47 protein-coding genes, 1 tRNA gene and 1 pseudogene (1 of these 49 running past the window's edge) are annotated in these 57671 nt (G+C 60.5%); 16 read left to right on the top strand and 33 right to left on the bottom strand.

Annotation, left to right across the window (positions count from 1 at the left end):
- Positions 1-1067, top strand: partial view of a delta-9 fatty acid desaturase DesA gene (gene desA / locus IEQ42_RS05150; protein ID WP_042557073.1) — the 3' portion only. 118 nt of this gene lie to the left of the window's left edge; only the last 1067 of its 1185 coding nucleotides appear in the window; the start codon falls outside the window, past its left edge; its stop codon occupies positions 1065-1067.
- Between the two features lie 226 nt (positions 1068-1293).
- Complete coding sequence (locus IEQ42_RS05145) at positions 1294-2283, top strand: GGDEF domain-containing protein (RefSeq protein WP_210702782.1); 990 nt, start codon at positions 1294-1296, stop codon at positions 2281-2283.
- 134 nt (positions 2284-2417) lie between these two features.
- Here the strand turns inward: IEQ42_RS05145 and IEQ42_RS05140 are convergent, their stop codons facing one another.
- From IEQ42_RS05140 to gabD, 3 genes are all read right to left on the bottom strand, one after another.
- On the bottom strand, positions 2418-3629 hold the full coding sequence (locus IEQ42_RS05140; RefSeq protein WP_210702781.1) for a response regulator: 1212 nt from the start codon (positions 3627-3629) through the stop codon (positions 2418-2420).
- 136 nt (positions 3630-3765) lie between these two features.
- Positions 3766-5043, bottom strand: a complete 1278-nt coding sequence (gabT, locus tag IEQ42_RS05135; protein WP_042557070.1) for a 4-aminobutyrate--2-oxoglutarate transaminase — start codon at positions 5041-5043, stop codon at positions 3766-3768.
- A gap of 184 nt (positions 5044-5227) precedes the next feature.
- Positions 5228-6670, bottom strand: coding sequence for an NADP-dependent succinate-semialdehyde dehydrogenase (gabD, locus tag IEQ42_RS05130; RefSeq protein WP_042557069.1), 1443 nt, complete (start codon positions 6668-6670; stop codon positions 5228-5230).
- Between the two features lie 441 nt (positions 6671-7111).
- Between gabD and IEQ42_RS05125 the strand changes: the two genes are divergently transcribed.
- Positions 7112-7188, top strand: a tRNA-Arg gene (locus IEQ42_RS05125).
- A gap of 76 nt (positions 7189-7264) precedes the next feature.
- Here the strand turns inward: IEQ42_RS05125 and IEQ42_RS05120 are convergent.
- From IEQ42_RS05120 to IEQ42_RS05090, 7 genes are all read right to left on the bottom strand, one after another.
- Entirely contained in the window at positions 7265-7501 is a 237-nt protein-coding gene (locus tag IEQ42_RS05120) for a hypothetical protein (RefSeq protein WP_210703092.1), read from the bottom strand.
- A 55-nt stretch (positions 7502-7556) separates the two neighbouring features.
- A complete protein-coding gene (locus IEQ42_RS05115) occupies positions 7557-8132 on the bottom strand; it encodes a hypothetical protein (RefSeq protein WP_210702780.1) in 576 nt (191 codons plus the stop codon).
- Entirely contained in the window at positions 8129-8710 is a 582-nt protein-coding gene (locus IEQ42_RS05110; protein WP_210624235.1) for an RNA polymerase sigma factor, read from the bottom strand. The genes IEQ42_RS05115 and IEQ42_RS05110 overlap by 4 nt, the downstream gene beginning before the upstream one ends.
- Before the next feature lie 29 nt (positions 8711-8739).
- The gene (locus tag IEQ42_RS05105) at positions 8740-10413 is read right to left on the bottom strand and encodes a vWA domain-containing protein (protein ID WP_210702779.1); all 1674 of its coding nucleotides are present in this window, start codon (positions 10411-10413) and stop codon (positions 8740-8742) included.
- A 129-nt stretch (positions 10414-10542) separates the two neighbouring features.
- Complete coding sequence (locus IEQ42_RS05100; protein ID WP_210702778.1) at positions 10543-11901, bottom strand: OprD family outer membrane porin; 1359 nt, start codon at positions 11899-11901, stop codon at positions 10543-10545.
- A gap of 74 nt (positions 11902-11975) precedes the next feature.
- On the bottom strand, positions 11976-13370 hold the full coding sequence (locus IEQ42_RS05095; protein WP_210702777.1) for an amidase: 1395 nt from the start codon (positions 13368-13370) through the stop codon (positions 11976-11978).
- A gap of 51 nt (positions 13371-13421) precedes the next feature.
- A complete protein-coding gene (locus IEQ42_RS05090; RefSeq protein ID WP_210702776.1) occupies positions 13422-14735 on the bottom strand; it encodes an MFS transporter in 1314 nt (437 codons plus the stop codon).
- Positions 14736-14972: 237 nt separating this feature from the next.
- Here IEQ42_RS05090 and IEQ42_RS05085 point away from each other — a divergent pair, with 237 nt between their 5' ends.
- The 9 genes from IEQ42_RS05085 (at position 14973) to panB (ending at position 24859) form a co-directional block, all read left to right on the top strand.
- Positions 14973-15902: an asparagine synthetase A gene (locus IEQ42_RS05085; protein ID WP_210702775.1), complete on the top strand. Its 930-nt coding sequence runs from the start codon at positions 14973-14975 to the stop codon at positions 15900-15902.
- Positions 15903-15967: 65 nt separating this feature from the next.
- The gene (locus IEQ42_RS05080) at positions 15968-17038 is read left to right on the top strand and encodes an LLM class flavin-dependent oxidoreductase (RefSeq protein ID WP_047299258.1); all 1071 of its coding nucleotides are present in this window, start codon (positions 15968-15970) and stop codon (positions 17036-17038) included.
- A complete protein-coding gene (locus IEQ42_RS05075; RefSeq protein ID WP_210702774.1) occupies positions 17031-18272 on the top strand; it encodes an MFS transporter in 1242 nt (413 codons plus the stop codon). Before IEQ42_RS05080 ends, IEQ42_RS05075 begins: the two co-directional genes overlap by 8 nt.
- Positions 18269-18724, top strand: coding sequence for a cobalamin B12-binding domain-containing protein (locus IEQ42_RS05070; protein ID WP_210702773.1), 456 nt, complete (start codon positions 18269-18271; stop codon positions 18722-18724). The genes IEQ42_RS05075 and IEQ42_RS05070 overlap by 4 nt, the downstream gene beginning before the upstream one ends.
- A gap of 44 nt (positions 18725-18768) precedes the next feature.
- Positions 18769-20007 carry an ATP-grasp domain-containing protein gene (locus tag IEQ42_RS05065; RefSeq protein ID WP_210702772.1) on the top strand — a complete coding sequence of 413 codons (1239 nt, stop codon included), beginning with the start codon at positions 18769-18771 and terminating at the stop codon, positions 20005-20007.
- A complete protein-coding gene (locus IEQ42_RS05060; protein WP_210702771.1) occupies positions 20004-21500 on the top strand; it encodes a hypothetical protein in 1497 nt (498 codons plus the stop codon). The genes IEQ42_RS05065 and IEQ42_RS05060 overlap by 4 nt, the downstream gene beginning before the upstream one ends.
- Before the next feature lie 3 nt (positions 21501-21503).
- Positions 21504-22763: a methylaspartate mutase gene (locus IEQ42_RS05055; protein WP_210702770.1), complete on the top strand. Its 1260-nt coding sequence runs from the start codon at positions 21504-21506 to the stop codon at positions 22761-22763.
- Positions 22744-23997, top strand: coding sequence for an ATP-grasp domain-containing protein (locus IEQ42_RS05050; protein ID WP_210702769.1), 1254 nt, complete (start codon positions 22744-22746; stop codon positions 23995-23997). Before IEQ42_RS05055 ends, IEQ42_RS05050 begins: the two co-directional genes overlap by 20 nt.
- 43 nt (positions 23998-24040) lie before the next feature.
- Positions 24041-24859 (top strand): 3-methyl-2-oxobutanoate hydroxymethyltransferase, encoded by an 819-nt coding sequence (gene panB, locus IEQ42_RS05045; protein WP_210702768.1) that lies wholly within the window; start codon positions 24041-24043, stop codon positions 24857-24859.
- Here panB and IEQ42_RS05040 read toward each other — a convergent pair.
- Positions 24844-26265 carry an aminotransferase-like domain-containing protein gene (locus IEQ42_RS05040; RefSeq protein WP_210702767.1) on the bottom strand — a complete coding sequence of 474 codons (1422 nt, stop codon included), beginning with the start codon at positions 26263-26265 and terminating at the stop codon, positions 24844-24846. The two genes, panB and IEQ42_RS05040, sit on opposite strands and share 16 nt — an antisense overlap.
- Positions 26266-26616: 351 nt before the next feature.
- Entirely contained in the window at positions 26617-27177 is a 561-nt protein-coding gene (locus IEQ42_RS05035; protein WP_210702766.1) for a YbhB/YbcL family Raf kinase inhibitor-like protein, read from the bottom strand.
- A gap of 139 nt (positions 27178-27316) precedes the next feature.
- On the opposite strand from IEQ42_RS05035, the gene IEQ42_RS05030 reads away from it, so the two are divergent.
- The gene (locus tag IEQ42_RS05030) at positions 27317-28840 is read left to right on the top strand and encodes an FAD-dependent oxidoreductase (RefSeq protein WP_210702765.1); all 1524 of its coding nucleotides are present in this window, start codon (positions 27317-27319) and stop codon (positions 28838-28840) included.
- Positions 28841-28871: 31 nt separating this feature from the next.
- Here IEQ42_RS05030 and pgaD read toward each other — a convergent pair whose 3' ends face one another.
- From pgaD to IEQ42_RS04960, 14 genes are all read right to left on the bottom strand, one after another.
- Positions 28872-29399 (bottom strand): poly-beta-1,6-N-acetyl-D-glucosamine biosynthesis protein PgaD, encoded by a 528-nt coding sequence (gene pgaD, locus IEQ42_RS05025; RefSeq protein WP_210702764.1) that lies wholly within the window; start codon positions 29397-29399, stop codon positions 28872-28874.
- On the bottom strand, positions 29396-30751 hold the full coding sequence (gene pgaC, locus IEQ42_RS05020; RefSeq protein WP_150596746.1) for a poly-beta-1,6-N-acetyl-D-glucosamine synthase: 1356 nt from the start codon (positions 30749-30751) through the stop codon (positions 29396-29398). Before pgaC ends, pgaD begins: the two co-directional genes overlap by 4 nt.
- 1 nt (position 30752) lies before the next feature.
- A complete protein-coding gene (gene pgaB / locus IEQ42_RS05015; protein WP_210702763.1) occupies positions 30753-32750 on the bottom strand; it encodes a poly-beta-1,6-N-acetyl-D-glucosamine N-deacetylase PgaB in 1998 nt (665 codons plus the stop codon).
- A 12-nt stretch (positions 32751-32762) separates the two neighbouring features.
- Positions 32763-35243 (bottom strand): poly-beta-1,6 N-acetyl-D-glucosamine export porin PgaA, encoded by a 2481-nt coding sequence (pgaA, locus tag IEQ42_RS05010; protein ID WP_210702762.1) that lies wholly within the window; start codon positions 35241-35243, stop codon positions 32763-32765.
- Between the two features lie 257 nt (positions 35244-35500).
- A complete protein-coding gene (locus IEQ42_RS05005; RefSeq protein WP_115146086.1) occupies positions 35501-37006 on the bottom strand; it encodes a YdgA family protein in 1506 nt (501 codons plus the stop codon).
- Positions 37007-37321: 315 nt separating this feature from the next.
- Positions 37322-37957 (bottom strand): NADH:ubiquinone oxidoreductase subunit N, encoded by a 636-nt coding sequence (locus IEQ42_RS05000; protein WP_210702761.1) that lies wholly within the window; start codon positions 37955-37957, stop codon positions 37322-37324.
- Between the two features lie 93 nt (positions 37958-38050).
- Positions 38051-39493, bottom strand: a complete 1443-nt coding sequence (locus IEQ42_RS04995) for an efflux transporter outer membrane subunit (protein ID WP_210702760.1) — start codon at positions 39491-39493, stop codon at positions 38051-38053.
- Positions 39490-40377: an efflux RND transporter periplasmic adaptor subunit gene (locus IEQ42_RS04990; protein WP_047299245.1), complete on the bottom strand. Its 888-nt coding sequence runs from the start codon at positions 40375-40377 to the stop codon at positions 39490-39492. Before IEQ42_RS04990 ends, IEQ42_RS04995 begins: the two co-directional genes overlap by 4 nt.
- Positions 40374-40583: a DUF1656 domain-containing protein gene (locus IEQ42_RS04985; RefSeq protein WP_007917703.1), complete on the bottom strand. Its 210-nt coding sequence runs from the start codon at positions 40581-40583 to the stop codon at positions 40374-40376. Before IEQ42_RS04985 ends, IEQ42_RS04990 begins: the two co-directional genes overlap by 4 nt.
- Complete coding sequence (locus IEQ42_RS04980) at positions 40580-42643, bottom strand: FUSC family protein (protein WP_210702759.1); 2064 nt, start codon at positions 42641-42643, stop codon at positions 40580-40582. The genes IEQ42_RS04985 and IEQ42_RS04980 overlap by 4 nt, the downstream gene beginning before the upstream one ends.
- On the bottom strand, positions 42640-43068 hold the full coding sequence (locus tag IEQ42_RS04975) for a MarR family winged helix-turn-helix transcriptional regulator (RefSeq protein ID WP_042557041.1): 429 nt from the start codon (positions 43066-43068) through the stop codon (positions 42640-42642). The genes IEQ42_RS04980 and IEQ42_RS04975 overlap by 4 nt, the downstream gene beginning before the upstream one ends.
- A gap of 144 nt (positions 43069-43212) precedes the next feature.
- The gene (locus IEQ42_RS04970; protein ID WP_210702758.1) at positions 43213-43494 is read right to left on the bottom strand and encodes a type II toxin-antitoxin system RelE family toxin; all 282 of its coding nucleotides are present in this window, start codon (positions 43492-43494) and stop codon (positions 43213-43215) included.
- Positions 43484-43729: a type II toxin-antitoxin system Phd/YefM family antitoxin gene (locus tag IEQ42_RS04965; protein WP_150603970.1), complete on the bottom strand. Its 246-nt coding sequence runs from the start codon at positions 43727-43729 to the stop codon at positions 43484-43486. Before IEQ42_RS04965 ends, IEQ42_RS04970 begins: the two co-directional genes overlap by 11 nt.
- A 92-nt stretch (positions 43730-43821) precedes the next feature.
- Positions 43822-44067, bottom strand: a complete 246-nt coding sequence (locus IEQ42_RS04960) for a DUF2789 domain-containing protein (RefSeq protein ID WP_047299243.1) — start codon at positions 44065-44067, stop codon at positions 43822-43824.
- Positions 44068-44500: 433 nt separating this feature from the next.
- Here IEQ42_RS04960 and IEQ42_RS04955 point away from each other — a divergent pair, with 433 nt between their 5' ends.
- Both IEQ42_RS04955 and IEQ42_RS04950 read left to right on the top strand, forming a co-directional pair.
- A complete protein-coding gene (locus IEQ42_RS04955) occupies positions 44501-45031 on the top strand; it encodes an NfeD family protein (protein WP_210702757.1) in 531 nt (176 codons plus the stop codon).
- Positions 45032-45033: 2 nt separating this feature from the next.
- Positions 45034-45792, top strand: a complete 759-nt coding sequence (locus IEQ42_RS04950) for a slipin family protein (RefSeq protein ID WP_215729561.1) — start codon at positions 45034-45036, stop codon at positions 45790-45792.
- A 53-nt stretch (positions 45793-45845) separates the two neighbouring features.
- Here IEQ42_RS04950 and IEQ42_RS04945 read toward each other — a convergent pair.
- The 7 genes and pseudogenes from IEQ42_RS04945 to IEQ42_RS04915 all read right to left on the bottom strand — a co-directional run bounded on the left by IEQ42_RS04945 (position 45846) and on the right by IEQ42_RS04915 (position 56322).
- Positions 45846-47396 (bottom strand): annotated as a pseudogene (locus IEQ42_RS04945) (efflux transporter outer membrane subunit).
- Positions 47393-48460, bottom strand: a complete 1068-nt coding sequence (locus IEQ42_RS04940; RefSeq protein ID WP_210702756.1) for an HlyD family secretion protein — start codon at positions 48458-48460, stop codon at positions 47393-47395. The pseudogene IEQ42_RS04945 and the gene IEQ42_RS04940 overlap by 4 nt, the downstream one beginning before the upstream one ends.
- Before the next feature lie 26 nt (positions 48461-48486).
- Entirely contained in the window at positions 48487-50025 is a 1539-nt protein-coding gene (locus IEQ42_RS04935) for an MFS transporter (RefSeq protein WP_210702755.1), read from the bottom strand.
- 222 nt (positions 50026-50247) lie between these two features.
- Complete coding sequence (locus IEQ42_RS04930) at positions 50248-51165, bottom strand: LysR family transcriptional regulator (RefSeq protein ID WP_042557033.1); 918 nt, start codon at positions 51163-51165, stop codon at positions 50248-50250.
- A gap of 257 nt (positions 51166-51422) precedes the next feature.
- Positions 51423-52790 carry an HlyD family type I secretion periplasmic adaptor subunit gene (locus IEQ42_RS04925; RefSeq protein ID WP_210702754.1) on the bottom strand — a complete coding sequence of 456 codons (1368 nt, stop codon included), beginning with the start codon at positions 52788-52790 and terminating at the stop codon, positions 51423-51425.
- Entirely contained in the window at positions 52780-54936 is a 2157-nt protein-coding gene (locus tag IEQ42_RS04920; RefSeq protein ID WP_210702753.1) for a type I secretion system permease/ATPase, read from the bottom strand. The genes IEQ42_RS04925 and IEQ42_RS04920 overlap by 11 nt, the downstream gene beginning before the upstream one ends.
- Positions 54937-54969: 33 nt before the next feature.
- Positions 54970-56322: a TolC family outer membrane protein gene (locus tag IEQ42_RS04915; RefSeq protein WP_210702752.1), complete on the bottom strand. Its 1353-nt coding sequence runs from the start codon at positions 56320-56322 to the stop codon at positions 54970-54972.
- A 358-nt stretch (positions 56323-56680) separates the two neighbouring features.
- On the opposite strand from IEQ42_RS04915, the gene IEQ42_RS04910 reads away from it, so the two are divergent.
- A partial coding sequence (locus IEQ42_RS04910) for a retention module-containing protein (protein ID WP_210702751.1) occupies positions 56681-57671 on the top strand: 991 nt, incomplete at its 3' end.

The raw sequence follows: 57671 nt of genomic DNA, 5'->3' as shown, positions 1-57671 counted from the left end.
GCTCCCTGGAGCTGAATGCCGGTCTGAAGCACTTTTTCCGTTTCTGGCTGTGGCTGACCACGGCGCAGAACACCCGCGAGTGGACCGCCATCCACCGTAAGCACCACGCCAAATGCGAAACCGAAGATGACCCGCACAGCCCGGTCATCAAGGGTTTGTCCACGGTATTGCGTACCGGCGCGGAGCTATACCGCGCTGAAGCGCAGAACCCGGAAACCCTGCGCATCTACGGCAAGAACTGCCCCGAGGACTGGATCGAGCGCAACGTCTACAGCCGTTACCCGCTGCTGGGCGTGGCAATCATGGGCGTCATCGACCTGCTGCTGTTCGGCACCATCGGCATCACCATCTGGGCGATCCAGATGATGTGGATCCCGGTGTGGGCCGCCGGCGTCATCAACGGTCTGGGCCATGCGGTCGGTTATCGCAACTTCGAATGCCGCGACGCGGCAACCAATCTGGTGCCTTGGGGCATCCTGATCGGCGGCGAAGAACTGCACAACAACCATCACACCTACCCGAACTCGGCCAAGCTGTCGGTGAAGAAATGGGAATTCGACCTCGGCTGGGCATGGATCAAAGTCTTCAGTTTTCTGCGTCTGGCCAAGGTTCAGCGTGTAGCCCCAATTGCCCATCGCGTTGAAGGCAAGGGCAATCTGGACATGGACACCGCCATGGCGATCCTCAACAACCGCTTCCAGATCATGGCCCAGTATCGCAAATTGGTCATTGGCCCACTGGTCAAGCAGGAGCTGGACAAAGTCGATCACTCGGTGCGTCACCAGTTCCATCGAGCCAAACGCCTGCTCTCGCGGGAAACCAGCCTGCTGGAAGATCGCCACCATGCGCGCATCCAGAGCATGCTCGAGCACAGCCACGCGCTGAAGGTCATTTACGAAAAACGCCTGGCACTGCAGCAGATCTGGGTGAAGACCAGCTCCAATGGCCACGACATGCTCGCCGCCATCAAAGAGTGGATCCACGAAGCCGAGGCCAGCGGTATTCAGTCCCTCCGCGAGTTTGCCGACCAGCTGAAAACCTACTCGTTGCGCCCAGCCACAGCCTGATCGGCTGCCCATGCGGATCGGGGATCTATCCCCGATCGATGGCGACGCCACCGCAAATCTGACGGCGCGTTTGCATTGATCAAGCGCGTCGTCATTACTGCCTGGCAGAACCCCACTACCGTTGGGAACTTCGCCGAAAATCCCCTATCTCAAAGACTTCGCCATTCCGGCGGGCTTAGGTGTGGCCGTTGTTGTCAACGCGGCACGCCCTCTGAGAATTGTGCCGATGGTCAATAACAACCAAAAAGACTCATCCCTCCCGCAGTGGCCCGAGGCCGCGCAAACACTCATGGCTTTAATGCACGCCCAGGGCGAAGTCGCTCGTCTGAGCGAACGCGAACAGCTGTTCAGCTCGCTGCTGGTCAGCGTCAACGCTGTGCTCTGGGCATTCAACTGGGAAACCCGTCAGGTGCTGTACGTCAGTCCGGCCTATGAGCGGATTTTCGGTCGTTCGGCAGGGCTTCTGCTGGCTGACTACAACCAGTGGCGTGACAGCATCTATCCCGACGATCTGGATTACGCTGAACGCAGCCTCGCCGAAGTCCTGCACAGAGGCGCAGTGGAAGATCGCGAGTACCGGATCATCGCCGCTGACGGGCAGGTGCGCTGGCTCAGCGACAAATGCTTCATCAATCGTCAGGACGAGCCCGGGCAACCGGTGATCATCGTCGGCATCGCCGAAGACATCACCGATAAGAAGCAGATGGAAACCGAACTGCAACGTCTGGCCACCACCGATGTGCTGACCCAGAGCAGCAACCGCCGGCACTTTTTCGAATGCGCCAATCGCGAGTTCGAAGAGGCGCGGCTGCAAGGCTCGCCGCTGGCGTTTCTGCTGTTGGATATCGATGACTTCAAAATCATCAACGACACCTACGGCCACCCTCAAGGCGACAGCGTGCTGCAAGCCATTGCCGAATGTGGCCGCGCCTCGTTGCGGCGGGGAGACTTGTTCGGGCGAATAGGCGGTGAAGAATTTGCCGCGGTGTTCCCGGGCTGCGCCCCTGACATGGCCTTGCAAGTCGCCGAGCGGCTGCAACAGGAGATTCAGCGTTTGAGCTTCAGCCAGGACGGCCAGACGTTTGGCATCACCGTCAGCCAGGGCCTGACGAGCCTGACCGAAAGCGACGAAAGCCTCGACAGCCTCTTTGCCCGGGCGGATGCGGCGATGTATGAGGCCAAGCGTCAGGGCAAGAACCGGATTATTTCTGCATAACTTTTATTTGAATACGCCACAAAACCTGTGGGAGCTGGCTTGCCAGCGATGAGGCCAGCACATTCAACAAAAATGTTGCCTGCCCCTGACGCCATCGCGGGCAAGCCCGCTCCCCACAGGGATCTGTAACCAGGCTATTTACGCATCCGCATCAACTCTGGCAAACCGATCTTGAGCAACCGCGCGGTCCGGCTCTTCGCCAACGCCTCGACACCTTCATGCTCGGTCAGATGAGCCATCTGCGCCGCCATGTTCATCACCAGCGCCTCGCGGGAATATACCCCACCGCCGAGCTGGTAGACCGAGGCAATCAACTCACGCAATTCCAGCGGCAGTCGCCAGCGAGTGCGTAGCGCCGAACCGTAGGCCGCGCCAAATTGCGCCAACGCTTCACCCACTTCCTCAAAATCGTCCAGCTCACCGCCCGCCTGTTTCCATTCTTGCAAACAGCGCAGCAAAGCCAGATCACCGAGACGATGCAGTATGCCCGCGCAATAGCAGCGCTCCTGATCCAGATCGAGCAACCGCGCCAGCGTGCGCGCGTATTCAGCGGTGTGTAGCGACAGGTTCCAATAACGTTCGGCGTAGTCCGCCAGACAGGGATCGCTAAGCCGGGCGCTGCGTTTGAGCGCCAGCCCCAGAATCAGATTCATGCTCTGTCCCGTGCCAAGCCGCTGCAGTGCCTGCGCCAGAGTTTGCACCGGTGCGCCATGGTGTTGCCCGGCGCTGTTGGCCGCCGCAATCAATACCGCGGTAATCTGCGGATCGGTTCGGAACTCCTGTTGCAGCTGCGTCAGATCGAGACCGCCGGGATTGAGGCTGCGCTTGACCGCTACCTGCACATCCATCATCAACGGCGCGCCGTCGGCCTGCTCACGGCGTCGCTCAAGGAACAACGACAAGGTCATGCCAGGCGCCAGTACTGGCACTTCACAGAACACTTCTTCCCCGGCATTCAACAGCAAACCCTGCAAACGCTCGGTCAGGCTTTCCATGTTCAGGGGTTTGGTCAGGTACGCCGTCGGCGCCAGCAGTATGGCCTCACGTACGCTGGCACTGTCGTTGCGGCTGCTCATCAAAATGAACGGCAGCGGCGGATTACGTTTGCGCTGACGCACACTGCGCAGCACATTCAAACCATCGACGCCGGGCAGTTCCCAATCGACGATAGCCAGGTCATACGGCACTTCACTGAGCATCGATATCGCTTGTTTGCCATCGGCACACAGATCCAGCCGCGCATCACAACGCACGCTCAGCAACACTTGTTCGAGCAGATCCCGGGACCACGGATCAGCCTCGGCGATCAGCACTCGGGGTACGGCGGGTAAATCAACGGCAGTCATGCACGCTCTCCCTTGCAATGCTTGAACCTTAGCCAATGATGGCCATTCGATACAGCGCTAAAACAGCCGATGTGCCTCAGGGGCATAAAAAAACCCGCCGAAGCGGGTTTTTTGTCGATCAAGTCACCCCGGGTGATCAGAGCTCGGAGAAGCACTCTTCGATGATCGCCAGGCCTTGGTCCAGTTGCTCGTCCGGCGAGGTCAGCGGTACGAGTACGCGCAGCACGTTGCCGTAGGTGCCGCAGGACAGCAGGATCAGGCCCTTGTCGCGAGCCTTGGCCACAACGGACGCTACAGCAGCAGCGTTCGGCTTGTGACTGTCGCCGTTTTCGAACAGCTCAACGGCGATCATCGCGCCCAATGCACGGACTTCGCCGATCACCGGGTATTTGGCCTGGATGGCTTTCAGGCCGGTGACCAGACGCTCGCCGACCGCTTTGCAGCGGTCCAGCAGTTGTTCTTCCTCGAACACTTCCATCACTGCCAGAGCAGCGGCGCAAGCGATCGGGCTACCGGCGTAAGTGCCGCCCAGGCCGCCTGGTGCGATGGCGTCCATGTATTCAGCCTTGCCACACACACCGGCCAGCGGGAAACCGCCAGCAATGGATTTGGCGAAGGTAGTCAGGTCGGCAGCAACGCCCATCTGCTCCATGGCGAAGAACGTACCGGTACGGCCAGCGCCGGTTTGTACTTCGTCAGCAATCAGCAGGATGCCGTGCTGGTCGCACAGGGCACGCAGACGCTTCATGAATTCTTTCGGCGCGACGTAGAAACCACCTTCGCCCTGTACAGGCTCGATGATGATCGCGGCGATGTCTTTCGGCTCGGCATCGTTCTTGAAAATGCGTTCGATGGAAGCGATCGAGTCGTCGATGCTCACGCCGTGCAGTTCATTCGGGTACAGAGCGCGGAAGATGCCACCTGGCATCAGGCCCATGCCGGCCGAGTAAGGCACGACTTTACCGGTCAGCCCCAGGGTCATCATGGTGCGACCGTGGTAAGCGCCGGTGAAGGCGATCACGCCAGCGCGGCCAGTGGCAGCACGGGCGATTTTCACGGCGTTTTCTACCGCTTCGGAACCGGTGGTGACCAGCAGGGTTTTCTTGGCGAAATCACCTGGTACCTTGGCGTTGATTTTTTCGCACAGTTCAACGTAAGGCTCGTAAGCCAGCACCTGGAAGCAGGTGTGCGTCAGCTTGTTCAGCTGTTCGGTCACGGCCGCGATGATTTTCGGATGCACGTGGCCGGTGTTCAGCACGGCGATACCGCCGGCGAAGTCGATGAATTCACGACCTTCAACGTCAGTCACGGTAGCGTTCTTCGCGGATTCGGCGAAGATCGGGTGAATCTGGCCAACACCACGAGGTACAGCAGCGGTACGGCGGGCCATCAGTTCAGCGTTAGTCTTGCTCATTACAGTCCTCATTCGCCGCTCATCGGGCGGCGTGGTTCAAGGATTAAGCGGGAGGAAGCGACGGTGGCAGCATGCGATGATCGACTGCCACGGCGTTCCCGGCCGCAGAGAAAATTCCGGTTTGAAACACGCAAAGGGACAGCGCTCTCGTGCCCTTTGCGTTTGCAGCAATCCCTTTCCCGGCTTAGATGCCCAGGCAGAGGTATTTGATTTCCAGGTAATCTTCGATGCCGTACTTGGAGCCTTCACGGCCCAGGCCCGAGGCCTTGATGCCGCCGAACGGTGCGACTTCGTTGGAGATCAGCCCGGTGTTGACGCCAACCATGCCGTATTCCAGGGCTTCAGCCACACGGAACACACGGCCCAGATCGCGAGCGTAGAAGTAAGAGGCCAGACCGAACTCGGTGTCGTTGGACATCGCGATCACTTCGGCTTCGTCTTTGAAGCGGAACAACGGCGCCAGAGGACCGAAGGTCTCTTCCTTGGCCACTGCCGCGTTTTTCGGCACATTGGTCAGGATGGTCGGCTCGAAGAAGTTGCCTTCCATTTGCTTGCCGCCAGCCAATACGGTTGCGCCTTTGGCTACAGCGTCAGCGATGTGCTCTTGCACCTTCGCCACGGCTTTTTCGTCGATCAGCGGGCCAGTGGTGGTGCCGTCTTCCAAACCGTTACCGATCTTCAGCTTGGCTACTGCCACTTTCAGTTTTTCGGCGAAAGCATCGTAGACCGAATCCTGAATGTACAGACGGTTGGCGCAGACGCAGGTCTGACCGTTATTGCGATATTTGGAAATGATCGCGCCTTCGACGGCCTTATCCAGATCCGCATCGTCGAACACGATGAACGGCGCGTTGCCGCCCAGCTCCAGCGACACTTTCTTGATGTCCTTGGCGCATTCAGCCATCAACTGACGGCCGATTTCGGTCGAGCCGGTGAAGGACAGTTTGCGTACGATCGGGTTGCTGGTCAGCTCGCTGCCGATGTCACCGGCGCTGCCGGACACCACGCTGAACACGCCAGCAGGAATACCGGCACGCTGAGCCAGTTCAGCCAGCGCGAATGCGGAGAATGGGGTTTGCGAAGCTGGTTTGAGCACCATGGTGCAACCCGCGGCCAGCGCAGGGCCGGCCTTACGGGTGATCATCGCTGCCGGGAAGTTCCACGGGGTGATGGCCGCAGTAACGCCGATCGGCTGCTTGATAACGATCAGGCGCTTGTCGGGCTGGTGACCCGGAATCACGTCACCGTAGATGCGCTTGGCTTCTTCGGCGAACCATTCGATGAACGAAGCGGCGTAAACGATTTCGCCCTTGGCTTCGGCCAGCGGCTTGCCCTGCTCGAGGGTCATCAGGCGAGCGAGGTCGTCCTGATTCTCGATGATCAGTTCGAACCAGCGACGCAGCTTGTTCGCACGATCCTTGGCGGTCAGTGCACGCCAGGCCGGCAGCGCTTTGTCAGCGGCTTCAATGGCACGGCGGGTTTCGGCAGCGCCCATCTTCGGCACGGTGCCGAGGATTTCGCCGGTTGCCGGGTTATTGACCTTGATCGTCTGACCGTTATCCGCATCGACCCAAGCGCCATCAATGAAGGCTTGCTGGCGGAACAACTGGGTGTCTTTAAGCTGCATGTCGGCTTTCCTTAACAGCACCGCGGCCTGCGCGGAGCAAATTATGATTGTAGAAAGGCGCCTCGCAAGGCTGCCGTCAGGGAAATCAGTGACTGGGTGAGGCGCAAAAATAGTGCACGCTTCGGAACACCTGCGCTTCAACACCCAATCAACGGGCGTTTGAAATCTCAAACGGATCGTAGGAGCAAAGGGTTTAAAGGACAATAGGGCGTTCGAAAAAAAGAACAAAAACGCCGCATTTGCTGAATTTTTCAGATCAACGCGCAAAAACCCCTGCCGCAGGAAAACCATAGATCAGCCTCGCCAAAGCGCCAAGCGAGGGTTTTGCAGGACGTTACCGCTTTATGGAATGCAGCGTTTTATTCGGACACGCGCACTGACAATAGGTGCCGAAACGCAGCATGGACGCCCCGAGCCGACCTAGGTATGATGTCGCCCGCTGCACCAGTAGCTCAGCTGGATAGAGTACTGCCCTCCGAAGGCAGTGGTCGTGGGTTCGAATCCCGCCTGGTGCACCATGAATCAAAACGAGAAAGCCCCGGACTGTGATGGTCCGGGGCTTTTTTGTGGGCGCTGAATTGTTCGGACGCAACGTTACTCCGTCGTCCAATCAAACTCATCGTAATCCTCATCCTCGTCGTCTCCCTCCTCACCCTCCTCCTCAAATCCGTCCTCTTCCTCAAGCACATCCTCTTCCTGCTGACTCAGCAGAAACTCCTTACGCGCTTCAGTAATCGCGCGCCGCATCTCTTCGCCCTTTTTGGGGCAATTGAGGAGTTGGGCGATGCGGTCGATTTTTGGTGCCACGGTGTTCTCCAGCGCTTCAGCTATGGCCCGATAGTGCGCGTTTTGCGGGGCAATGCCAAATGGCTGGGCGCACAGGCAGTCAGTTCTTCTGGATTTGTTTGAGCCGGGCGTCGAGGTCGGCGTTTGGGTAGCGTTTGTGCAGGTTGTTGAACAGAGTGTCGGCGGCTTGCGATTGGCCGGATTCGCGCAGGCGCAGGACTTCGCGCAGTTGTTCGTCGAGACCGTTGACCGGGGCGGCGGTGCGTTTGCTGGTTTTGGCTTCGTCGGCGCTGAACGCTTCGCTGTGCATCGGCGCGGCCATTTCTGCCATCGGCGCGGGGGCTGGGGCGGACAATGCTTCGGGCGCTTGTTTACGGGCAAGGGGCGCGGCAGGTTTGGCGGCGGGCGCAAAGTCGAATTGCTGCTGCGGCTCGGGCGCTCGCTGTACCAACGACAGCATCAGTGCCACGCCGACGAGGCTGGCGAACGCGACTTGCCAGCGCGGTTTGCGGCAGGCGTCGAGCCAGCGTTGCCACAGACCAGGCTTCGGTGCCGAGACTTCGCGGTGGGCAGCCTTGAGGATGAACGCATCAAGGTGCGTTGGCGGTTCAGCGTTGTGCTGTTCGCGCACATGTTTAATCACCGAATCCTCGGGTGTCTGGCGGGCGTCAGTCATGTCAGTACCTCCTCGGCCAGCAGCCGACGCAGTTTTTGCTGGGCGTAGCGCAAGCGGCTTTTGACGGTTTCCAGCGGTGTTTCGGTGAGGCTGGCGATTTGCGCCAGGTCGAGGTCGCCGTGGGCGCGTAGCAGGAACACCTCGCGTTGATCGGTGGGCAGCATCTGCAGGGCGTTTTCCAGGCGCTGACTGTCACGACTGAGACTCAGCAGTTGTTCGGGGTCGGTGGCTTCGTCGCTGACCGCGTGGATTTGTTCATCGTAACTGTCGTGCAGCGGTTGCCGGGCACCATGTTTGCGCCAGTGGTCGATCAGGCGATTGCGGGCAATCTGGAACAGCCATGTACGAAAGGTCGCCCGCCCTTGTGGCTGACTGGCGCTGCGGATCAGGCTCAGCCAGGTTTCCTGAAAGACTTCATCGGCCAGTTCGGGTTTGCCACTCAGACCGAGCAGAAACCGATACAAACCCTGACGGTGGCGGGCGTACAAGATCTCGAACGCCGCGCCGTCGCCCTCGCGATAACGCGCCAACAGCGATTCATCGCTGTTGGCGGTGGGGCTGTCCGGCGAAGCAAACAGCTGACTGATGAAGCCTTTCAGACGACTCACTATTCAATCCGTCGCTCAGTGGGCAGCGCATTCGATGCGGTTGAAGTGCGCAGGCTCTGCGCCAGTTCGACCAGTTGCACAAACTCGTTGCGCAGACCGAAACGATCATCGCCTCGCGCACCAAGGGCCAGCGCTTCGGTGTCTTTCAGGCTGAAGTCGCCGGTGTAACGACCGTCCTTGAGTTGCTGGGAAAACGCGGCAACGGCCGCAGCAAAACGCAAATTTTCGCTGGCTGGCACAACCAGATTGGTAATCGGCCGCTCGATCAGCAGACTTTTCCCACCTTCAGGCTGTTGATATCGCACACGCAGCATTGCCAATTCCCCATTCTTCCCGGAAACAGCCGCACTCGATTTACCGTAACGCAGCGGCTCCAGCCAGCCCTTCTCGCCTGCCGGAACAATTTCATACAACGCCGTCACCGTGTGTCCTGCTCCGATCTCGCCAGCATCGACCTTGTCATTACTGAAATCCTCACGCTTCAAAGCACGGTTTTCATAGCCGAGCAGGCGATACTCGCTGACTTGCGCGGGGTTGAACTCCACCTGCAATTTGACGTTTTTCGCCACCACGGTGAGGGTCGAGCCGAGTTGATCTACCAGCACTTTGCGCGCCTCGCGCAGGTTGTCGATGTAGGCGTAGTTGCCATCGCCGGCATCGGCCAGTTGTTCCATCAAGTGCTCATTGTAGTTATCCACACCAAAACCCAGGGTGGTCAGGGAAATTCCGGTTTTACGTTTATCCACAGCCATTTGTTTAAGGCTGTCGAAGTCGCTGACGCCGACGTTGAAGTCGCCGTCGGTGGCCAGCAGGATGCGGTTGATGCCTTTGGCGATGAACCCCTGTTGCGCCATTTGATAGGCCAGTTCGATGCCTGACGCCCCGGCGGTGGAGCCGCCCGCAGTTAATTGCTCGATGGCTGTGCGAATCTTCGCTTTTTCTCGTCCGGATGTGGGCTCAAGCACCACTCTGGATTCACCGGCATACACCACCAACGAAACCCGATCCTGATCGCGTAATTGGTCAACCAGCAATTTCAGCGTGCTTTTGACCATCGGCAGCCCTTCGCGGCGATCCATCGAGCCGGACACGTCGACCAGAAACACCAGATTGGCCGGGGCCAATTGCGCAACCGCACGGTCGGACGCCTTGATGCCGATGCGCAGCAAGCGCGTGTGCGGATTCCACGGCGATGCTGCAAGCTCGGTGGTCACGCCAAACGGCGAGCCGTCACTGGGCAATGCGTAGTCGTAGGGGAAGTAGTTGACCATTTCCTCCAGTCGCACCGCGCCTTCTGGCGGCAGGCGTCCCTGATTGAGCAGGCGACGGACATTGGCGTAGGCGCCGGTATCCACGTCCGCGCTGAAGGTCGAGACCGGGGTTTCGGCGACGCTGTGGATGGGGTTGTCGGCCAGCGTTTGATATTGCTCACGCTGTTCGTCGCGATAGCCTTGTGGATAACTTTCCCCGGCAGGCATTGCAGCAAAACCGGCAATGGGTGCCGGATGAACGCTGCGCTTGGCCATGGCGCCATCAGCCATGATCGCTTCATGTTGCACCAAGGCTTCAGGCTGAGCCGGTGCAGCAGCGGAATCAGGTTTGGAAGAAACGCCACAACCGCCGATGGCCAGCAAAATACCGACCACTACAGGACGTAAAAGAGGAAGAGACATGGGGGCTGACCTCGGGATGAAATTGATCATTCATCCACTGAGACGGGCCGTCCGTTGCGTGCGGGTTAACGCCGATGAAATATTTCTGCTGTGGATGACGCCGCAGACTGCGCGGCGTTCTCGGCGCCTTTAAAACAGGCTGATCGGTACATTCGCCACCAGACGGAACTCGTCGTAACTGCCGTCGATCTGCCCGCCACTCGCGCGTTGGTTATAGACGATGCTGCGCAGCACCGTGTTTTTCAGGGTGCCAGACTGCACCACGTAGGCGAGCATCAAGCCATTTTCGTTGTGCTTGGCACCCTCCAGCCCGCGCACGTTGTAGCCGGTGTTGCGTCCGTCGCGGTCGCCGCTGTAGTGGGTGCCATCAATGCCCCAGCCCTTGGCGTGCCACAGGCTGGTGGTCAGGCCCGGCACGCCGTAGCTGGCGAGGTCGAAGTCATAGCGCAGCTGCCAGGATTTTTCGTTCGGGCCGTTGTAGTCCGAGTACAGCGAGTTAGCCATGTAGTTGCCTGTGGACTCCCACACGTAGTCGAAATATTCGTTGCCGAACACCTGCTGCCACGCCGTAGTCAGAGCGTGTGCGCCATGGGCGGCGGTGATTGCCAGGCTGTAGGCGTGGTTGTCGATGAAGCCCAGGTTTTGTTCACCCTGATCGCGCGTGCGGTAGTAGTTGAGGCTGGTTTTCAGCGCGAGATTGGCGCGATCCCCCGTCACGTGAGTCGCGCCCAGATAGTATTGCTGCCACATGTCCTCGAACCGCGAGCCATAAGCGCTCAATGTCAGACCGTAGGGCGCTTTGGCTGTCGCGCCGAGATAGCTGATACGTGAACCGCTGTAGGCGCGATTGCCGAAGGTGGTAGTCAGGCGTTCGCTGCCGGTGCCGGTACGCGGGATGGCGCGCTCGAAGCTGCCCGCTTGCAGCGCCAGCCAGTCGAGTTCGTTGCTGTTCAGGCCAATGCCCTGAAAGGTCGACGGCAAGGCACGGTTGTCCTTGTAGCGCAGGATCGGGTTTTCCGTGAGCATCCGTCCGGCCTTGAGTTCGGTGCTCGACACTCGCAGTTTCACGTCGCCGACACCCAGACGACTCCAGCTCGGGACCGCGTCGCCATCGCTGTCGACCAGCACCCGGTCACCCCCATTGGCCACCGCACCGTGACCACGCTCAAGGGTCACTGCGCTGAACAGCGAGGCGTCGACACCGAAGCCCACCCAACCTTCGGTGTAGCCAGAGATGTAATTGAGCATCGCGGTCTGCACCCAGGTGTCGCGCTGGCGCGTGGGCTGTGCGACGCCTGCTTTTTTGATCACCAGGTGGGTACTGCGCCGGGTGTGCTGGTTGGAATAGTAGTGGCGCAAATTCAGGTTGAGGTGGCTGCCATCGATCAGCCCGGTCGCTTGATCCTGTGCTGCGACGGGTTCACCGGCATAAGCAGGCTGGGCGATGAGCAGCATCGGCAGCAACGCCCGACGTACATGTGATTGCATGGAAAAGTGCCTGTAAAAAGAGTGCACGCCGCCCACGCGCCTGGCGCTTGAGCGGCCTGCGACAACTGTCGGGATCAGCGGGGCGGCGCAGACGGCCAGTGTTTGATCGGGCCGCGCCAGCCTTCGTAAGCCTTGGCGCACTGCAACAACCATTGATCGGCAAACCGTGGTGCAACCATTTGCAGGCCGATCGGCATACCCCCGGATGTAAACCCGCAGTTGATCGACAAGGCCGGTTGCTCGCCCATATTCCACGGCAGCGTGAACACGATGTGTTCGAAAGGCTGGCGCGGGTCATTGCCGGGCGAGGGCCATTCAGCGGGAAAGCTGCTGACCTGATTGGTCGGCGACAACAGCAAGTCGAAGTTGCCGAACAATTGCGCGCAGCGACGACGGATTTCAAAGGTCTGATTGAAACCTTCGACCGCTTGCACCGCGCTCATCCCGGCCGCCGGTGCCGCCCAGTCCTGAATGTAGGGCAAGACGTCGTCGCGTTGCGCCGTGCTCAAGCTTTGCAGTTGCGACAACTGGCGGGCGCGCCAGAAATCATCGAGGCCGTCGAGCAACTGTCGATCCATCAGCGACCCGATCAAGTCCACCTGCGCGCCATGGGCCTCGAACATTCGCGCGGCATCTCGCACCGCTTCACACACTTCATGTTCAGGCTGGAAGCCGCAGCCGGGGTCGAGCATCAGCCCGATGCGCAGACCCTGCATCGACGGTGCCTGCAGGTTCCAGTCCAGCGCGTGCGCCGGCAGGCTGGTAGCGTCGCGTGCATCCGGTAGTGCCAGATAACGCATCATCAGCGCGCAATCATCCACGGTGCGGGTCATCGGTCCCGCGCAACGGCCGGTGTAATAGGGATCAATCGGGATCCGTCCAAGCGTTGGCTTGAACCCCACCAATCCACACCAGCCTGCCGGCAGGCGTACCGAGCCGCCGATGTCGGTGCCGACATGCAGCGGACCATAACCAGCCGCCGCCGCAGCCGCCGCGCCGGAACTCGAGCCGCCGGGGTTTTGCGTGGTGTCCCACGGGTTGCGCGTGATGCCATGGAAACTCGACAGCCCCGACGACAGCATGCCGAAATCCGGCACCGTGGTCTTGCCCAGAATGATCGCCCCGGCTTCACGCAAACGCGCGGCCGGCGGCGCGTCGGCAGTCGCCGCGATCAACGTCGTGGCGCGCGAACCTTGGGGGATGCAATCGCCCTCAGTGGCGATCAATTCCTTGAGTGTCACCGGGATGCCGTCGAGCATGCCGCGCGGGGTTCCACGGCTCCAGCGTTCAGTCGACGCGCGCGCCTGATCGAGTACGCGCTGCGGATCGAACGCGTACAGCGCATTGATGCTCGGTTCCCAGTGCTCGATGTGCGCCAGAAGGTGATCGTAGTATTCCAGCGGCGACAACTCAGCACTGGCAAACAAGGCCAGCAGCTGTGCCGCCGACAAGTCATGTAAATCGGTCATCGAATAGCCGTCCGTGCAAACCCATAGTGCGCATGCTGCAAATTGTCTTCCCTAGCGCTCGGCAACCAGCGCATGGCTGGTTTGAACCGTATTGCGCCCACCGAAATACGCAGCGCAGGCAACGCCCACCGCGCCCATCACCAGGCTGTACGCAACGCACACCCACGGGCTCCACGGCATCAGACCGATCAACAACAACGGCGTGGTGCTCGCCCACAGTGCATAGGCAATGTTGTAAGTAAACGAAATGCCCGAGACGCGGATGTGTGCGGGGAACAGGCTAACCATCACCGACGGCACCGCGCCGACCACACCACAGCTCAATCCCGCCAGTGCATACGCCAGCCCCAGCCAAGAACCACCACTGATCAGGCAGCCATAAAGCAGGGCTACGCCAACCGGCAGCAGCACGCTGTACAACATGACGGTGCGCCAGGCGCCGAGCCGGTCGACGATCAACCCGGCAATCACACAACCGATATTCAGGAAGACAATACCGAGGCTGCTCAGGGCGAATGTATGGCTGGGGCTCATGCCGAAGCTTTTTTGCATGACCGTCGGGGTGATCACCACCAGCACCACCACTGCCGAAGTCAGCACGCAGGTCAGAATCATCGCCGGCAACAACATGTGCCGATGCTCGCGCATCACGGTGCGCAACGGCAGTTCGGCGTCAGCCTCACGGCGCGCCTGCAAAGCCATGAACACCGGCGTCTCGCTCAGCCAGCGACGCAGCCAGACACCGATCACGCCGAACAATCCGCCGAGCAGAAACGGAAAGCGCCACGCGTAATCAAGAATTTCGGCAGGGGTGAATACTTGCGCCAGCAGGGTCGCGGTCAGCGCCCCGAGCAAATAGCCAAAGGTCAGTCCGGCTTGCAGGAAACCCAGCGCATAACCGCGATGACCCGCCGGTGCGTGCTCGGCGACGAACACCCAGGCACTGGGCACTTCCCCACCGACTGCGGCGCCTTGCAACACACGCAGCAGCAACAGCAGCAACGGTGCGAAGTAACCAATCTGAGCGTAGGTCGGCATGATGCCGATCAGCAGGCAGGGCAGCGCCATCATCAAAATGCTCAGGCTGAACACGCGCTTGCGCCCCAGCTGATCGGCGAAGTGCGCCATCAGAATTCCGCCGAGCGGTCGTGCCAGATAGCCAGTGACAAAAATGCCGAAGCTCTGCAGCAATCTCAGCCACTCCGGCATCTCTGGCGGAAAGAACAGCTGACTGAGGGTCAGTGCGAAAAACACGAAGATGATGAAGTCGTAGATTTCCAGTGCGCCACCGAGGGCGGCAAGGCCCAAGGTCTTGTAGTCAGACCTGGAAAACCGATGGGATCGCGAACCGGTCAGGGCAGTCATGGGCAAACTCTGAATTGACAGCTATAGAGAACGACGCCTGCCAACAGGGGCCCGAACGAACTGCCCCCAGGTGCGCCAATTGATCAATTTCAACAGCGCGATATCGTCCACGCAAAAGGCCATGCGAACAACAAAACCGAGGCTCTGTGCTGCTTTTTAGCCGAAATCTGTACATTGAGTTTTCTTCCGATTAAACAATAATCAGGCCTCCCTAACTCCCTGAATATCTGGCCCATCATGGAAGAAATTACAAGTAACTTCGCCGATTTTGCTAATCCAGACATAGAATCCATTGCCATCGTCCGGGGACGTGTCCTACAGGCATTGCAACAGTTTTTGCTCGAACGCGACTTCAAACAGTTGATGCCGATCCTGATGTCGCCAATCACTGATCCGTTGAATCACGCGGTGTATCCCGCTGAACTGCAATATGAAGAACGGCGCCTGAAACTGACCGCCAGCATGATCTTCCACAAGCAGTTGGCGCTGACCGCCAAGGGCCACGACAAGATCTTTATTGTCGCGCCGAACATCCGTCTGGAAAAACCCGAGATCAAGGATTCCGACAACCACTTGCTGGAGTTCTCGCAGTTCGATTTCGAGATCCGCAACGGTGACATGCATCAGGTCATGGCCCTCATCGAAGGCCTGATCAAGCATGTGTTCAGCGAGGTCAATCAGCACTGCGCTGCCGAACTGTCCCAGCTCGGCCGGCAACTGCCGCACTTCGCCACAGCGTTCCCGATCTACAGCTCCGACGAGTTGCGCGCCGAGCATGGCGACGACTTCGAGAAGATCATGTCGGCCAAAGCGCACACGCCGTTTTTCGTCACCAACTACCGTCGCGAGTTCTACGATCGCGAAACACCGGGCAAGCGCGGCACTTACAACAACTACGACCTGATCTATCCCGATGGCTATGGCGAAGCCCTGTCCGGCGCGGAGCGTGAGTTCGAGTACGAGCAGATCGTCTACCGCATGAACGAGCTGTCGATGGACCTGCAGCCGTTCGCCAACTACCTCGAAGTCGCCCGGCGCGGCTTGCTGCACCCGAGCGCCGGTGGCGGTCTGGGCATCGAGCGTCTGCTCAAGTTCATCTGTGGCAAGCGACGCATCCGCGATGTGGCGCTGTTCGACCGCACGGTCGGTACCAGCTTCCTGTTCTGATCCGGACCTGACTCGCAAGGCCTGCTCCGCTCTCGCGGCGGCAGGCTTGGCCATGGAGAAACACAATGTCTGCACTGCGTATTCACTGGTGCTCGCCGCTCGATAGCGGTCAGCAAAAAGCCTCGGAAAAATACGACACCGGCGCCCTCGACTTCGCCGGGATCGTCGATTTCGCGAAGGAAGCCGATGAGCTGGGTATCGACTCGCTGTTGATGGGCATCAGCTACCACATGCCCGATCCGCTGCCGATGATTGGCGCGTTGGTGCGTGAGACCGATCGCGTCAAATTCATTCTGGCTTACCGTCCGGGGCTGGTGCCGCCGACCCTGTTCACACAGATCGTCAACACCGTGTCGTGGATGTCGGACAAGCGTATCTCGCTGAACCTGGTCGCCGGCATTTCCCCGGACGAACAAGCCTATTACGGCGACTTCGTGGCGCACGACGGACGCTATGAGCGCACCGGCGAATTCCTCGACATCCTCAATCGGTTCTGGAGCGGCGAATCACCGCTGACCTACCACGGCAAGCACTACCGCATCGAAAAAGCCCAGCTCGGGTTGCCGTTCAAGGACGCCGAGCGTCCGCGCATTTATCTCAGCGGCGCCTCGGACGTTGCCCAGCAGATCGCCATCCAGCACAGCGACTGCTGGCTGCGTTACGGCGATACGCCGCAAGGAATTGCCGAGGCCGCCCGCACGGTTTTGCAGTCCGGTTGCTCGGTGGGAATTCGCATGCACGTACTCGCCCGCGAAACCCGCGCCGAAGCGCTGGCCGCGGTCGAGAGCATGATGGAAAACCCGGACGAACAGCATCGCGAATGGGTGCGTGAGTTCGTCGGGCGCTGCGATTCGGAAGCGGTGAAAACCTCGTTCCGCCTTGCCGACAAAGCTGAACACGACTGGCTGTCGCCGATGCTCTGGTCGGGTGCCGTGGCCTATCGTGGCGGTCCGGCATTGTGCGTGGTCGGCAGCTATCAGGAAGTCGCCGAATACTTGTTCGAATACAAGAAAGTCGGCGTCAGCGAGTTCATTTTCTCTGGCTGGCCAACCCGCGACGAAATGCGCCGTTTCTGCAAATACGTGCTGCCTTATCTGCGCGAGCTGGAAACCGTCTGGGACCGCGAGCATGCATGACATCAGCAGCGCTGCACGCAATGGCGCGATTCGCTGGTTCGGTGCCGGGTTACTGTGTGCCTTGCTGGCGGAGCAGACCGTGCTGTTTGCCGTGCCGTTGATGATTTTCCAGCTCACCGGCAACGTGCGCTATTCCGGTGTGGCGTTTGCACTGGAGTGGCTGCCGGCACTGATTGCCTATCCGTTCGCCGGTTTGCTGGCTGACCGGTTTGGCGGGCGCCTGCTGTTTCGCGGCGCCAATACTGCGCGGGGACTGAGTCTCGCTGTCACGCTGGGAATCTGCTGGTATCAGCCGCAATGGATGATCTGGGCGTTGATCGGCAACGGCATCGTATTGTCGGTGCTGATGGCGCCGGTGCGCATGGCGGTTGAAAAAAGCGTGCCGCTGATCGCCGGCCCTGAACGCCTCGCCCACTGTCAGTCGCTGGTGCAAAACATGGAGCTGCTGGCAATGGCGCTGGGCCCGGCACTCGCCGCCGGGTTGGCGATGTATGCCGACAAGCGCTGGCTGCTGGGGCTGGCGGCAGTCGCACTGTTTGCTGCGGCGCTGTTCTGGAGAGGCTTGCCGACGGCGCGCTCCGTCAGTCGCCCGACCAGCGTGTTCAAGGATCTCGCGCTCGGCTGGCGCCTGTTGCTTGGCAACCCGCCAGTGCTGTCGCTGGCCGGGCTGAATTTCAGCATCAATCTGGCATTCGCTGCCGTGCTCAGCGCCAACGCGTTCGTCATCAGCGGCGTGTTCAGCGCCGCCGACGGCGTGTTTGGTCTGATGAATGCAGGGGCCGGCGCGCTGGGGCTGTTGAACTTCATTCTGGTGCCGCGACTGTTGGCGCGCATGTCGATTTATCGACTCGGTGCACTGGGTTTTGCCTTGCTGTGTCTGGGCCTGATCTGCATGGGTGTGGCCAGCAGTGTGTTGCTGTATGCCCTGAGTTTCCTGCTGGCAATGGCCGGATGCGCGCTGTTCAACGTGTTCAACCGTACGCAGCGGATCAAGGCGATCGAGAGCGCTCATCTGGGCAAAGTCATGGGGCCGTTTTATCTGGTCAACCTGCTCTCTTATCCGCTGGGTGGTTTGCTCACCGCCAGCGTCGGCCACGTCTACGGCGTGCAGGTGCTGATTCTGGTGCTGGCACTCGTGCTGACCGTGCCCGGCACTCTGCTGTTTATTTTGACCACCCGGCGGTTTCGCCTCGCCCTCGAAGGTCCATCGCTCGCCATGGAGGCATCCCAATGAAAACTCTGCCGCACTGCCTGCTCGCCACCGTCGAGTCCGACTCGCACATGTGGAATCTGGTTTACCTGCAACTGTGGCTGGGCGAGCACGGTTTGAACGTGAAGAACCTCGGCAGCTGCACGCCGGTGGGCACGGTGCTCAGTGCATTGCAGCAGCGCCGCACGCAGTTGCTGGTGGTCAGCAGCGTCAATGGCCACGGCTACTCGCAAGGCCTTGAGCTGATTCGCCAGGTGCGCCGGCTACACCCGCACCTGCCCTGCGTGATCGGCGGCAAGCTGACCACTTCGGAAGATGAAACCCTGGCAGTCCGGCAATCCTTGATCGATGCCGGTTACAACCAGGTGTTCGTTGGCCCCGACGCTATCGACACCTTCAGCCGCTATCTGGGCTCGCTGCACGCACAGCCCGAGGCCGACTCCGTACTCGCCAACAGCGTGGCGTCCTGGGGCTGAACCCCCGACCACGGCTGACTTTGCCCATTCAAAGGATTACCACGATGCACATCGTTATCGTCAACCGCTGGCCGCGCTTTCGTGATGGGCGCCGCTGGGACAACGAACTGACTCGCTACGAAGATTTCTTCGACCATCAACAACACCGGATCAGCTACGTGGTCGATGCACTCGGCGCCGACGGCGTACTCGCCCCGGCGCGGCATATCGCTCATCAGGTACAGGTCGCCGACGTCAACCAATACGAGCAACTGCTCGGCGCGGTGCAGGAAGTCATCGAACGCGTCGGCCCCGTCGATCAATTGATTGCCCTCTCCGAGTTCACCCTGGAAATCGCAGCGCGCGTGCGCCAGACCCTGAACATTCCCGGTCACGGCCCGGACGAAGTGGCGGTTTATCGCGACAAGGCACGCATGAAGGAAATCCTGCAAAACCAAGGCCTGCCGGTGCCACCGTTTGCGCGTTGCGAGTCGGTGCAACAGGCCGTGGATTTTGCCCGGGAAATCGGTTTCCCGCTGATTGTAAAACCGGTGGACGGTGCCGCGAGCATGGGCGTGGAAAAGGTCGAAAACGAGACCGCCCTGCGCACGCTGCTCAATAGCATCGACCTGTCGCGCTATGAGATCGAAGGCTTCATGCACGGCCAGACCTACCACATCGACGGCTTCGTCGATGTCGACGGCAGCGTGCCGTTTCAGGTGGTGTCGCGTTATATCAACAGTTGCCTGGATTTTGCCAAGGCGCAGCCGCTGGGTTCGGTGATCGTCCAGGCATCGGCCCTGCGTGCGCGAATCGAGGCTTTCAGCCAACAGATCATGCGTGCCCTCGATCTGCGCTGCACGGCGTTCCACCTGGAAATTTTCGTCGAACCGGACGACTCGCTGGTGTTCCTCGAAATCGGTGCGCGGGTCGGCGGCAGCGAAGTCCCGCACCTGATCAACAAAGTGTTCGGGGTCAATCTCTACGAGCATTGGCTGCGCCGCCTCGCCGGCGATCAAGTGCCGGTGCCCGCCGTCAGCCACGACCCGAGCGGCGGCTGGCTGGTGATCCCGAAACCCGCTGCCCTGCCGTGCCGGGTAGTGCAAGCCGATTCGTTGCGCGAAACCGTGCCCAATCTGTGGCGCGAGTTGCTGCCCGAGCCGGGGCAGATTCTCGAGGCCGGCGGCAGCTACGACGCCCTGCACAGCGGACGCTTCATTTTTGTCGGCGGCAGCGAAGTGGCCACTGAAAACGATATCCGCCACACCACTCAGGCATTCCAATTTCGGGCTGAACCGGTATGAACTCCACCACTTCCCAAACCTTGAAAGACGAACCCCTGCTGGGTCAGCTCAACCACTATTTGCGCGCCGACGAACGTCGCGCCGTGGCTGTCCTCGGCGAGCGTCTGATTGACGCTGCGGGCGGTCTCGACGGGCTGACCGGCTACAAATTGATGGTCGCTTACGGCGGCGGCAAAGACAGCTCGTACACCGTAGCCATGCTGCGCGCCACCCAGTTGCAGCTGTCGATCCTACATGGCCGCACCTTTCAGTTGCGCATCGCCAACATGCGCCATGCCGGCGTACCGGATGCGGTGATGGCCAACATTGATCGGGTCTACCGCGCGCTGCACCTGTTCGATGATCCGCGGGTAGAAATGCTGGTGGTCGATCACCGCCAGATTCGCCCGTTCGAACGGCATCTGCCGTTCCCCGACGATGTACAGGCGATGAACCGTTTCGACGTATTGATGAACGGCCACCGCACCGCTGGCGACGGTCGCCCGACCTTCTGCAACAGCTGCAACCTCGCCGTGGCGGATTTCTATGGTCGCGCCGCGTGGTGGCAGGGCGGCGTCGATGCAGTGGTCACCGGTGATTCGCGCAAAGAGCAGAAGCACTATTTCACCTGGATCATGCGTCTGGCGCAGCGTCTCGGGCTGGATGTCGAAGAATGCCGCAGGCAGGGCTTTCGCGGGTTGCTGCAAGCGCTGGATGGCGTGGCCCAGAGCTATTTCATCGAACTGTTCGGCGAAGGCTTCGATCAGCAACGCGAGGAACGACGCGTCGCCTGCGGTGACGACAACGCAGATCCAGCGTTCATCAGCATTTACGATCTGGTCAGCTACAAGGTCGAGGATCATTGGGAACTGATCACCGAATTCCTCGATTTACGCTTCGAAGAACTGGCATTCAGTTTCACCGAATCCGATTGCGCCAACCCGATGTTGATGGCGCACTTTCGCGGGCTCAAGGCCGAGTACGTGCAAGGTCGCAGCTACAACCAGGGGATTGCCGAATACCTGGAGCTGGCGCAGGCGCTCATGCGCAAGAAAGAAATGCCCCAACGCCTGATCGATCTGGCCATGTCGGCCTATGTCGATGCGCAGGGCATGCAGGCTCGCCGCACGCTCGCCGAACGCTTCGCCGAGCAGGCGTTCGGTCTCAATGAAATGCAATTGGTGTGTATGCAGTTTGCACCGTTCGTTGATCGTGGCCGCGAGTTCTCCAGCTTCGTCGGGCTATGCCATCCGCAGCGTCTGGCCGATCTGGAAAACCTGCACCGGGTGCTCGCTGGCGAGCATGACGATCCGGCCCTCGCTCAGTGGCTGAGCGAGGTCAGCGGCCTGCCGCTGCCGGCGTTGCGCAGTCTGTATGCGCATCAACGCATCGATTTCGACAGCGACGTCACGCTGATCGCGCGGGTGCGCGCCGGTGATCCGCACAAGGGGCGTATCAGTCGCTACGACCCGGCGACCGGTGAAACCGTGGTTGAACTGGTCTCGGGACGCTAAAGCATGACGGCGTTCAACGGCGGCCATTTTCAACAGTTCATCGAGCGCGCCCGCGCACGCGATGAGCTGGTGGTGCAACCGCGCATGGGTTTTGGCGCACTCAGCCAGATGCGCGCGGGGCTGGCGAGCGTCGCCGCCCTGCCCTGCGCGGCCATCGGCACCATCACGCTCGACAGCTATACCCGGGTCGGCGATTACCAGAGTGCGTTGCAGTGCCTGAACAGTTCGGCGCCGATGAACGGGTTTCCGATCATCAGCCATCCAATCGAAGCGGTGCGCGGCATGCTCGCCGGACTGTACAGCGCGGAGTTCCCGATTCAGATCCGCCACGGCACGGCCAAACCGCAGAACGTTTTTCAGCGCTTGGCAGCATTGGGTCTGGACGCCACGGAGGGCGGCCCGGTGTCGTACTGCATGCCCTACAGCCGTCTGCCGTTGGCCGAGGCGGTCAGTGCCTGGGCGCAGAGCTGTCAGGTGCTGGCGGGCGCGACCGAGCATGCGCATATCGAGAGTTTCGGCGGCTGTCTGTTGGGGCAGTTGTGCCCGCCCTCGCTGCTGATCTCCATGACCTTGCTGGAAGCCCTGTTTTTCCGTCAGCACGGGGTGCGCGGCGTCTCGTTGAGCTACGCCCAAGGCACGTCGATGGAACAGGATTTCGGCGCGTTGCAGGCATTGCGCGAATTGGCCGCCCAGTATCTCGACGGCGATCATTGGCATGTCGTGGTGTATTCGTACATGGGCGTGTTCCCGACCTCCAGCCACGGTGCGCGGCGTTTGATTTGCGACAGTGCGCGACTGACCAAGGCTGCAGGTTGCGAGCGGTTGATCGTCAAGACCATCGCCGAATCGCGGCAGATTCCCTCGGTCGAGGACAACCTTGATGCCTTGCGCATGGCCGCCGAAGTCGCCGCCGGCGACCTTCCGACGATTGACGCGGGCAGCGCCGGCTATTACCAGCAAACGCTGTTCGAAGCACAGCGGCTGGTGGAGACCGTACTCAATCTGCACGCCGACATCGGCGTGGCACTGGTGCAGGCCTTCGCGCGCGGCTTGCTCGACATTCCCTACTGCCTCCACCCGGACAACCCGGGGCGCGCCACCACCCGTATCGACGATCAGGGCGCGCTGCGCTGGGGCAACACCGGCAGTTTGCCGTTGCCTCGCAGCAGTGGCTGGTCAGTGGACGGCCCCGGCATCAGCTCGTCCGAGCTGTTTCAGATGTTGCATTACACGGTGAACCGTTATGACCAACCCTTGCATTGATTCCAGCGCCGCGCCGTTGATTCTGGTCGACGCTTATTCGACCGGTGCCCTGCTGGCCCGCTCACTGGCCGGACAGCGGCCCCTGCTCCATGTGCGTTCACGCGCGAACATGCCGGCCGCATTTGCCGCGAGCTGCCCGAAAGAATTGTTCATCGAGGACTTCAGCGTCGCCGAAGAAGGCCTTGAAGCATTGTTGCTGAAACTCGCCGCCTATCACCCGGCCGCCGTGCTGACTGGCAGCGAATTCGGCGTAGAACTGGCGGACTTGCTGGCCGCACGCCTGGGCCTGCCCGGCAATAATCCGGGGACCTCCGCCGCGCGTCGCGACAAGTCGTTGATGGCTGAACGCGTGGCCGAGGCCGGGTTGCCGGTGGCGGCACAGTTGCGCACCAGTTCGCTGGAGCGGGCGCTGGTCTGGTTCAAGGCGCGCGGCGGCGAAACGGTAGTGGCCAAACCGCTGGACAGTGCCGGCTCGGACAACGTGTTCATCTGCCACGATGCGCTGCAGCTGGAAGCAGCCATTGAGTCGATCCTCGGCGCCACCAATCTGATGATGCTCAACAATAAAGCGGTACTGCTGCAGGAATACCTGACAGGCGCCGAGTACGTGATCAACACCGTCAGCCACGCAGGCGAGCACTGGATCACCGACGTTTGGAAATGCTCGAAGACCTTCGCCGCCGACGGCCGCAAGATCTACGACCGCGAGGATCTGCTGCCGGCGGACGCCCGCGAGCTGCCGCAACTGATTGAGTATGTGCAAGGCGTGCTCGACGCGTTGGGGATCGTGCATGGCCCGGCGCACACCGAGTTGATCCTGACCGGCAATGGCCCGCGCCTGCTGGAAACCGGTGCACGCCTGTCCGGACTGGCCTGTCCGCCCGCCCTGCACGCGGCCACCGGCAACGATCAGGTGGCCCTGACCTGCCTCAGTTATCTGGACCCGGCACGTCTGGCGCAGTGGCCAAAACGTTATCAGCTGTTGCAACACGCGCGGGGGATGAACCTGATCGCCCACCGCCACGGGCTGTTTGCGCAAGAGCATGTGCGCCAACGCCTGGAAGCCCTGCCGAGTTTTCACAACGCCAGGTTCCGCTTCGCCGAAGGGGCAAGGATTGCCCCCACCGTAGACCTGAACAGCTCACCGGCTGCAGTGTTTCTGCTGCACCCACAGAGCGAACGCATCGACGCTGATTACGACGCATGGCGTGGATGGGAAAGGGATTGGTTGTAATCACTGACGCCCCCGACCACGGGGCTTAACAAGGAAGAGAGCCATGAGCCTGCATACCCGAACCAAACGACTTACCGTTCCTCAATTGGTCGCGATGAAGGGGCAACAGAAAATTGTCTCCCTGACTGCCTATACGAGCTGGATGGCCAGACTGATGGACCCCGTTGTCGACTTCATCCTGGTGGGTGATTCGACCAACATGGTCGGACTTGGCCGCAGCTCAACGCTCGACATGAGCCTGGAGGAAACCATCGTTTTCACTCGCGCTGTGGTCAGCAGTACCCGGCTGGCCTGCGTGATCGCCGACATGCCGTTTGGCAGTTATCAGGAATCGCCGCAGCAGGCCTACCGCAACTGCGCGCAGGTGATGGCACGCACCGGTTGCGATGCGGTCAAGCTCGAAGGCGGCGCGGTGTTCGCTGAAACCGTGGAGTTTCTGGTCAAACGCGGCATCCCGGTGATGGCGCATGTCGGCCTGATGCCGCAGTACGTCAACACCATGGGTGGCTTCAAGGCCCAGGGCATGAATGAAGGAGGCGCCATGAACCTCGAAGCCGATGCGCGCGCCCATATTGCGGCCGGAGCGTTCGGTCTGTTGCTCGAAGGCGTGGCCGAAGGCGTGGCGCGCCGGATCAGCGATTTTTCACCCGTGCCGACCATCGGCATCGGTGCTTCACCGGCGTGCGACGGTCAGGTGCTGGTGACCGAGGACATGCTAGGGCTGGGTGGTGATCACGTACCGCGCTTCGTCAAGCAATACACCGATGTTGGCGCGCAGATCCGCGAGGCGTGCGAGGCGTTCGCCGACGAAGTCCGCGCCGGCACATTCCCCGAACTCCGGCATTGCTATGGCATCAACTGAGCGCCAGCCATCGACCCTTCATCCTGAATGGCCTGAGTCAGCATTTTCAGCGCGTGGGTGATGTCCTTGCTCCAGTCGATGGTGTAGCTCAGGCGCAAATGATGCTGCCACGCCCCCTGCTGGCTGAAGATTTCGCCGGGAGCAATCACGATGCGTTTGGCCAACAAGCGCTCGAATACCCGGCGCATGTTCACCGGGCGCGTGGCCTCGATCCAGAACGCCGCGCCGCCCTGCGGGGCGACAATGCGTAACTGACCCTCCGTGTGTTCGTGCAGCATGGCTTTCATGCGCTGCATGCGGTCGATCAGCATGCTGCGCAACATCTGCGTGTGTTGGTCGATGCGCCGTGTGGTGTAGAGCTTGGCAATCGCTTTTTGCCGAATCGGCGACAAACGAAAGGCACGCTCCAGAAACAGCCGATGCAGCTCGGGCCCTTGAAAGCGGCTGAGCACAAAGCCATACGGCGCCTCCGAACCGATGATCTTGTCGAACGTGGAAAACACCAGCAGCCGTTCCGGGTCGGCAAAGTCACGGTAGCGCGCGGCTGCAGGGACGAAGCTGAATTCGCCATAGCAGTCATTTTCGAACAACCAGATCCGCCGCTCCGCCAGCCAGCGGCAGATCACTTGCTTGTCCTCGGCAGGCATCAGACTGCCGTGGGGAATATTCACGGTGGAGGACAACACCGCCAGAGCGATGGGTTCTCGCTGCAATAACGCCTGGACTTTGAGCAAGTCAAAGCGGCCATCGTCACCCAGCGGCACCTCGATGACGCGGATTTTCGCCGCGTGCAGTTGCCGCAAAATCGCCCACGAACACGGCGATTCCACCAGCGCCACAGTGCCGGTCAACTTCAACGCTTCAAGGGACAAATCAAGCACGCTGCGCAGATCGGAACCGATGTAAACGTGTTCGGCACGCCAGTAGCAACGCGTCGAACGGGTGTACCGATCGGCCAGAACACAGCGCAATTCGGTTTCGCCGAACGGTTGATACAGCGGCGCATGCGAGCGTGGGTACTGGCGCGTCAGTTCGCGTTCGGTCATCAACAACGGGTTTTCCAGCGACAGCAGCATGGCCGGGGCATCACTGCTCAGCGCCAGCATTCCCGGTTGCCGAGCGTTGGAGAACACGTTGTCGAGCAGGTTCGGCGAACCTTCGTTGAGCAGCGCCGATGGCATGGCGCGGGTGTAGTAGCCAAGCTTCGGCCGAGCGTAGATACGCCCTTGGTCTTCCAGCAGGGAATAGGCGTATTTGGTCGTGGACACTGAGACATTCAAGCGCTGCGCCAATTGTCGCAACGACGGCAGCTTCTGTTCTCCCTCAGGGCTCGCGGCTTCGATCAGTTCGACGAGATAGCGGTAAACGGCCTGATAGGCAAATGTCGAATCTTTATTTGGGTTCATGCTCAATCGCTTTAAATCCTGGTGCGTTAGGTACTGCGCTTGCCACGCGCGGTCGGAACCACGGGGAAACACTTGCACTCGGCCATCCATGCCAACGCTCGGGCATCGAACGGATGCCCGCAGTTTTAAAACATCATCAGCAATGGACGTTGCGAAGGGGTGAAGTCGTTATCTGGGACCTGCGGGTTGTTCCGCAAGTTTCCCGCTGGATGAATCACGCGTGTCATCCATAGGGTAAGCGCCCTGCCCGGCGTCGACCGTCAGGAACAGCGCCGATAGTGCTCGCTTTCATCGGCCGATGCCAAGGGTAACCGCGCATCCCGGACGGAACGCGCGGCTCAAGAGTCGCATTCAGCGGTGATAACGCCGCACCGCACTGCTGTTGCGCAGCACATGGCCTTTGATTTTTTCCATCAGTTCGGCTCGGGTCAAACCGGCAGGCAAGGCGTCCGGGGCCAGATCCAGGGCGTAGAGCTGGATGATGTAGTGATGCGCGCTGTCGCCCACCGGTGGGCACGGCCCCATGTAATGGGTGTTGCCCTTGCTGTTGGTGCCGCCGACGCCTTCAAGGCTGGACTTGGCGCCGACACCCGCCGGAATCTGTCGCGTGGTGGATTTGATGCCGTAGTGAATCCAGTGATCGACGCCCAGACCTTTCTGGCCGTCCGGGTCGTGCATGACAATCGCGTAGCTCAGGGTCCCGGCAGGGCCGGCGTTCCAGCTCAGCGCGGGTGAATGGTTCTTGCCGCCGCAACCGGCCGCATCGCTGGCCGCAGCCGAAGTGAACAGACGGTTATCGGACACACCCGGGAAGCTGAGGGTGAAGCGCTCCTGGGCCTGCGCCGGAACCTGCACGCAAAGGGCGACGGCGATGGCCGCCAGCCAAGGGTTGAGAGAGGTCAATCGGGTCATTCCGGGAGCACCTTGTGCAGTTGGGCCGTCGTCGGCTTGCAAACTATAGCTGTACCGTTCGTGCCTTGGCAGTAGCAAATGGCTGAACCTCGCACTGCGCTGCAAACTCGAAAGAGAAATGCCCGCGAGGAAGCCGAACATGTCTCTGCACCGTGTCGCCCGTTTCGCCGATGTTCCTGAAGATCGTGGTCTGGAAGTGAAAATCGGCGACTGCAAGATTGTGTTGCTGCGTGCCGCCGGCGAATTACGAGCGTTTCAGGGTGAATGCCCGCATGCCGGCGCGCCTTTGGCTGACGGCGCGTTGTGTCATGGACGGCTGATCTGCCCGTGGCACAAGGCAGCCTTTCGCGCTGAAGACGGTGCGTTGTGTGAACCGCCCGCTCTCGACAGCCTCAAGCGTTACCCGCTGGAGTTGCGCGGCGAAGAGGTTTGGGTGGATGACCAGCCGATCGCCGATCCGCACATCCCGCCGGCTGACGATACACGCACGTTCGTGATTGTCGGTGCCGGTGCGGCAGGTACTGCGTGCGCGGCGGCGCTGCGGGAAAAGGGTTTTGGCGGGCGCATCAAAATGATCGACCGCGAACCTGACGCCGGTTACGACCGCACGGTGCTGAGCAAATTTGTCCTCGCCGGGGAAATGTCGCCGGAAGAAACCCCACCGTTGCGCGATGAAGATTTTTATAAAGAGCAGCGCATCGAGCGCATTCAAGGCGAAATCGGTTCGCTCGACGCCGCAGCAAAAAACCTTCACCTGCGCGATGGCCAGACCGTGAATTACGATGCGGCCGTGCTGGCGACCGGTGGCGAACCCAATCCACTGGAGTTGCCCGGCGCGGATCTGCCGCAGGTGTTCCTCCTGCGCTCAAAAGCCCAGGCCGAACAGATCATGAACGCCGCCGCACCCGATCAGCGCGCAGTGATCATCGGTGACAGTTTCATTGCCCTCGAATGTGCCTCGGCCCTGCGCCAGCACGGCCTCGACGTCACGGTCCTCGCTCGCCACGCGGTCCCTTTTGCCGCTCAGTTCGGCGACGCTGTGGGAAAAGCCATCCGCGCCTTGCACGAAGAAAACGGCGTGAAGTTCGTCACCGAGCATGAGGCGCAGGAGATCACCGGCAGCGGTAAAGTCGAGGCGGTGTTGCTCGACAATGGTTTGCGGCTTTCGGCGGATCTGGTGGTGGCCGGCGTCGGTGTGCATCCGGCTACAGAAGCTTTCGCGTCATTGCCCAGGGAAAAGGATCAATCACTGCGTGTCGACGACGGTATGCGGGTGACTGAAGGTCTATGGGCGATTGGCGATATCGCCACGTTTCCGCTGAGCGGCCAGCCACAGCGCATCGAACACTGGCGCCTGGCCCAACAACACGCACGAATCGCCGCCGCCAACATGCTCGGTGGCAATGAGCACTACCTGGATGTGCCGTTTTTCTGGACGTGGCACTTCGGCAAGAACTACGAATATCTCGGCCATGCCGAGCAATGGGATGAGGTCGAATTCATGGGTGAACCCGAGCAGCCGCCCTTCATCGGCCTGTTCGGCAAAAACGGTATCGTTGTCGCGGCAGTGGCCTGCGAAAAAGAACGGGCGATGGCGACGCTGGCCGAGCGCATGAAGCAGCCGCTATCCATTGAAGAGGCGTGGCAGTTGATCCGCGAGTAAACACCATTCCCGTGTAGGAGCTTCAATTTATTCAGCGGGTCAGCGGCTCACGATTATCGTCGTCTTCGGCATGCAGGAAGATCACCCGCGGATGCTCCAGCGGTGCCAGTGGCGATGGCAACTGCGCTGGTGTCACTGGCCAGAAATGCGTCACCACATGACTGATGTCACCTTCCTGATCGTTGTGGATGGTCATCACCCCGGGCGTGCGCAGTTTCTGCAGACGGTCATCGCAGAGTTTGAAACTCTTGCTCAACCCTGCATCGTCGATCACCGGTGATGGCAAACGTCGCTGAGCGAAGCTTCTGCTTTTGCGCTGTTGATAACGCGCCCATGCAATCAGGATCACGGCGTTGACCACAGCGATCCACAGGTAAATCTGCAACGTGCCCAGCGCATCGAACGCCGAGCTGTCGATGCGCGGCGCACCGGCGTGGGTTTCTATCAGCGGCCATAGCCCGCGCATCAGCAAAAGCAGCAGACCGACCCAGGCCACCACCGTGAGGATAACGTCGATCACGACCAGGATTGGCCGCTGGCGAGTCCGGATGATTTTCATTTGATGACTTCCTCTTCGTCGTCGCCGATCGGCTTGATGCCCCGATCGGGACTGACCCAACGCGCACGTTTTTGATGCTGGCCGAACAGCACCTTGGGGAAACTGACCAGCGTGGTCAGCAGACTGATCAACCAGAACACCAACGGGTACCAGATCACCCAGAACATGGTACGGCCCAGCCCCGGTTCATAGCGGCGGTCGATGACGATGCTGACCGCAAACTGCACCAGACACACAAACGCCAGCAGCAACCCGGTAAATGCCGGCGGCATCAGGTGGTCCACCGCAATGGCTTCGGGCATGACCACAAATTTGCCGACGCCCCAGAAAATCACCGACAGCAGGAAGGTGAACGCCCAACCGGTCGACAGGCAGTATTCGAACAACAGCGGCCATAGGTACCGATGGCGGTATTGCCAGATGCCGCGAATGTTCTTGAACAGTACTTCGGCGCCGCCCTGTGCCCAGCGCAACCGCTGCTTCCACAGGCCACCGAGGGTTTCCGGCATCAGAATCCAGCACAGGGCGCGGGGCTCGTAGAAGATGCTCCAGTGATCGAGTTGCAGTTTCCAGCTGATGTCGATGTCTTCGGTGATCATGTCCGGGCTCCAGTAGCCCACCCGGTTAAGCGCCGTGCGGCGGAACGCGACGATGACGCCGGACACGGTGAAGATCCGCCCGAACACGCGCTGAGTGCGTTTGATCAGTCCGATGATCGATGAGAACTCGCCGACCTGCACCCGCCCGACCAGCGTCGAACGCGTACGGATCCGTGGGTTGCCGGTCACGGCGCCAAGGCGTGCGTTGTCGAGCATCGGCGCCACCAGATAGGCCGCTGTGTTCGGCGCCAGCAGCGCATCGCCGTCGATGCACACCAGATATTCACTGCGCGCGGCAATCGCGCCCATGCGCAGGGCCACAGCCTTGCCCTGGTTTTCCGCCAGGTGCAGGACCCGCAGCCGTGGGTCTTCCTTGGCCAGCCGGTCGAGCACTTCGGCGGTGTTGTCCTTGGAGCCGTCGTTGATCGCAATGACTTCGATGTTCGGGTAATGCTGGGCCAACGCCGCATGGATGGTGTCGGCGGCGTTGTCGCCTTCGTTGTAGCAAGGGATCAGGATCGAGATCAGCGGCTCGCCTTCCAGTGACGGCGGCAGCGTGTCGTCCTTCCACGGCCAGTGCCGCTCCCAGTGCAGCCAGAAATACAGGCCACCGGCAATCCACAAGCCAGACATGAACAACGGGTAGAAAAACACGAAGTCCATCAGGAACTGCCCGGTGACCAGGAAGATCAGTCCCAGCGGTACGCCGAGGACGAGCGCCAGAACAAGCAGGGCTAACAGTCTATCCAGCATGTCATGGGTTCCATTTGTTGGAGAGTGCAGGCCTTACGGTTTTCAGGTCCGGCAGGTTGTCGAGGAAGTTGTCCGGGTAGTAGCCAAAACTGGTCGCGCCCTGACGCTTGAGGCGGCCCATCCAGTCCGCCAGATGCGCGCCATCGATGTCGGCATGATCCTTTTTCGTCCAGTCGCGGGCCTGCAATTCGAATACCGTGCGGCTCAGCGCGCCGGGGCGTTTGCTGACGGTTTGCACCAGCTTTTCCAGCCATGGGCCAGACTGTTCCTGAGTCTGTTTTTCCATCAGCGGCATGGCCATCGGCGCCGTCCAGTCGTAGGTCGCGAGGAAGTCATCGAGGTTCTGTGCGTACCATTCTTCACTGTGTGGATTGAGCATTGGCTCGGCGAAGATGTTGCGCGCGGTCTGCACTTGCGGCCCTCGGATAGCGCGGACTCTGGCGGTGAGCTCGTTGGTGAAATCGATCAGGTAACGACTCTTGAAGCGCGTCCAGCGCTGCATCGCCGCCGGGTCATCACGCAGTGCCGCGATCGAACCCGGCAAGCCGTTTGCGGCGTATACCTTCAATGCTTGCGGGCCGGCGTCTTCGAAGTCCGAGAACACGGCATCGTCGTGGTAAAGGATGCCGTCGACCGAGGTCAGGCGCGCCACGTCTTCGTAGATTTCACCGATGATCCGCCGTACTTCCGGATCGAACGGCGACAGGCGTTTGTACTGATCAGGAGCGACCGAGGTGGTACCGGTTTCCGGGTTCCAGCTCATCACACGCGGCAATTTCGAATCGAGAGCAAAACTCAGCACCGGCATCCAGGCGAAGACTTTCACGTGAGCACGGGTGCGCAGTTGCCAGGCCACACGGTCGAAAATATCCGCACGCACCGGCAAGTGGCGGTTGGGGAAGTACAGCGAGTGCACCAGACCGTCGCCCTGCGGATCGGCGAAGGCTTGCAGGAATACGGTGTTGGCGCCCATGTCGGCCATGCGCTGCACCAGTTTGCCGAGGTTGATGTCCTGCTGCACCGGATCCGGGTCGTAGACGTTGTCCAGATCCACGTGCACCACGCGCATGGCGAAATCCGACTGCGCCGAGACAATGCTGTTGGCGAAATGCGTGCCGTCAGGATCGGAGGCGACGAGGAAGCGCGGGCTGCTCATCAGGTTGTCGAGGGCGTCGAGACCGTCGTCGAGGGTCAGGGCCATTTCATAGCCTTCCTCGCCCACCACGGTCAGCGAAGTGCCGTCCGCCGCGCCATATGGCCAGACCCACACACGCGGTTTGTAACCGGTGGCCTTGCGGATTTTTTCCGAGATGTTGCTGACGTCGGTGCGAATCCGCGCCTGGAAATCGGCCTCGGATTCATAGCGTTTGGTCAGCGGATCGTAGCGTCGGGTCGCGGCAGCAGGCTGCAGGTTGCCTTGCGGGTTGGCGAGAATGCCCTTGTGGTTGGCATCGGTGTGGGCGGCGATTTCCACCAGCCCGGACCGGGAAATCTCGCGTACCTGCTCCCAGGTCAGGAAGTCGGAGCGCGCTCGCGGCGTACCGGCAAAATCCACTGGCTGGTTGAGCGGCGTGTCGATCCAGGTGCCGACCGGCGCCAGCAACGCGTGCCAGTTATAGGCGCGCAACACTGGCAGCACGCGGGTGTAGAAGCTTGAATAACCATCGTCGAAACTGAGCAGGATCGCCTTCGGCGGCAACTCCGGCCCGCCCTTGCGGGCGGCCATGATCTGGTCGACCGTGACCGGTTTGTAGTTGTTCTCCCGCAGCCATGCGAGCTGTTCGATCATGCGCTCGGTGCGCACCGCCACCACGGCCTGATCGGGATCAAGATCTTCGACATCGTGATAAGCAATGCCGAGCACGTGATTCTTCGGCCACGGTTTTTCACTGGCCGCCACCGGGCGCTCGGACGGCGGCGTGAAGGCCGGGGCTTGCTGGGCGCAAGCGCTGACCAGCAGCGCTCCCAGCAGAAGGATGAAACGCGAAATAAAAGGCATCTTCAAACTCTTCTAGAAGCGGAAAGTGAGGTCGACGAGCAGACGCAGATCGGTCTCCCGATCGCCGTCATAGGGCCGGTTGATCACACTGAACAAACCGCCCACCTCGAACACGTCGTTCCAGGCATAACGCTGGCCGTAGCCGAGCAACGCCATGCCGCCGGTGCCGTGATCACGCTGGCTGTACGTACCCGCACCCGCCTGGAACTGCTGGCTCCAGGAGGTTTCGTAGCGGCGATAGAGCACGTGATTGACGTTGATCAGCGGCATCACACTGAAGTCGGATTTGGGGTTGAAGTACGGCACGTCATCGGATTTGGAGTTGTGACTGGTGCCGACTTCCAGGCCCGCATCGACTTGCACGTTCGGCGCGCTGTAGACGCCTTCGCGACCGGTGAGCAAGGCTTCGACGCGGTTGTTGCCATCACTGAAGTGCGACGGGCTCACCGACAGCCGCCACTCGCGGCTTTCGTTGGCGCGCCAGCGGATAAACCCGCTGCCACCGTTGGCGTTGATATCGCTGTTGAGCGCGCGCAACGGCGTTTGCGCCGACAGGTATTCGAGGCTGCCGCCGTACTGCCAGTTGTCATTGATGTCGCGGGCGATCGCCAGCCGCGCGCCCTGTTTGTCGCCGAAGCCATAATCGTGATTGGAGATTTCGGCTTCGAGGGTCATGTCGCGGGTGCGGCGCTCCAGACCGACGCGCTGGAAGCGGTGATGGCCGGTGCCTTCGGCGAAGTCGCCAGTGGCATAACCGGCACCGGCGAACACGCGCCAGTCCTCGTCTATCGGCGGGCTGTACAACGTCGTCTGGATACCGAAATCGCGACTGCCACTGACCGCTCCAGCATCACCGCTGCCACCGCCATTGGCCTTGCCGCCATAGGCTTCGACGCGCAGTTCGGACATGTCGTGGACTTCACGCTCACGAGCCAGACGCTGTGCCTGACGGTTGTCCGGATAACGCGCCACCACATCGTCGGTCAGCGCATCCATCTGCCGCCATTCCTGCAGCTGCATGGCGGTGCGGGCCTGAGCAACTTCCAGGCCCATGTCGCGCGGCACCATGCTTTCGGTGTCCTTGAGCTGGACTTCAGCGCGACGTGGCCAGTTGCGGGCCAGGTACAGATCGGCTTGAGCCAGGCGCAAACCAAGGTTGCCCGGCGCCTGATCGACCAGCGTCTGCAAACGCTCTTCGCCATGGGGCAGGTCGGCGCCATAGATACCGGCCTGCGCCGCGAGTTGCTGGGCGTCCATCCATTCATCGTTCGGGTTGCCTATTGGCAAGCCCTTGAGTTCCACGCGTGGACGCTGGGACCTGGCCAGGTCTTCGGCGACTTTGCGCGCTTCTTCGGCGCGGTCACTTTCCAGCAGCGAGTAATACAGCGCAGTGGTGTCCTCCAGACGATCACCGACATCGGCGTCCGGCGCCGACAGCACTTGGCGATACAGATCAGAGGCTATCTCTGGCTCACGCTGGTCCAGATAGGCTGCCGCCACCCAGCGCTGGGCGTAGGTGGGAATCTTCACACCTTCGGCTTGCAGCCTCTGGTATTCGCTGATGATGTCGGCGGTACGCGCCCGGGCCTTGAGCGCGCCCATGCGGTCGATGCGCCAGCGGGTCACGTCGTCTTTGGCGCTGGCGTCGGGCGTCCAGGTGGCGAGCAGTTTGTCGTAATCGGCCAAGGCACGATCGGCGATCACGTAGCGTTCTTTTTCGCTGCGGGTCGCGAGTTCAGCGAGGCGCACGCGTTCGGCAGCCAGATCGCCTTCAAGGCGGCGCAGGGTGACCGGATCGATCAGACCCGGACGCTGGTAGGCCAGGCGCAGTGCCGGTTCCGGCAGGCGCGCCTTTTGCAGCGCGACCACGTATTCGCGGGCGACTTCCGGTTTGTTACCAGCGCGGATGAAGGCCTGATCGTATTCGAACAGCGCGTCGTATTGCTTGCCGGCACGGCTAAGCGCGTAGCCCAGTGCCAAACGGCGCGAAGGATCATCAGGCTTGGCGGCGACCAGCGCTTTGGCGCGAGTTACGGCTTGATCGGGTTGGCCGGCGTCAGCCTGAGTCAGGGCCAGGCCCAGTTGCAGGTCGGCGTTGTCTGGCTCCAGGGCCAAGGCCTTGTTGTAGACCTGAGTCGCCTGATCCCAACGCTTGAGGTTGCGATACGCGCGAGCAGTGGCCGTCAGCGCCTGAATCGGCAGCACGCGGGCGCGGCCCTGGGTTTCATAGACCTGCACCACTTCGGCGTCGAGCCCGGCCCAACTGGCAATTTGCAGGTGATCACTGATCTGTCCGGTGGTCGCCTGACCCGGCGGCACCTGACGCAGCACCGTCAGCGCAGGCGTGGTTTGCCCGGCACGGGCGTCGCGCACCATCTCGTCATAGGGTGTATCGGCAAAAGCGAGTGCCGGCCAAAGTAATTGGCTGCACAACGCTACGCGGAACAAAGGGCGTAAACCACGATGCAATACGGGAACATCAATACGCGGCATTCGTCAGCATCCTTACATGGCTAGCCGGGTCGCAATGCCCTCCTTGCCCATTCGTAACGGAGCCAAGCCAACAACGGCTCGGCCAAGCTTGGTCAGGCAGTTTGCACGCAAGCGCGGAGCAAAATTCGGAACACAATAATTGTTCAGAATCGTGATGGCAGCTTGCTGCCGGAGCGCTGAAAACCCGAACACCAGACAGCAAAACGCCCGGCGTCTGTGCAAGACAGAGGCCGGGCGTTGCTATTAAGGACGCCGTATTACTGCACTTGCGTGACGCCCGCGAACTTGCTCATCAGGAAGGCGACGAACTGCTCGACGGTCATTTTCTGGCCGTTGAATTCCACCTGATTGGCGGCGTAATGCAGCTTGGTCACAACATTGGTGCCCTCCACGGTCGCCAACTGCGAACCGACGGCCATGCCGGAGAACATGTCGGCCGCACCGCTGGCCTGATCGACAATGGCTTTGGCGTCGGTCTGACCATCAAGCTGCGCCTGGACGCTGAGCAGATCGATCAGCATTGGCTTGGACACGACGATATTGAGATCGAGCAACGCGATCAGCTGTTTGGCCAGTTGATCCGGTGGCAGGTCCATCGATTGTGGCTTGGTCAGGTCGATCACCAGATTGGCGCGACTTTCACCATTGGCAGTTTTCAGCGAGAGGTTTTCCAGCGCCACTTGCGGACCGGCCGCCAGCAGCTTTTGCAGATCGGCTTTGACCTGAGCCGATTCGGCTTCGGTCAGGTTCAGCTCCGGCGCTGGCAGGCCTGCTTCTGCAGCTTCGGCAGCGGCTTTTTCGTAAGGCTGCAATTTGGTCTGATAGATCTGCATCAGCGACATTGTCGACGGGATGTCGAGGTTCTTCAGGCTGAATGCCAGGTTGGCCGAACCGATTTTCTTGTCGTTGAGGGTGACTTCGTCAACCTTGTAATCGGCGCGACCGGACGCATTGCTGCCGCTTTCTTCGGTGAGGTTCTTCATCTCGAAGCCCTTCACGCCGAGCACCGATTGCTTGGTGCCGAAGGTGGTTTTGCTGTTGGTCAGTTCCAGGGTGTTGGCGCCGGTGTAGTAGCCGAAGCTGCTCTTGGCGAGGTTGCTGGCCAGGGTCAGACCGTTGAGTTCGATCTGCACGGGCGCCTGGTCTTCAGCCACGGTGACCAGTTTCAGGCTGTCCATGTAACCGTCAGCCTTGACCTTTTGCGCTTGGGCGCTGGCGGAAATATTCATGGTCAGGCCGGAGAATTTCAGGCTCGATTGCGCATCCAGTGCGGTTTCCAGCGGCAGCAGGTCGATGGTGCTGGTGGTGGATTCGTCGTAGCCAATGTTGGTCACGCCTTTGAGCGGTGCTGCACCCTTGGTCGCAGCGAACCATTTTTCGGTGGCCGGGTTCTTTTCCAGCTCGTAGTTGCTGGTAGCCATGACCGGCAGCCACTTCAGCGACACCAGACGCGAGAACGGCAGCGGGCCGTGCTCGATGTGGTCGACAAACAGCAGTTCGACCGGCGCATCGCCAAACAACTCACCTTCACCTTTGAGGCGATAGTGCGCGGTGCTGGTGAACGTGTGGCGCTCCAGCGACACCAGTTCCAGCGACGCCGTGCCGTTGGAACCGGCCATCGCGGTTTGCAGTTCTTTATTGGCGTTGGTGACGGCGTTGTTCAGTACGCCTTCGATCTTGGTCCCGGTGTACCAGGCCCCGCCTGCGCTGATCGCGCCGATGGCAACAACAATTCCGAGTAGCACGCCTGCTGATTTATTCATGAATGACCTGATCGATTTCCGTGGCTGAAAGTGTGGTCGTCTTCCCTGAACCCGTGACCGGGTTACGGCTCGACTCCGCTTGAATTAGCGGTGCAGATTAGCACCGGGCGCGGGATACGGCCCAATGTTTAAAGGTGAAAGAGTGTCTATGGGGAGTGTGGACAGTGGGCAGGCTGGAAGAGTTTCGCTGTTTTTGCAGACGCCATCGCTGGCAAGCCAGCTCCCAGAGCCTTGGGTGATCACAAAACTTGTGAACACCACAAAAACCTGTGGGAGCTGGCTTGCCAGCGATGAGGCCAGGTGATTCACAGAAGATCAGGAATACTGAACCTCAATCTCATCTAACTGATGATCAAAGCTCTTCAGCCGTGCAGTCCAGGTATAAACCAGCACTTCAAAATTCCGATCAATCACCGCGCCACTCGGGCCATCGGCGCGCGGGTCGCAGTAATCCAGTTGATAGCGCTCACGGGCCATGGCCGTGGCGACATCGGACAGTTCACGGGCATTGTTTAGCCAATGCCAGCCCTCGTCGTCGAACTGCTTGTCGAGTTCCAGGCATTGCTTCTTCAGCGCTTCGAGGCTTTTTTCCAGCGGCGTGCCGGTGAGTTCGCCCATGACCTCGGCGAAGGTACGCCCGGGTTGCCAGTAGCTACCCCAGAAATACCGGTCGAACACGGTTTCGACCCGGCGCAGGGCGACTTTGGTGTCCCAGATCAGCACCAGGGTCTTGCCTCGTTCAAGCTGTCGTTTCTTGACTCGCTGAACCTGCAGGGACGCCCAGGCCACCACGACGATTGCCATCACCGCGATCAACGCCACAGCGCTGTCGAGGAAAATCATCGCCTTGTCGATCTGGTGGGCCAGCATGATGCCGTAGAAATAGGTGGCCGAGAGCAGCACCAGCGCTGCCAACGAGCACCAGAAGCCGAGAGCGTAAGGGTTTTTCATTATTGGTTTCCCCTAGACCAGCGCTAGCAATGTGCGCTGAAGGGACGCTTTTGCACGGGGCGCCCTTTCAACACTTCAAGCATAGCTACGGCGTCAGGGTTTGCTCGGGCTTGAGGCTTGCGTTCGTCCGCTTTCCCAACCGCCGCCGAGGGCGAGGAACAAATCGATCTGGCTCATGGCGACTTGAGTGTTGGCAGCGGCCAGTTGCGCAGTGACATCGGTGTAGGTGCGGGTCGCTTGCAGGTCGGCGAGGAACGATTCGCGGCCGGCCTGAAAGAAGCGGTGCGTCTGGTCTGCAGCCAGTTTCGCCGATTGCTCGGCATCGGCCAGTGCATCACGACGCTGCAACAAGGCAGTGTACTGAGCCAGACCCGTCTGGGTTTCGCGAATGGCGTTGAGCACCACGCCGTCGAAATGCGCCAACGCGCCTTGCGTAGACGCTTCGGCCTCGCGAATGCGCGCGCGGGCACCGTTGGTCGGCACCTTCCAGCTCAGCGACGGGCCGAAGCCCCAACGATTGGTCGATGGGTCGCCCAGGTCGTCGATAAGGCCGACGGTGCCGATCGTCGCGCCGATGCTGATGTCCGGGTACAACTCGCCGGTGGCAACACCGATCCCGGCGGTCGAAGCGGCCAGCCGCCGTTCGGCCTGACGGATATCAGGGCGGCGCTTGAGCAACGCGGCGCCATCACCGACCGGCACCAATTGCGCGATTTTTGGTAACTCGGCACAGGTCGCTGTGCCCGCCGGCAATTGCTCAACAGGTTTGGCCAGCAGCATCGACAAACGAAACAGTCCAGCCTGACGCGCCGCTTCATAACGTGGCAGGTCAGCGCGCAGAGATTTGAATTGGGTTTGCGAGCGGGTGACCTGGGTTTCGTCGCCACGTCCGGCATCGCGCAAGCGCTGGGTCAGCGTGGTGCTTTGCGCTTGCAGATCGATAGAGTGCTCTAAGATTTCCCGCTCCTCATTCGCCGCACACACCTGGGTGTAGGCGCGAACCACGTCAGCCACCAACGTGATCCGCGCAGTATCAGCGGCTGCCTGGGTGGCATCGGCGTTGGCCTTCGCACCTTCGATGCCGCGCTGCAAGGTGCCCCACAGATCGAATTGATAAGAAGCGCTGATGCCGATGTCGCCGACGTTATCGACCGGGACTTTTTCCGGAAGCAGGAATGCCTGACCGGATTCCTGCAAACGCTGCGCGCCCATTTTTACGCCAGCGCTCCAGCCACCCGCCGCTTCGGCCTCATCGACCTGCGCGCGAGCCCGCGCCAGGTTCGCCGCCGCCACGCGCAGATCCGTGTTGGAGGCCATGGCCTGCTGCACCAGTTGATCCAGTCGCGGGTCCTTATAAAGGCGCCACCAGTCAGCCGGCACCGGCGCCGAGACCACCGGTTTGCCGGCCACCGCCAGCTCGCCCTGAAAATCCTTGCGCTGGACGGCCGCTTCATCGGGCACCTGATAATCCGGCCCGACCATCTGACAGGCCGAGAGCATCACGCCCAACCCGGCGATCATCAGGGCCTTGTTCATTGCTCGGGCTCCTGTTTCCTGTCGTCAATAATCGACACCGTGGCGGTTCGCCCGGCGATCATGCGAAAGTCTGCCGGCACCTCATCGAAGGCGATGCGCACCGGAATTCGCTGCGCCAGCCGCACCCAACTGAACGCCGGGTTGACGTTTGGCAGCAGGTTGCTGCCGCTGCTGCGGTCGCGATCTTCGATGCCGGCGACGATACTTTCGACATGCCCGCGCAGCCGCGCACGGTCGCCAATCACACGGATATCCACCGACTGGCCGACATGAATGCCGTCGAGTTTGGTCTCTTCGAAATAGCCGTCGATGTGGAAGGAGTTGCTGTCGACCAGCGACAACACCGGACGCCCGGCGGTGACGAATTCCTGAGGCCGCGGCGCACGGTCGTTGACGTAGCCATCCACCGGGCTGCGAATTACCGAGCGATCAAGGTTGAGCTGAGCGCTGTCCACCGTCACCAGCGCTTCGGCCAGCGCCGATTGCGCACGGGCGACACGCGACTGGCTCGCTTCCAGTTGCTCGGCCGGCACCAGATTACCCAATCCACGGTTTCGCTTGGCTTCACGCTGCGCTTGCGCCAGGGTCTCTTCGCGATCCGCGACCGCGGCTTTGGCCTGACGCAGCGCCAGTTTGAAACGATCCTGGTCGATACTGAACAGCACCTGGCCACGCTTGATCAGTTGATTGTCCTTCACCTCGACCTGCTGGATCAGCCCGGAAACGTCCGGGGCGATCTGGATGATGTCGGCGCGAATGTGGCCGTCGCGGGTCCACGGCGCGAACATGTAATACATCACCATGCGCCAGACGAGGACAACGGCAAAAGTCACGATCAGCAGGGTCAGTACCACGCGACCGATGGTCAAAAACGGTTTTTTCATGTCATCAGGTATCGACTGAGTGAGTCCACGCCGTACAAAAGCACGGCGTAGAGCGCCACGTTGAACAATGCCCGGTGCCAGACCAGACGGTAAAAGTGCACACGCGTGAGCACGGCGTGCACCAGCAAAAACAGCACATAAGTGATGCCCATTAACACCAGCAGGGTCGGCAGGAAAATGCCGCTGATGTCCAGATCACCGATCATAGGGGCGCTCCATCGGGCAGCGGTTCTTCGGGCTCGGCGCTGGAAACGAATTCAACGCCAGGCAGCAATGCCAGACGCAAACCGCTCAGGGCGTGCAACAGGTGTAGCCGGGTTTCTTCGTCGCCGTGGCCATTGAGCGCACGGCGGGTGCGGTCCAGGGTCATCAGCAAAGGGCTCGGCGCCGGCAAGCGTTCGCCAGCCTTGAGGCAAGCGCGGAAATACCCGCCGACTTCGCTAACCACTTGCTGCAATAGTGCCTTCGGTAAGCCGGTCATCCTCGGTGTGTAAGCGATCAGGTCGAGCAGATTCAGGCCCACGCGCACTTCGCGCATGGCAATGCCGGTGTCCTGGCCAGTCAGCGCCAGACGCGGCAGGTGCTGCATCAGCCGATCAAGCAACTGCACGCCCAGCTTGCGGTGTTCAGCGAGACTGGCCGGCTCGGTCATGTCGACAATGTCTTTCCAACTGAAGCGGGTCAGTCGTTTGGCTGCCAACTCGGCACCGAACGGACGCGCCACCAGCGTCCAGATGAACGCGAACAGCAGGCCGATCGGCCCCGCCAGGTTGGAGTTCACGAAGGCAAAAAAGTCCGCATCGTAAGCACCCTGAATACTGATGAACGACGAGGTGTTAACCAGCGTCAGCAGCATGCCGAGGTAGAAACGCGGCTGTACCGTCAGGGTGCCAACGCAGATAAACGGCACGGCAAATGCCAATACCAGCATCGGAAAATCGTGCAGGTTCGGCAGAATCAAAAACAGATACAGGCTGGCGAACAGCACCGACATGCCGGTCCAGAAAAAGAACCGGTAAATCTGCGGCGCCGGGTCGTCCATCGAAGCGAAGAAGCTGCACGCGACCGCCGCCAGAATCACCGCACTGCCGCCATCCGGCCAGCCGAGCAGAATCCACAGCACCGAGGCGACGATGATCGCCAGAATGGTCGACGCCACCGAATAGAGCATCAGCCCACGGTCGATAAACGGCGTCAGGCGGCCGAGGCGCCAGTGGCGATAAACCGCGCGCCAGCTGTCTTGGCGCTCGCAGAGAATTGCGTCTTGCAGACTGCGGCAGTCTTGCCACAAATCGATGAATTCGCCGAGGCGATAAGTCGCGTTGGAAAACAGTAACTGCTTGCGGTCCTCAAGTGCTTCGGCGCTTGGCTGCAAGGCTTCGAGCTGATTCTTGAGTGCCTGCCAGCGGTCGAGATCGGCGTCGTTGTGGTCGAGCCATTCACGCGTTGCTGCCAACAACGGCGCGAATTTTTCCACCAGCTCCGGCGTGCGTCGTTCGAGGGCATAGAGCGAGTCTTCGAGGGCATCAATCACCGGCAACAGATGGATCATTCGCCCGCGCAGCTCCTTGGTGTTGCGCACGGTTTGCGGCCGCGCGCCTTCGTGCGGCAACTGGCCGATCATCAATTCAAGGCTATTGAAACTGGCAACCATCGCCATGCGCAGGGCCGTGATTTCTTCGGGCTGCACGTCGCGGCTGAGAAACCTCAGGCTGTAGGTCGACGCGTCGGCGAACCATTTGCCCACGGCATCGTTGAACACCGGCGCAAGACGACGTGGCCAGAACATCGCACCAACGACAGCGGCGACGGCAATGCCGAGGAAAATCTCTTCGGTACGCGCTTCCGCCACATCCCACACCGCCAACGGGTTATCTACCACTGGCAAGGCAATCAGCGGCAGCGTGTAACCGGCCAACATCAATGCGTAACTGTTGGCGGTACGTAAATGCAGCGACAGGAACAGCAAAATCCCCGTCCACAAGGCGATGACGACCACCAGCACAAAAGGGCTCTGGACGAACATCGGCACAAAAAACACCGCCGCCGCCGCACCGAGAAAAGTACCGATGGCGCGATACAACGCCTTGGAACTGGTCGGCCCCAGAAATGGGCTGGAAACGATGTACACCGTGGCCATCGCCCAATAGGGACGTGGCATTTGCATGAGCATGGCGATGTACAGCGCGAGCATCGACGCGGCAAACGTGCGGATCCCGTAGAACCAGTCACGGGCCGGCGGAATGCCAGTGAAAAAACCGTTCAAGAATTAACCACCACGGGCGGATGGGCCGCCTCAAAAGCTCTGAGTACCCTAAGCGTAGCCTCCAGATCACTCTGGTCGATGCCTTCGAGTACTTCGTGACGCAGACGCACCAGTTCGACTTCCACCGCTTGCACAAGCTCACGACCGGTGTCGGTCAGACTCAGGCACTTGGCGCGGCGATCCTGTGTGTCTTCGGTGCGGCAGACATAGCCGGCGTGGCACAACTGATCGAGCAGTCGCACCAGCGACGGACTCTCCATCCCGGCCGCCTGCGCCACTTGCACCTGGCGCACACCCTCGCCCAGCCGCCCGATCATCAATAACGGGACGGCGCAGGCTTCGGAGATTCCATAGTTGACCAGCGTGGTCTGGCAGATCTTCCGCCAATGCCTGGCGGCCACCACCATGGCACTGCTGATGTTCATCTGGAGAGCGTCGAGGGAATTTGGCACGGGAAAATAGACACTGTTAGTTTGCTAACTATCAATATCGCATTGGAGGGGAAATTCAGTCAAGTTTTGAAACAAATTGACCGTTCAACCATGGAGAAATGGATTGGCTGGATGTACTCAGCGTTTTTTTGCATTTTCATACACATTGCTGCGCTCGCGTTTGCCTACCGCAACGACGGAAACGACGACGCGCTCTTCGATTACTTGATAAACCAAACGGTAACCAGATGCCTTGAGTTTGATTTTGTAGCAATCAGTCATTCCGTGGAGCGCATCAGCCAATACTCTTGGCAGCATCAATCGCTCGGCGAGTTTCTTTTTGAATTGATCTCGAAGCGTATGACCGAGCTTGTTCCACTCTTTATGAGCAGATGGCAAAAATTCGAGCTTATAGGTCATCCAGGCTTACCGGTACGGGTGTCTCATGGCTGCGGGCACGCACGATTTCAGCCAACTCCAGATCATCGAGCCGCTCCATCATTGCCTCGTAAACATCAGCTGGCACCATGTAGCCCATGACGCGGTTATGGTTCAGAACGGCCACCGCTCCACCATGGGCGCCGCTCAGTACTGCAGATGGGTTTTTCTTCAGCTCGGAAACACTGACAGCCATATCGGCCAGAACGTTTTGCATAATTAAGACCTCATTTGAGGTCGTTATATTGGTCCAGTTTTAGATCACAGACAATCGTAAAAACGATAAGGCTACAAGCGGTCATCATTCAGTCATCCCTGCCGCCCCTTACGCAACAACACATTCAACTGATCCACCACTTCTGCCCAATCCGCATCATCGAGAATCTCGTCCCGCAAAAACTCCGCCTGGCTTTTGCTCCAGAAAAACGCGTCCGCCAGATGCAGCTCTGGTTTGAGGGGGGAATGGGTAGCGATGAATTGGTCGATGCTGACCGGGTCGTTGTCCAGGCCCAGTTGTTTGAATAGCGACGGGAGGCTGTGGTTTGGGTTTTCCATTGATGAATTCCTTGAATGACGCGGTGAGTGGAAGAATGTTCGCGAGCAGGCTCGCTCCCACAGGTTGAACTCGATCTCGGTGGGAGCGAGCCTGCTCGCGAAAGCGTCAGCGAGACCGGCACAAAACCTAACGACTCAACTCCCGCACCTGCGCATGGACTAACCCGCGCCGTCTCCAGGCTGCTGCGGTGGGCGACGATGTCATATTCCCATTACGCCCGGGCCAGGCTTCTTTGCACCTTTTTGGCCATTCGCATGATGCACCTCGGACTTGCGCTGGAGCGTTGTTGCCGTGTCTTTTGAGTCTAGTTCGACAGGCTGCAGGCGAGGGGAAATCCGCTCACCGGACACATCCGCACATTGATCAATATTCAGGCAACGCGAGGCTCAACTAGACTGAAAGAACCACCCAACGATTCTCGCGGAGGGTTACGTGAACAGCCGATATTGTGCGTTTGTCTGGTTACTCCTGCTGAGTGGGTCGGCCTTCGCCGCCGACACCTCATTGCCGCCGATGAGCCCTGTTGGTTTATGGCTGATCACCTTGGGTATCGTTTTTTTGATTGCCGAAGCCGTGCTGCCCAATTACGGCGTGATTGGCCTGGGCGGGATCATCATGTTCGTCATCGGCGCACTGATTCTGGGCAACGCCGACTTGCCGGTGCCCATGATGATCGGCCTCGGTCTGCTTAGCGCCCTGCTCTTGCTAGCGCTGATCATCCGCGCCTTGAAAACCCGGCCGCGACACGCGGTCAGTGGCGACGCCGGCCTGGTCGGCAGCGTGACGGCGGTGACAACCGTGCACGCGCAAAACCCGCATAACGGCTGGGTGCAACTGCAAGGCGAACACTGGCAGGTGCTCAGCACCACACCACTGCACACAGGGCAGTCGGTACGCGTGGTCGGGCGAAACGGCTTATTGCTGCAAGTCAGCGCGACTGACGCGGCTCAACACGGAGAGTGATCATGGGTCTGCAAATCGGTTTTGTTGCGCTGCTGTTGTTGGTGATCGTCCTGGCCGCATCGACGTTTCGCATCCTGCGTGAATACGAACGCGGGGTGGTATTTCAGCTCGGGCGTTTCTGGCAGGTCAAAGGCCCAGGGCTGATCCTGCTGATTCCGGTGGTGCAGCAAATGGTTCGGGTCGACCTGCGCACCGTGGTTCTCGATGTGCCGCCGCAGGACGTGATTACCCGCGACAACGTTTCGGTGAAGGTCAACGCGGTGCTGTATTTCCGCGTGCTCGACCCGCAGAAGGCCATCATCCAGGTCGAGGATTTCCTCTCCGCCACCAGCCAACTGGCGCAGACCACGCTGCGCGCCGTGCTCGGTAAACATGAACTGGATCAACTGCTGGCCGAGCGCGAGCAGTTGAACATCGACATCCAGCAAGTGCTCGACGCGCAAACCGATACCTGGGGCATCAAGGTCGCCAATGTCGAGATCAAACACGTCGACCTGAATGAGTCGATGGTGCGCGCCATTGCCAAACAAGCCGAGGCCGAACGTGAACGGCGGGCCAAGGTAATCCACGCCGAAGGCGAGCTGCAGGCCTCGGAAAAGCTCATGCAGGCCGCCGAAATGCTCGGCCGTCAGCCCGGTGCGATGCAGCTGCGCTACATGCAGACCTTGACCTCGATTGCTGGCGACAAGAGTTCGACGATTGTCTTCCCGCTACCGATTGAGTTGCTCAAGGGCATGGCGGACTTGTCGGGAAAATCCTGACGTCATCCCTCTATTGTGCGCCCTGGGTTTTTTGTCGACGGCTAAAGCCTTTTCTACGGATTACTGGTAGCAACTTCTGCGGGATACACCGACTCCCATCCTCCACCCAACGCCCGATACAACCCGACCATCGCCAGCGAAACCCCGGTCGAACTCTCCACCCATTGCTCCTGCGTTGCGAGCAACGCACCTTGCACAGTAAGCACATTGACGAAATCGGCCACGCCTTCGACGTATTGCTGTTGCGCGGTGCGCAGGGCGATCTGGTTCTGGCGTACGGCCTCGGCGAGGCTGTCGCGGCGGCGTTGGCTGGCGTTGTAGGCGGTCAGTTGATCGTCGATTTCGTGCCAGGCACGCAGCACGGTCTGCTGATAGCCGATCGCTGCTTCCTGTTGCTGGGCTTCGCGTAACTGCAATACACCGCGCAGGCGGCCGCCATCGAACAGCGGCAGGCTGAATTGCGGGCCGATGCCGAACGCACGCGAGCCCCACGAGCCGAAATCACTGAGCTGCATCGCTTGCGAACCGAGGTTGCCGGACAGGGTGATGCGCGGATAGAAATCACCCTTGGCCACACCGATGTTGGCGGTGGCGGCATGCAGTCGCGCTTCGGCTTGACGGATGTCCGGCCGGCGCTCAGCCAGTTGCGACGGCAGGCCGATAGCAACTTCGAGAGGCGACTGTGGCACCGCGGCGTCTGTGGATAATTCTTTATTCAGAGCCTGCGGTGGCTCACCTATCAACAGGCTGATCGCGTTGATCAGTTGCGACTGGCGCTGTTCGAGTGCAGGCAAGCGGGACTCGATGGCGGCGACTTGCGCAGCGGCTTCGGCGACGTCCAGATCGGTCGCCACGCCATCGTTGAAGCGCAGCTGCGAGAGCTTGAGGCTGTGGCGGGCGACGTCGAGATTCTGCTCGGTGACGGCACGAGTGTTCTGCACGCCGCGCAGCTGGATGTAGTTCTGCGCAGTGTCGGCGAGCACCGCCAACAGCACGCCGCGACGGTCGTTTTCGGCGACTTAGAGGTTGGCGTCGGCGGCTTCGGTTTGCCGGCGCACGCGGCCCCAGAAATCCAGTTCCCACGAGGCGGAGAAACCCGCGTCCCACAGGTTGAAGGCGGAATCGCCGTTGTGCCCGGACGGGTCATTCAGGCCTTCGCCGCTGTTGCGTTTGCGCCCGTAACTGCCGGTGGCGGCGGTATTCGGATAGCGCTCGGCAGTGATGACCTGACGTGCGGCACGGCTCTGTTGCAGGCGACTGCTGGCCAGTTTCAGGTCGAGGTTGCTGCTGACAGCGCGCTGGGTCAGGGCCGAGAGTTGCGGGTCGTTGAAGACTTCCCACCAGCGCTCGTTGAGGGGCTCGCTGACCGCTTGGCTGGGCGCGGATTTGGCTGGTTTTGCCCAGTTGGCGATTTGCGGGGCTTCGGGTTTGTGGAAGTCGGGGCCGACGGTGCAGGCGGTGAGGCCAGCAGCGATTACGACTGTGGATATCAATCGCTGCAAATTGCCTCTTCGCGAGCAGGCTCGCTCCCACAGGTGGACCGCATTGCACAATGTGGGAGCGAGCTTGCTCGCGAAGGCGTCGGTTCGGTCAACTCGATTCATCGCTGAGTCACCTCACGCACCGGAGTCGCCGACGTACGCGTATCAATACTCGCCTCCACCGACATACCCACCCGCAGGCGCTCGGCCAATGGCTGGCCCGGCTCGAGCATGATCTTCACCGGAATCCGCTGCACAACCTTGGTGAAGTTACCCGTGGCGTTGTCCGGTTTCACCGCCGCGAACGTCACGCCCGTGGCCGGAGCGATGCTTTCGACGCGCCCGGTCAGCGCTTCGCCACCCAGACTGTCAACGCGCACCTGCACTTCCTGTCCGGGCTGCACATCGGTCAGTTGCGTCTCCTGAAAATTGGCGACCACATAAGCCTGCTTCAACGGCACCACTGCCAGCAGTTTGCTGCCCGGTGTCACATAAGCGCCGACACGCACGGCACGTTCGCCGACCATGCCATCCTGCGGCGCGGTAATGCGTGTGTAGGACAGTTCGAAACTGGCGATTTCCAGTGCCGCTTGTGCATGTTTCAAACTGCCTTCGGCGGCATCACGCTGGGCGGCGAGGATGTCGATCTGCTTGCGCTCCGCCGCCAGTTTTGCGCTGGCCGTGTCAAGACGCGCACTGGCTTGATCGATGCGGGTGCGGGCCTGTTGCGCGTTCTGCACGGTACCGGCGCCGACACCGGCGAGGTGGTTGTAGCGATTCAATTCCTGCCGGGCGAAGGCCATTTCAGCCTTGGCCGACACCACCGAAGCTTGCGCCTGAGCGATCACCGAAGTCTGACGCTCCAGCGTCGCCTTGGCGTTCTGCAACTGCGCCCGGGCGACCAGGGTTTGCGCATCCGCCGCCTCGGCAGAAGCGCGCAAATCGCGATCATCGATCAACGCCAGCAACTGCCCCGCCGTCACTTGCTGGTTGTCTTCCACCAGCACTTCCTTGATGAATCCGGCCACGCGCGGCACCACCAGGGTGTAATCGGCGGAAACGAACGCGTCGTTAGTGTTCTGCTGAGTGCGTTTGCCGAACAGGCCGGGCATCGCCAGATACACCAGCACGCCAACAGCCAACGCGGCCGCCAGGGCCACCGCGAGTTTTTGCTTTGCTTGAGTCATGGAAACCTTCATTTTCAGTACAGCAATCAGGTCGGCGCGCGCGGTGGAAAGATCCGCGTCGGCAGCCAGAAAATCAGCAGGATCAGCGTCACTGCGACGCCCGCCATGCACACATAGAGATCGGAAGACGTCAGCACCACCGCTTGTTCGTGGAGGCGATGGGCGAGGCCTGGATCGCTGCGGTCGGCCAGAGGCGAATTGCCGAGGCTGTCGACCAGCATGGTCGAGTGAAAATGCAGACGCGATGTGGTCAGCGCTTCGATCACTCCTGTGGCGACTACCGCCGCCAGGCCCTTCACGGTGTTGAACCACGCTGAAGCAAACGGCCCGTCCATGGGCTGGATGCTGCCGGTCGATAGCATCAGCAGCGGCAGTACCGACATCGGCTGGCCAAAAATCTGCAGCCATTGCAGGACATAGAAATTGTCGCGAATCCACTCCGAAGTCAGCAGCGACCCACCCAGACAGGACAGCGTCAGCATGCTCAAACCCATCCCCAGCACCCAACGGCAATCGACCCAGCGCAGGTTGCACAGGGCCGCCACCAGCGGCAGCGCGATCAACTGCGGCAACGCCGCGATCAGCATGATCGGCGCGGTCTGCACCGGCCGATAACCCTGCACTTGCGCCAGATAGCTCGACGGAATCAACACCACTGCTTGCAGCACGATCAACACGCCAGCCAGGGTCATCAGCGCGAACGCCAGGTTGCGGATACCGAGCATCTGCAACTTGAAAAACGGAATTGGCTGCGACCACTCGTTGATCAGAAACGCCACCAGCAGCAGCGATCCCGAGATCAGCAACGCGCTGATCAGGTTCGATTCGAACCAGTCCAGCCGATTGCCCTGCAACAGGCCGATCACCAACATGCAGATCGCCGGAAAGCCCAGCAGCAGGCCCTTCCAGTTAAACGCCTTGAGACGCTCAAGGCGCAGTGGATCCTGCGGGATGCCGTAAGCCACCATCACCATGGCAACCAGGCACGGCACGATGATTTGCCAGAACGTCCATTGCCAGCCGACGTACTCGGTCCACAATCCGGCCAGCGGTGTACCCAGGCCCGGGCCAAAAGTGGCGGTCAGTGCATAACCGGCCAGGCCATAGAGTTTGAAATTGGCCGGCAGGAAGCGCAGCGCAACAGTCATCAGCATCGGCGGCAACGCGCCGCCCGCCAACCCTTGCAAAGTGCGCATCAGCAGCAGGCTTTCGTAATTCGGGGCGAACGGACAGAGCAACCCGAGCAAGGTGAACAGGCTGATCGCGCAGAGGGTGAAACGGCGCAACGAGAAGGTCACCGAGCACCACGGCGCGAAGGCCATGGCCGCGACCGAGGTGGCGGTGTAACTGGCAACCAGCCAGGTACCTTCGTCGTAACCAATATTCAACGCGCCGCGAATGTCGGCCAGGGCAACCTTGGTCACCATCTCGTTAAGGCCCGACACCAGCACCGCCAGCAGCACGCCGACCAGCCCGATGATGATCCGCGCCCCGAACACCGGGGGCGTGACCGCCGTCGCCGGGCTGGCCGCAGCAAGAGGCGCCGGGACCGTCAGGGATGTCATGAGTGCAAACTCCGGAGGGAAAAATACCGGAGCATCTTAGTCGGGCTTAGTGCTGACGAAAATTGACTTGTTGGCAGGTTATAAATGCGTCTGACGCAACAATTCACCCTGTGGGAGCGGGCTTGCCCGCGATAGCGGAGGGTCAGTCAGTGAGGATGGTTTGGCCGCCGGCATCATCGCGGGCAAGCCCGCTCCCACAGGGATTTATGGTGCCTGCTAAAGCTAGGGTTGGGCAGCGAGCCAGGTTTCGTCGCAGCAACTCTTGAGGGTTTCGCGCAACCAGCGGTGTGCCGGATCCTTGTCAAAACGCGGGTGCCAGGCCTGGGTCAGCATCAGTGTCGGCAGCGGAATCGGCAGGTCGAATGAGCGCAGTTTCAATCCCAATCGCCGCACACTCAGCAGCGCTTCCTTGGGCACCGGCAGGATCAGGTCAGAGTCCGGCAAAGCGAACATCGCCGCATGGAAACTCGGCGCGATCACCGCCACTCGGCGCTCCAGGCCCAAGGCGTTCAACGCCGTGTCGATGGGTCCGCGGGCAATGCCGCGGCGCGACATGCTGATATGGGAGAACCCGGCGTAGCGCTCGGCGGTGATTTCGCCATCGAGCAGTGGATGATCCTCGCGCACCAGACCGACGAAGTGGGTGGAGAACAGATTCTGTACTTTCACTTCCGGGGTCACCGGCCGAGTGTTGCTGACGCTCAGATCGATGCGCCCCTCGCGCAGCGCTTCATCGTCGCCATCGCCTTCCGGGACGAAGCGCAGTTCGCAGTGCGGCGCAACCTGGTCGAGGGTGTCGAAGAGCTTGCCGCCGTAAACGCCGACAAAAAAGTCATTGGCGCGGATGCTGAAGCGCCGGCGCAAGGTGCTCAGTTCCACTTCGTCAGCCGAACGGAACAACAGCGCAGCCTGCTCGACGACATCGCGCACCTGCTCGCGCAACTCCAACGCTTTCGGGGTTGGCACCAGCCCCCGACCGGCGCGCACCAGAATCGGGTCGCCGATGGCTTCACGGATCCGCGTCAAGGTCCGGCTCATCGCCGCAGGGCTGAGGTTCATCCGCCGCGCGGCACCGACCACGCTGCCCTCGTCGAGCAAGGCGTCGAGGGCGACCAGCAGGTTCATATCCGGGAGTTGCATGCTGAGCACTCGTGGCCGATCTGGATTGATCTGTGCGCAATGCTAGCAAACATCCCTGAAGTTGGTTGGCGCGTGTCTGGACGGGATGGTGAGTGACGGTTTTTGTCACTTATTGGCGAAACGGGGTGATTTCAATGACGCCATCGCTGGCAAGCCAGCTCCCACAGGTCCCGATGTTGAACACATAATCGTGTTCCAACCGAGAACCCTATGGGAGCTGGCTTGCCAGCGATGTGGCCAGTAAAGCCAATAGATATCTACCGTTCGTGCAACGCCTCGGCCCGCGCGCGAATGATCGGCTTGAGCAGATAACTCAACACCGACTTCTTGCCGGTGATGATATCCACCGACGCCACCATGCCCGGGATGATCAACAGCGGCTTCTCATCGGTGCCCAAGTGGCTGCGCTCGGTGCGCACCTTGATGATGTAGTAGGTGGTTTTCTTGTCTTCGTCGGTGATGGTGTCGGCGCCGATCTGCTCAAGCTGGGCTTTCAGTCCGCCGTAAATGGTGTAGTCGTAGGCGGTGAATTTCACGATCGCCTCCTGCCCCGGGTGCAGGAATGCGATGTCCTGCGGGCGGATCTTGGCTTCGACCAGCAACGTGTCGTCCAGCGGTACGATTTCCACCATGTCGCTGCCCGGCTGAATCACGCCACCGATGGTGTTGACCAGCAATTTGTTGACGATGCCGCGCACCGGCGATGTCACCAGCGTACGGCTGACGCGGTCTTCCAGTGCCTTGCCGGTGGCCTGCGCCTTGTTCAGATCAGTGCGCGCTTCGTTCAACTGAGTGAGCGCTTCGCTGCGGAATTTGCCGCGCGTCTCATCAATCTTGCGCTGCACTTCCTTGATCGCCGACTCGGCGCGTGGAATTGCCAACGTGGTGGCGTCGAGCTGACCACGGGTTTCCACTTCGGCACGCTTGAGGCGCAGCACTTCAACCGGAGACACCGCGCCCTGCGCCACCAGCGGCTCGGACATATTGATTTCCTGACGCTGCAAATTCAGCTGCTGGCGATACTGCGCCTGCTTGGAGCTGAACTCGCGCAGCTCTTGTTGACGCTGGATCAACTGCTCCTGCAGGCCACCTATCTCGTCGTGCAGTTGCTGACGACGGCTGATATACAACGATTCTTCACTTTTCGCCTGACCGGGAACGGCTTTGACCACGTCCTCCGGGAAATTCAGTGGACGGTCATCGACCTCGGCGCTCAGGCGTTCGACGCGCAGCAGCATCGACTGCCGATCGGCCTCGGTTTCGCCGACGTTGGAGGCGAATCGCGTGTCATCAAGGCGAATAAGCGGTGCACCGGCTTCGACGATCTGGCCTTCTTTGACGAACAGCTCGGAAACGATCCCACCCTCGAGGTTCTGGATTTTCTGGATCTTCGACGATGGAATCGCCTTGCCGTCGCCCTTGGTCACTTCGTCGATCACGGCAAAATTGGCCCAGAGCATGAGGAACACGAAAAAGCCGATAATCGCCCAGATGGTCAGGCGCACGACGCGCGGGGCGTCCTCGATCAGCGCCTTGTTGACCTCTGGTAGAGGCTGGCCCTGCAGCGATGCGGTGCCTTTGAAGTAGCGACGGATCGAATCCTTGAAACCCGACTTAAGCAACACTGATCTGCCCCTTCTTCAACGCTTCCATCACCGCAGCTTTCGGGCCGTCGGCGAGAATCTGCCCGCGATCGATCACCAACAGTCGATCCACCAGCGACAACAGGGAGGCCCGGTGCGTGACGAGCACCACGGTCTTGTTTTCAATCACCGCTGCGAGGCGTTGCTTGAGGCGTTCTTCGCCGGTGTTGTCCATCGCGCTGGTCGGCTCGTCCATCAGCAGGATCGGCGGATTGAGCAACAGCGCCCGGGCCAGCGCGACGTTCTGGCGCTGACCGCCGGACAGGTTTTGCCCGCGCTCACCCACTTGCAGTTCGTAGCCTTGCGGGTGCAGGCGGGCGAATTCGTGGACACCGGCCAGTTCGGCGGCTTGCAGCACGAGCTCGTCTTCGACATAACGCGCGCCGGAAACCAGGTTGTCACGCAAGGTGCCGGCCAGTAGCTGGATGTCCTGCGGCACGTAGCCGATGTTGTAGCGCAACTCGCTGACGTCGATCTGGCGGATATCAACGCCGTCCACCAGCAATGCGCCGTCGTCCGGCTGGTAGAGGCCAACCAGCAGTTTGGCGAGCGAACTCTTACCCGAGCCGCTGCGGCCGATGATGCCGATTTTCTCGCCGGGACGGATCACCAGGTTGATGTTCTTCAACGCCGGGTTTTGTTGTTCGGGGTAGGTGAAGTTGAGCTGACGGCACTCGATGGCGCCTTGCAGGACCTTGCGGCTCAGCGGGCGCTCTTCGAAATTGCGTTCCTGCGGCAGCTCCATCATCTGGTCCACCGATGTCATCGTCACCCGCGCCTGCTGGTAGCGGGTCAGCAAACCCGACAGCGAAGCCAGCGGGCTGAGTGCGCGACCGCTGAGCATGTAGCAGGCGATCAGACCGCCCATGCTCAGGTTGCCGGCGATGATCTGGTAAACGCCGAAGACGATCATGATCACCCCGGCCAGTTGCTGAATCAGCAGGGTGATGTTCATCGCCAGACCGGACAGCATTTTCACCCGCAGTTCGAGTCGGCTGAGGGTGCCGATGGTCTGTTCCCACTGGTATTGGCGTTCGCTTTCGGCGTTGTTGACCTTGACCGCGTCGAGGCCGGCGAGGGTTTCGATCAGGCTCGACTGACGCTCTGCACCGAGGGCCATGGTGCGTTCCATGGTTGCCACCAGCGGCTTTTGCAGCGCGTAACCAATCAGCAGGGCTATCGGGAATGCCAGCACCGGAATCCACACCAGATGCCCGCCGAGAATGGCGATGACGATGAAGATCAGGATGGTGAACGGCAGGTCGATCAGGCTGGTCAGGGTCAGCGAGGCGAGGAAATCGCGCAGGCTCTGAAACTCATGGATGTTCTGCGCGAAGCTGCCGACCCGCGCCGGGCGATACTTCATCGACATGCCAACGATGCGTTCGAACAGCGTGGCGGAGATGATCAGGTCGGTTTTCTTCCCGGCCAGATCCAGACACAGGCTGCGCAGGCTCTTGAGGATCAGGTCGAACATGTAAGCGCCGATGATGCCCAGCGCGAGCACCCACAGGGTGGCTTCGGCCTGGTTCGGCACGACGCGGTCGTAGACGTTCATCACGAACAGCGGCGCGGCCATGGCGATGATGTTGATCAGGAAACTGGCGGCGATCGCGTCGGCGTACAGCCAGCGCGAACGCTTGAGGGTGTCGCGGAACCACGAGCGTGCACGCGGGATCAGCGTGCCGTGGTTAACGTCGAATTTGTGCTGCGGTTGAGCGAAGAAGACCTTGCCGGTGTAGTCGTCGGCCAGCAGTTCGCGACTGACCACGGATTCGCCGCCGTCGCTTTCGCTGAGCAGCACCCGCGCTTCATTGTCACCTTGCCAGCCGAGCAGGACGGCACTGCGGCCATCCTTGAGCAGCAGCAACGCGGGCATGGCAATCGCTGGAATCTCTTCCAGCTTGCGCTGCAAAACCCGCCCTTGCAGACCGGCGCGAGCCGCCGCGCGGGGCAGCAACTCGACACTCAGACGTTGTTTGGGCAGCGGCAGGCCGGTCGTCAGCATCGCCGCGCTGGCGGGCTTCTGGTGCAGCATGCAAAGGGCGAGCAGACCGTCCAGCAACGGATCGTCGTGCAACGCGCGTGGATCATGACTGAGATGAACTCGACTGACTTCTGATTCCACGCTCGACACTCTTTGACAGTTGAAAGGGATAACTCAATTCATCCCAGGCAGCTGAACCTTGGGCTTCACGTCGTTCTGCACAACGGATGCCAACGGCGCGACCACTCCCTGGCTTCTGAGCAACTCGCCCATGGTCGCCTTGATTCGATACTGAGTAAATAACTGAATGTTTTTGATTTCAGCCAGACGCCGCGAAGCGGTGAACAACTCATTTTCGCTGTCGAGCAAATCGAGCAGGGTACGCTCGCCAAGGCTGAACTGACGCTGGTAAGCCGTGCGCACCGAGGTGCTGTGATCGACGTACTGCTGCGCGATCGGCACCTGAGCGTTGGCGTTGTTCAGGGCATTCCAGGCCAAGCCAAGTTCTTCGTTCAGCTGACGCAGGGCGTTGTTGCGGATGTCCAGGGCCTGGTTCGACAGGTACGACTTGGACTCCAGATCGGCCTTGTTGCTGCCGCCCGAATAGAGGTTGAAACGCATGCGCAACATGGCCTGCCATTCGTTGTTGTGGCCGTTCTGACCGTCGAGATCATTGTCGGCGGTACGCCCCAGCTCAGCGTCAAAGCGTGGGTAGAAGGTCGACTTGGCGGTTGCGTACTGCTTCTCGGCAGCGGCGATATCAGACTCGGCCGACCGCAGGATCGGGCTGTTCTCCAGCATCTGCTGACGCGCTTCATTGAGGCTGGCCGGCATCATTGCCATGAACGGCGCCGGACGCTCCAGTTGGTCAGGCATCTGGCCAACGGCGCTGAGGAAATTGGTTTCCGAATCGGCGAGGTTGGTCTGCTCGGTGATCAAGTTATTGCGCGCCTGGGCCATCCGCGCTTCGGCCTGATCAAGGTCGGCGCCGCTGCCGACGCCACGCTGGGTGCGCAACTGGATCTGGTCGTAGATGCGCTGATGGCTCTTGAGGTTGTCCTCGGCCAGACGCACGAATTCACGACGGGTCAGTACATCCAGATAAACCTGGGCGACGGTCAGCGCAGTGCGCTCTGACGTACCGAGCAGCGAGTAGGCGCGGGAGCTGACGTTGGCTTGTTGACGCGCGACTTCGTTGGACGTCGCAAAACCGTCAAAGACCATTTGCGAGAGACGTAAACTTGACTCGCTACGGTTCAGGGTTTCCCAGTGATTGCCGCCGCCATTGGCCCGGGTGGTCACGCTGTCGGTGCCTTCACGGCCATAACCGCCCAGCAGATCGACCTTGGGCAGGTATCCACCTTTCGCGGCCTTTAATTGATAATCCGCGGCCAATCGACTGTTGACCCCTGCCTGGATTTCCGGATGGACATCCATGGCCTGCTGCATGGCTTCTGGTAAGGATTGTGCTTGTACGAATGAGGCGGCGAGGGCGAAGGGTAGAGCCTTGAGCAATTGCGAACGCATGGTAAAAATTTCCCAGAACTTCTTGTCTTGAATCACAGCTAAACGTGCTGCTGCGTCGGATGATTGGCGACTGGATTGACCGTATGTCGGAAAGTTCAAAACAGGAACTGGTTCACATGCAAAAGGACAGGTCGCCGCGGAATATCAATGTGACATTAGTGGGACGATTGTTTAGGATGGCACCCAGAAGGTCAATAGTTTGGCATAAAGTTAATATCGAAAGATTATAGCCAAATTATTGACGATTAGACGCGTCAAAACTTTTTCCGCACATTTTTAAAGTACGTCCAGACTGAATTGGCATCCATGCCTTCAGGTTCATGGAAGTCAACTGAACGTGACACCCGGAGAGTCTTCAATGAGCAGTGTTGTTGCCATCGTCAAAAGCATTGTTGGTCAGGTATTCGTGGTGTCCCCAGAGGGCGTACGCCGCGTGCTCGTTGAAGGCGACCGACTGTTTGTCGGCGATCAGATCGACACCGGTCTTTCCGGCGCTGTAACGCTTGAATTGGCTGATGGCCGCACCCTGGATCTGGGTCGTGAAACCCAATGGAGCGCCAGCGCGCCCGACTCCAGCACTGACCTGTCCGAAGCCACCGCGCAGGCTGCGCCGTCTGTAGAAGAACTGCAGCAGGCCATCGCCGCCGGTGTCGACCCGACTACCGCACTCGAAGCCACCGCTGCCGGCCCAAGCGCCGCAGGTACGGGTGGTGCAGCCGGCGGCGGTCATAGTTTCGTGATGCTCGACGCCACGGCGGGTCGCGTTGATCCGACTATTGGTTTCCCGACGGCGGGCATCAATTCGGCCGGTCAGGCTGCACAGAACATCACCGGGGGCCAGAACACCGACACCACGACGACTGCCCTGCGTGATTCGACCCTGAGCCTCAGCGCAACGCCGACCATCACCGAAGCCGGCGGCGTGCTGGTGTACACCGCGACCCTGACTCAGGCGCCGCTCACCGACCTGACCATCACCCTGTCCAACGGCTCGGTGATTGTGATTCCGGCCGGCTCGACCACCGGTACCGTCAACGTACCGCTGGCACCGAACGACTCGGTTTATAACGACCCGACCCAGATCGACGTGACCGTCACCGGCACCACCGGCGGCAACGGCATCACCGTGACGCCGCCGACCACACCGGCCACGACTCAGGTTACCGACACCATCGACACCACCACCGTCACTCTGACGACGGCGCCGAACGTCACCGAAGGCGGCCAGATCACCTACACCGCGACCCTGACCAACCCGGCGCAAACGCCGGTCACCGTCACCTTGTCGAACGGCTCGACCATCACCATCGGCGCAGGCCAGACCACCGGCACCGTCAACGTGCCGACCG

The sequence above is a fragment of the Pseudomonas iridis genome (assembly GCF_017980685.1).
GTDB classification, from domain to species: Bacteria; Pseudomonadota; Gammaproteobacteria; order Pseudomonadales; family Pseudomonadaceae; genus Aquipseudomonas; species Aquipseudomonas iridis.
This window is presented reverse-complemented; position numbering and strand designations above follow the sequence as displayed.

Excerpts from the sequence above, each read along its gene's own strand:
- IEQ42_RS05145 (WP_210702782.1), top strand. The coding sequence starts at position 1,294 with ATGGTCAATAACAACCAAAAAGACTCATCCCTCCCGCAGTGGCCCGAG.
- IEQ42_RS05140 (WP_210702781.1), bottom strand. The coding sequence starts at position 3,629 with ATGACTGCCGTTGATTTACCCGCCGTACCCCGAGTGCTGATCGCCGAG.
- gabT (WP_042557070.1), bottom strand. The coding sequence starts at position 5,043 with ATGAGCAAGACTAACGCTGAACTGATGGCCCGCCGTACCGCTGCTGTA.
- gabD (WP_042557069.1), bottom strand. The coding sequence starts at position 6,670 with ATGCAGCTTAAAGACACCCAGTTGTTCCGCCAGCAAGCCTTCATTGAT.
- IEQ42_RS05115 (WP_210702780.1), bottom strand. The coding sequence starts at position 8,132 with ATGACTGACGCCCGCCAGACACCCGAGGATTCGGTGATTAAACATGTG.
- IEQ42_RS05105 (WP_210702779.1), bottom strand. The coding sequence starts at position 10,413 with ATGTCTCTTCCTCTTTTACGTCCTGTAGTGGTCGGTATTTTGCTGGCC.
- IEQ42_RS05100 (WP_210702778.1), bottom strand. The coding sequence starts at position 11,901 with ATGCAATCACATGTACGTCGGGCGTTGCTGCCGATGCTGCTCATCGCC.
- IEQ42_RS05095 (WP_210702777.1), bottom strand. The coding sequence starts at position 13,370 with ATGACCGATTTACATGACTTGTCGGCGGCACAGCTGCTGGCCTTGTTT.
- IEQ42_RS05090 (WP_210702776.1), bottom strand. The coding sequence starts at position 14,735 with ATGACTGCCCTGACCGGTTCGCGATCCCATCGGTTTTCCAGGTCTGAC.
- IEQ42_RS05085 (WP_210702775.1), top strand. The coding sequence starts at position 14,973 with ATGGAAGAAATTACAAGTAACTTCGCCGATTTTGCTAATCCAGACATA.
- IEQ42_RS05080 (WP_047299258.1), top strand. The coding sequence starts at position 15,968 with ATGTCTGCACTGCGTATTCACTGGTGCTCGCCGCTCGATAGCGGTCAG.
- IEQ42_RS05075 (WP_210702774.1), top strand. The coding sequence starts at position 17,031 with ATGCATGACATCAGCAGCGCTGCACGCAATGGCGCGATTCGCTGGTTC.
- IEQ42_RS05070 (WP_210702773.1), top strand. The coding sequence starts at position 18,269 with ATGAAAACTCTGCCGCACTGCCTGCTCGCCACCGTCGAGTCCGACTCG.
- IEQ42_RS05065 (WP_210702772.1), top strand. The coding sequence starts at position 18,769 with ATGCACATCGTTATCGTCAACCGCTGGCCGCGCTTTCGTGATGGGCGC.
- IEQ42_RS05060 (WP_210702771.1), top strand. The coding sequence starts at position 20,004 with ATGAACTCCACCACTTCCCAAACCTTGAAAGACGAACCCCTGCTGGGT.
- IEQ42_RS05055 (WP_210702770.1), top strand. The coding sequence starts at position 21,504 with ATGACGGCGTTCAACGGCGGCCATTTTCAACAGTTCATCGAGCGCGCC.
- IEQ42_RS05050 (WP_210702769.1), top strand. The coding sequence starts at position 22,744 with ATGACCAACCCTTGCATTGATTCCAGCGCCGCGCCGTTGATTCTGGTC.
- panB (WP_210702768.1), top strand. The coding sequence starts at position 24,041 with ATGAGCCTGCATACCCGAACCAAACGACTTACCGTTCCTCAATTGGTC.
- IEQ42_RS05040 (WP_210702767.1), bottom strand. The coding sequence starts at position 26,265 with ATGAACCCAAATAAAGATTCGACATTTGCCTATCAGGCCGTTTACCGC.
- IEQ42_RS05035 (WP_210702766.1), bottom strand. The coding sequence starts at position 27,177 with ATGACCCGATTGACCTCTCTCAACCCTTGGCTGGCGGCCATCGCCGTC.
- IEQ42_RS05030 (WP_210702765.1), top strand. The coding sequence starts at position 27,317 with ATGTCTCTGCACCGTGTCGCCCGTTTCGCCGATGTTCCTGAAGATCGT.
- pgaD (WP_210702764.1), bottom strand. The coding sequence starts at position 29,399 with ATGAAAATCATCCGGACTCGCCAGCGGCCAATCCTGGTCGTGATCGAC.
- pgaC (WP_150596746.1), bottom strand. The coding sequence starts at position 30,751 with ATGCTGGATAGACTGTTAGCCCTGCTTGTTCTGGCGCTCGTCCTCGGC.
- pgaB (WP_210702763.1), bottom strand. The coding sequence starts at position 32,750 with ATGCCTTTTATTTCGCGTTTCATCCTTCTGCTGGGAGCGCTGCTGGTC.
- pgaA (WP_210702762.1), bottom strand. The coding sequence starts at position 35,243 with ATGCCGCGTATTGATGTTCCCGTATTGCATCGTGGTTTACGCCCTTTG.
- IEQ42_RS05005 (WP_115146086.1), bottom strand. The coding sequence starts at position 37,006 with ATGAATAAATCAGCAGGCGTGCTACTCGGAATTGTTGTTGCCATCGGC.
- IEQ42_RS05000 (WP_210702761.1), bottom strand. The coding sequence starts at position 37,957 with ATGAAAAACCCTTACGCTCTCGGCTTCTGGTGCTCGTTGGCAGCGCTG.
- IEQ42_RS04995 (WP_210702760.1), bottom strand. The coding sequence starts at position 39,493 with ATGAACAAGGCCCTGATGATCGCCGGGTTGGGCGTGATGCTCTCGGCC.
- IEQ42_RS04990 (WP_047299245.1), bottom strand. The coding sequence starts at position 40,377 with ATGAAAAAACCGTTTTTGACCATCGGTCGCGTGGTACTGACCCTGCTG.
- IEQ42_RS04985 (WP_007917703.1), bottom strand. The coding sequence starts at position 40,583 with ATGATCGGTGATCTGGACATCAGCGGCATTTTCCTGCCGACCCTGCTG.
- IEQ42_RS04975 (WP_042557041.1), bottom strand. The coding sequence starts at position 43,068 with ATGAACATCAGCAGTGCCATGGTGGTGGCCGCCAGGCATTGGCGGAAG.
- IEQ42_RS04970 (WP_210702758.1), bottom strand. The coding sequence starts at position 43,494 with ATGACCTATAAGCTCGAATTTTTGCCATCTGCTCATAAAGAGTGGAAC.
- IEQ42_RS04965 (WP_150603970.1), bottom strand. The coding sequence starts at position 43,729 with ATGCAAAACGTTCTGGCCGATATGGCTGTCAGTGTTTCCGAGCTGAAG.
- IEQ42_RS04960 (WP_047299243.1), bottom strand. The coding sequence starts at position 44,067 with ATGGAAAACCCAAACCACAGCCTCCCGTCGCTATTCAAACAACTGGGC.
- IEQ42_RS04950 (WP_215729561.1), top strand. The coding sequence starts at position 45,034 with ATGGGTCTGCAAATCGGTTTTGTTGCGCTGCTGTTGTTGGTGATCGTC.
- IEQ42_RS04940 (WP_210702756.1), bottom strand. The coding sequence starts at position 48,460 with ATGACTCAAGCAAAGCAAAAACTCGCGGTGGCCCTGGCGGCCGCGTTG.
- IEQ42_RS04935 (WP_210702755.1), bottom strand. The coding sequence starts at position 50,025 with ATGACATCCCTGACGGTCCCGGCGCCTCTTGCTGCGGCCAGCCCGGCG.
- IEQ42_RS04930 (WP_042557033.1), bottom strand. The coding sequence starts at position 51,165 with ATGCAACTCCCGGATATGAACCTGCTGGTCGCCCTCGACGCCTTGCTC.
- IEQ42_RS04915 (WP_210702752.1), bottom strand. The coding sequence starts at position 56,322 with ATGCGTTCGCAATTGCTCAAGGCTCTACCCTTCGCCCTCGCCGCCTCA.